Annotated in this window: 46 protein-coding genes; 28 read left to right on the top strand and 18 right to left on the bottom strand. The window is 65.8% G+C overall.

Features of this window, described 5'->3' with window-relative positions; translation table 11 throughout:
* The first annotated feature begins 714 nt into the window (after positions 1 to 714).
* Positions 715 to 1,383: a helix-turn-helix transcriptional regulator gene (locus tag AC58NV_RS21775; protein WP_497229018.1), complete on the top strand. Its 669-nt coding sequence runs from the start codon at positions 715 to 717 to the stop codon at positions 1,381 to 1,383.
* Between the two features lie 401 nt (positions 1,384 to 1,784).
* Here the strand turns inward: AC58NV_RS21775 and AC58NV_RS21770 are convergent, their stop codons facing one another.
* Positions 1,785 to 3,026, bottom strand: coding sequence for a glycosyltransferase family 4 protein (locus AC58NV_RS21770; RefSeq protein ID WP_497229017.1), 1,242 nt, complete (start codon positions 3,024 to 3,026; stop codon positions 1,785 to 1,787).
* Positions 3,027 to 3,164: 138 nt separating this feature from the next.
* On the opposite strand from AC58NV_RS21770, the gene rfbC reads away from it, so the two are divergent.
* The 5 genes from rfbC to rfbA all read left to right on the top strand — a co-directional run bounded on the left by rfbC (position 3,165) and on the right by rfbA (position 7,139).
* Complete coding sequence (gene rfbC, locus AC58NV_RS21765; protein ID WP_497229016.1) at positions 3,165 to 3,719, top strand: dTDP-4-dehydrorhamnose 3,5-epimerase; 555 nt, start codon at positions 3,165 to 3,167, stop codon at positions 3,717 to 3,719.
* A gap of 19 nt (positions 3,720 to 3,738) precedes the next feature.
* On the top strand, positions 3,739 to 4,791 hold the full coding sequence (gene rfbB / locus AC58NV_RS21760) for a dTDP-glucose 4,6-dehydratase (protein WP_497229015.1): 1,053 nt from the start codon (positions 3,739 to 3,741) through the stop codon (positions 4,789 to 4,791).
* Positions 4,792 to 4,954: 163 nt separating this feature from the next.
* Positions 4,955 to 5,425 carry a metal-dependent hydrolase gene (locus AC58NV_RS21755; protein ID WP_497229014.1) on the top strand — a complete coding sequence of 157 codons (471 nt, stop codon included), beginning with the start codon at positions 4,955 to 4,957 and terminating at the stop codon, positions 5,423 to 5,425.
* Positions 5,422 to 6,270: a dTDP-4-dehydrorhamnose reductase gene (gene rfbD / locus AC58NV_RS21750; RefSeq protein WP_497229013.1), complete on the top strand. Its 849-nt coding sequence runs from the start codon at positions 5,422 to 5,424 to the stop codon at positions 6,268 to 6,270. The genes AC58NV_RS21755 and rfbD overlap by 4 nt, the downstream gene beginning before the upstream one ends.
* Positions 6,267 to 7,139, top strand: coding sequence for a glucose-1-phosphate thymidylyltransferase RfbA (gene rfbA, locus AC58NV_RS21745; RefSeq protein ID WP_497229012.1), 873 nt, complete (start codon positions 6,267 to 6,269; stop codon positions 7,137 to 7,139). The genes rfbD and rfbA overlap by 4 nt, the downstream gene beginning before the upstream one ends.
* Positions 7,140 to 7,308: 169 nt before the next feature.
* On the opposite strand, the gene AC58NV_RS21740 is transcribed toward rfbA, so the two are convergent.
* Positions 7,309 to 8,427, bottom strand: coding sequence for a polysaccharide biosynthesis/export family protein (locus AC58NV_RS21740; protein ID WP_497229011.1), 1,119 nt, complete (start codon positions 8,425 to 8,427; stop codon positions 7,309 to 7,311).
* 125 nt (positions 8,428 to 8,552) lie between these two features.
* Here AC58NV_RS21740 and AC58NV_RS21735 point away from each other — a divergent pair, with 125 nt between their 5' ends.
* From AC58NV_RS21735 to AC58NV_RS21710, 6 genes are all read left to right on the top strand, one after another.
* Complete coding sequence (locus tag AC58NV_RS21735; protein ID WP_497229010.1) at positions 8,553 to 9,419, top strand: NAD-dependent epimerase/dehydratase family protein; 867 nt, start codon at positions 8,553 to 8,555, stop codon at positions 9,417 to 9,419.
* Positions 9,416 to 10,027, top strand: coding sequence for a sugar transferase (locus AC58NV_RS21730; RefSeq protein ID WP_497229009.1), 612 nt, complete (start codon positions 9,416 to 9,418; stop codon positions 10,025 to 10,027). The genes AC58NV_RS21735 and AC58NV_RS21730 overlap by 4 nt, the downstream gene beginning before the upstream one ends.
* A 280-nt stretch (positions 10,028 to 10,307) precedes the next feature.
* Positions 10,308 to 12,188: a polysaccharide biosynthesis protein gene (locus tag AC58NV_RS21725; RefSeq protein WP_497229008.1), complete on the top strand. Its 1,881-nt coding sequence runs from the start codon at positions 10,308 to 10,310 to the stop codon at positions 12,186 to 12,188.
* Between the two features lie 188 nt (positions 12,189 to 12,376).
* The gene (locus tag AC58NV_RS21720; protein WP_497229007.1) at positions 12,377 to 14,611 is read left to right on the top strand and encodes a YjbH domain-containing protein; all 2,235 of its coding nucleotides are present in this window, start codon (positions 12,377 to 12,379) and stop codon (positions 14,609 to 14,611) included.
* A gap of 2 nt (positions 14,612 to 14,613) precedes the next feature.
* Positions 14,614 to 15,297 (top strand): YjbF family lipoprotein, encoded by a 684-nt coding sequence (locus AC58NV_RS21715; protein WP_497229006.1) that lies wholly within the window; start codon positions 14,614 to 14,616, stop codon positions 15,295 to 15,297.
* Positions 15,298 to 15,471: 174 nt separating this feature from the next.
* Positions 15,472 to 15,696, top strand: coding sequence for a hypothetical protein (locus AC58NV_RS21710; protein WP_497229005.1), 225 nt, complete (start codon positions 15,472 to 15,474; stop codon positions 15,694 to 15,696).
* Positions 15,697 to 15,977: 281 nt separating this feature from the next.
* Here AC58NV_RS21710 and AC58NV_RS21705 read toward each other — a convergent pair whose 3' ends face one another.
* Together AC58NV_RS21705 and xrtE are read right to left on the bottom strand one after the other, a co-directional pair.
* A complete protein-coding gene (locus AC58NV_RS21705; RefSeq protein ID WP_497229004.1) occupies positions 15,978 to 16,478 on the bottom strand; it encodes a hypothetical protein in 501 nt (166 codons plus the stop codon).
* Between the two features lie 182 nt (positions 16,479 to 16,660).
* Positions 16,661 to 18,208, bottom strand: a complete 1,548-nt coding sequence (gene xrtE / locus AC58NV_RS21700; RefSeq protein ID WP_497229028.1) for an exosortase E/protease, VPEID-CTERM system — start codon at positions 18,206 to 18,208, stop codon at positions 16,661 to 16,663.
* 536 nt (positions 18,209 to 18,744) lie between these two features.
* Here xrtE and AC58NV_RS21695 point away from each other — a divergent pair.
* Genes AC58NV_RS21695 through AC58NV_RS21660 form a run of 8 tightly spaced genes read left to right on the top strand, consistent with a single transcriptional unit; the run spans position 18,745 to position 27,940 of the window.
* Complete coding sequence (locus AC58NV_RS21695; protein ID WP_497229003.1) at positions 18,745 to 20,178, top strand: mannose-1-phosphate guanylyltransferase/mannose-6-phosphate isomerase; 1,434 nt, start codon at positions 18,745 to 18,747, stop codon at positions 20,176 to 20,178.
* 18 nt (positions 20,179 to 20,196) lie between these two features.
* Positions 20,197 to 21,447 carry a glycosyltransferase family 4 protein gene (locus tag AC58NV_RS21690; protein ID WP_497229002.1) on the top strand — a complete coding sequence of 417 codons (1,251 nt, stop codon included), beginning with the start codon at positions 20,197 to 20,199 and terminating at the stop codon, positions 21,445 to 21,447.
* On the top strand, positions 21,444 to 22,562 hold the full coding sequence (gmd, locus tag AC58NV_RS21685) for a GDP-mannose 4,6-dehydratase (RefSeq protein WP_497229001.1): 1,119 nt from the start codon (positions 21,444 to 21,446) through the stop codon (positions 22,560 to 22,562). The genes AC58NV_RS21690 and gmd overlap by 4 nt, the downstream gene beginning before the upstream one ends.
* Positions 22,563 to 22,572: 10 nt before the next feature.
* Complete coding sequence (fcl, locus tag AC58NV_RS21680) at positions 22,573 to 23,505, top strand: GDP-L-fucose synthase (RefSeq protein ID WP_497229000.1); 933 nt, start codon at positions 22,573 to 22,575, stop codon at positions 23,503 to 23,505.
* Between the two features lie 21 nt (positions 23,506 to 23,526).
* Entirely contained in the window at positions 23,527 to 24,624 is a 1,098-nt protein-coding gene (locus AC58NV_RS21675; protein ID WP_497228999.1) for a polysaccharide pyruvyl transferase family protein, read from the top strand.
* A 19-nt stretch (positions 24,625 to 24,643) separates the two neighbouring features.
* Positions 24,644 to 25,879, top strand: coding sequence for an O-antigen ligase family protein (locus AC58NV_RS21670; RefSeq protein ID WP_497228998.1), 1,236 nt, complete (start codon positions 24,644 to 24,646; stop codon positions 25,877 to 25,879).
* A 4-nt stretch (positions 25,880 to 25,883) separates the two neighbouring features.
* The gene (locus AC58NV_RS21665) at positions 25,884 to 27,092 is read left to right on the top strand and encodes an MATE family efflux transporter (protein WP_497228997.1); all 1,209 of its coding nucleotides are present in this window, start codon (positions 25,884 to 25,886) and stop codon (positions 27,090 to 27,092) included.
* Entirely contained in the window at positions 27,089 to 27,940 is an 852-nt protein-coding gene (locus tag AC58NV_RS21660) for a glycosyltransferase (RefSeq protein ID WP_497228996.1), read from the top strand. The genes AC58NV_RS21665 and AC58NV_RS21660 overlap by 4 nt, the downstream gene beginning before the upstream one ends.
* A gap of 109 nt (positions 27,941 to 28,049) precedes the next feature.
* Here the strand turns inward: AC58NV_RS21660 and AC58NV_RS21655 are convergent, their stop codons facing one another.
* Genes AC58NV_RS21655 through AC58NV_RS21645 form a run of 3 tightly spaced genes read right to left on the bottom strand, consistent with a single transcriptional unit; the run spans position 28,050 to position 32,156 of the window.
* Entirely contained in the window at positions 28,050 to 29,429 is a 1,380-nt protein-coding gene (locus tag AC58NV_RS21655; RefSeq protein ID WP_497228995.1) for a polysaccharide biosynthesis/export family protein, read from the bottom strand.
* Between the two features lie 25 nt (positions 29,430 to 29,454).
* Positions 29,455 to 30,090, bottom strand: coding sequence for a YjbF family lipoprotein (locus AC58NV_RS21650; protein ID WP_497228994.1), 636 nt, complete (start codon positions 30,088 to 30,090; stop codon positions 29,455 to 29,457).
* Positions 30,087 to 32,156, bottom strand: a complete 2,070-nt coding sequence (locus AC58NV_RS21645; RefSeq protein WP_497228993.1) for a YjbH domain-containing protein — start codon at positions 32,154 to 32,156, stop codon at positions 30,087 to 30,089. The genes AC58NV_RS21650 and AC58NV_RS21645 overlap by 4 nt, the downstream gene beginning before the upstream one ends.
* Before the next feature lie 362 nt (positions 32,157 to 32,518).
* Here AC58NV_RS21645 and AC58NV_RS21640 point away from each other — a divergent pair, with 362 nt between their 5' ends.
* A complete protein-coding gene (locus AC58NV_RS21640) occupies positions 32,519 to 32,809 on the top strand; it encodes a hypothetical protein (protein WP_497228992.1) in 291 nt (96 codons plus the stop codon).
* Positions 32,810 to 32,893: 84 nt separating this feature from the next.
* Here AC58NV_RS21640 and AC58NV_RS21635 read toward each other — a convergent pair whose 3' ends face one another.
* From AC58NV_RS21635 to AC58NV_RS21610, 6 genes are all read right to left on the bottom strand, one after another.
* A complete protein-coding gene (locus tag AC58NV_RS21635; protein WP_497228991.1) occupies positions 32,894 to 35,038 on the bottom strand; it encodes a GumC family protein in 2,145 nt (714 codons plus the stop codon).
* A 94-nt stretch (positions 35,039 to 35,132) separates the two neighbouring features.
* Positions 35,133 to 35,813 carry a sugar transferase gene (locus tag AC58NV_RS21630; RefSeq protein ID WP_497228990.1) on the bottom strand — a complete coding sequence of 227 codons (681 nt, stop codon included), beginning with the start codon at positions 35,811 to 35,813 and terminating at the stop codon, positions 35,133 to 35,135.
* Between the two features lie 230 nt (positions 35,814 to 36,043).
* Entirely contained in the window at positions 36,044 to 36,283 is a 240-nt protein-coding gene (locus tag AC58NV_RS21625; protein WP_497228989.1) for a VPEID-CTERM sorting domain-containing protein, read from the bottom strand.
* Positions 36,284 to 36,575: 292 nt separating this feature from the next.
* Complete coding sequence (locus tag AC58NV_RS21620; protein ID WP_497228988.1) at positions 36,576 to 37,028, bottom strand: hypothetical protein; 453 nt, start codon at positions 37,026 to 37,028, stop codon at positions 36,576 to 36,578.
* A 348-nt stretch (positions 37,029 to 37,376) separates the two neighbouring features.
* On the bottom strand, positions 37,377 to 38,033 hold the full coding sequence (locus AC58NV_RS21615) for a metallophosphoesterase family protein (protein ID WP_497228987.1): 657 nt from the start codon (positions 38,031 to 38,033) through the stop codon (positions 37,377 to 37,379).
* Positions 38,034 to 38,229: 196 nt separating this feature from the next.
* Entirely contained in the window at positions 38,230 to 41,139 is a 2,910-nt protein-coding gene (locus tag AC58NV_RS21610) for a calcium-binding protein (RefSeq protein WP_497228986.1), read from the bottom strand.
* 276 nt (positions 41,140 to 41,415) lie between these two features.
* Between AC58NV_RS21610 and AC58NV_RS21605 the strand changes: the two genes are divergently transcribed.
* The 5 genes from AC58NV_RS21605 to glf all read left to right on the top strand — a co-directional run bounded on the left by AC58NV_RS21605 (position 41,416) and on the right by glf (position 48,019).
* Complete coding sequence (locus tag AC58NV_RS21605) at positions 41,416 to 42,600, top strand: peptidase G2 autoproteolytic cleavage domain-containing protein (protein WP_497228985.1); 1,185 nt, start codon at positions 41,416 to 41,418, stop codon at positions 42,598 to 42,600.
* A gap of 131 nt (positions 42,601 to 42,731) precedes the next feature.
* Positions 42,732 to 43,367 (top strand): sulfotransferase family 2 domain-containing protein, encoded by a 636-nt coding sequence (locus tag AC58NV_RS21600; RefSeq protein ID WP_497228984.1) that lies wholly within the window; start codon positions 42,732 to 42,734, stop codon positions 43,365 to 43,367.
* A 54-nt stretch (positions 43,368 to 43,421) separates the two neighbouring features.
* Entirely contained in the window at positions 43,422 to 45,926 is a 2,505-nt protein-coding gene (locus AC58NV_RS21595) for a CDP-glycerol glycerophosphotransferase family protein (RefSeq protein WP_497228983.1), read from the top strand.
* Positions 45,927 to 46,223: 297 nt separating this feature from the next.
* Positions 46,224 to 46,628 (top strand): glycerol-3-phosphate cytidylyltransferase, encoded by a 405-nt coding sequence (tagD, locus tag AC58NV_RS21590; RefSeq protein WP_497228982.1) that lies wholly within the window; start codon positions 46,224 to 46,226, stop codon positions 46,626 to 46,628.
* Between the two features lie 224 nt (positions 46,629 to 46,852).
* The gene (glf, locus tag AC58NV_RS21585; protein ID WP_497228981.1) at positions 46,853 to 48,019 is read left to right on the top strand and encodes a UDP-galactopyranose mutase; all 1,167 of its coding nucleotides are present in this window, start codon (positions 46,853 to 46,855) and stop codon (positions 48,017 to 48,019) included.
* A gap of 6 nt (positions 48,020 to 48,025) precedes the next feature.
* Here glf and AC58NV_RS21580 read toward each other — a convergent pair whose 3' ends face one another.
* Positions 48,026 to 49,198: a hypothetical protein gene (locus tag AC58NV_RS21580; protein WP_497228980.1), complete on the bottom strand. Its 1,173-nt coding sequence runs from the start codon at positions 49,196 to 49,198 to the stop codon at positions 48,026 to 48,028.
* Between the two features lie 246 nt (positions 49,199 to 49,444).
* Here AC58NV_RS21580 and AC58NV_RS21575 point away from each other — a divergent pair, with 246 nt between their 5' ends.
* A complete protein-coding gene (locus AC58NV_RS21575; protein WP_497228979.1) occupies positions 49,445 to 50,695 on the top strand; it encodes a LicD family protein in 1,251 nt (416 codons plus the stop codon).
* 62 nt (positions 50,696 to 50,757) lie between these two features.
* Here AC58NV_RS21575 and AC58NV_RS21570 read toward each other — a convergent pair whose 3' ends face one another.
* The 3 genes from AC58NV_RS21570 to AC58NV_RS21560 all read right to left on the bottom strand — a co-directional run bounded on the left by AC58NV_RS21570 (position 50,758) and on the right by AC58NV_RS21560 (position 55,467).
* Positions 50,758 to 53,265 (bottom strand): CDP-glycerol glycerophosphotransferase family protein, encoded by a 2,508-nt coding sequence (locus tag AC58NV_RS21570; protein ID WP_497228978.1) that lies wholly within the window; start codon positions 53,263 to 53,265, stop codon positions 50,758 to 50,760.
* A 182-nt stretch (positions 53,266 to 53,447) separates the two neighbouring features.
* The gene (locus AC58NV_RS21565; protein WP_497228977.1) at positions 53,448 to 54,101 is read right to left on the bottom strand and encodes an ABC transporter ATP-binding protein; all 654 of its coding nucleotides are present in this window, start codon (positions 54,099 to 54,101) and stop codon (positions 53,448 to 53,450) included.
* A gap of 10 nt (positions 54,102 to 54,111) precedes the next feature.
* A complete protein-coding gene (locus AC58NV_RS21560; RefSeq protein ID WP_497228976.1) occupies positions 54,112 to 55,467 on the bottom strand; it encodes a KpsE/RkpR family capsule polysaccharide export protein in 1,356 nt (451 codons plus the stop codon).
* Between the two features lie 91 nt (positions 55,468 to 55,558).
* On the opposite strand from AC58NV_RS21560, the gene AC58NV_RS21555 reads away from it, so the two are divergent.
* The gene (locus AC58NV_RS21555; RefSeq protein WP_497228975.1) at positions 55,559 to 56,416 is read left to right on the top strand and encodes an ABC transporter permease; all 858 of its coding nucleotides are present in this window, start codon (positions 55,559 to 55,561) and stop codon (positions 56,414 to 56,416) included.
* Positions 56,417 to 56,487: 71 nt separating this feature from the next.
* On the opposite strand, the gene AC58NV_RS21550 is transcribed toward AC58NV_RS21555, so the two are convergent.
* Positions 56,488 to 57,585 (bottom strand): glycosyltransferase, encoded by a 1,098-nt coding sequence (locus AC58NV_RS21550; protein ID WP_497228974.1) that lies wholly within the window; start codon positions 57,583 to 57,585, stop codon positions 56,488 to 56,490.
* Positions 57,586 to 57,671: the final 86 nt, after the last annotated feature.

Raw genomic sequence — 57,671 nt, 5'->3', positions numbered from 1 at the left:
GCGAAACGGACGCACTCAACATAACCATGTTGCCCCCCGGCGTGACATAATGAATGTCTTGAGGGTAGCACTCTGGCGGCAGGGTCAAACCGGGCATAGGGGGTACGCCGAAGGCCGGGCCGCACTGCGGCCTTCGGCTGGGCGGCCCGGCAAAATACCACCATGGGGGTAGCTGCAGGAGGCCGCAGCGGCGAATCGCTGAAACCTTGAGTTGTTTCAGCGGAAGAATGAAGTGTCTTAAAATTGTAGAAACTCAAATGGAAACACTGCGTTTCCGCTTTGGGAACAATGCCAAGGGAGTAGGGCGTCCGGGTCAGATCGCGTGGAAAAACAGCCGGATAAGCCGGGACCGGCGGCGGCACCGGCCGCGGGCCTGCCAAAAAGCACTGCTCCGGGAGGGGAAGTTTCTTAACAATAAAGGCTGGATTCGCTACGGTTTATCCACAGCAATGCGCATCAGAAGTGTTTGAACGCCGGCGTGCGCTGCCTGGCCCGGGACGTTTTTTCCGGGTGTGTTCTGTATTTATCACGATCCGGAAACGGCGGCGCGGGGCGCTGCCGGGGCCCAGGCGGCGGCAAGCAGGTTAAGTGTGTTCCGGGGGGCGGCGGCGCATTGCATAAAGACGGCCTGCCGGTGGGCGGGCCAGCCATAACAGCGCTCCAGGGGGACGGCCGGATGCACATTCCGGCATGTTACGAGTAAAGGAGTTTTGGATGCCTGTTCACGTTGTGGGGGAAAGCAGGCTTCTCAGGGACATGTTTCTGACCATCTGTGAAGCGAACAACTATGAGACCGGGCGCTGCTGCGGCGCCCTGGCGGAACTGCCGCAGCTGACCGCACAGGATATGGTGCTGTGCTACAGCCATGGCGCCGGCGCGGAACTGCATGAGGAGCTGCAGGCCTTCCGCGCCCGCAACGGCGCAGTGCCGCTGATCCTGATCACCGGCGATGAGTGCCCGGCGGCCGATCAGGTGCAGCTGAGCCGTTATGCCGAGGCGGTGATCCCGGAACGCAAATCGGCCGGCGCGCTGATCGCGGCGCTGCAAGTGGTGCAGGACGGTTACCGCATGGTGCTGTCCGGGGCCGCGGCGGAAGGCGGCGTGCCGGCACTGCGGCGCGGCGCGGAGCCGCAGGCGGCAGAGGCGGCGGCCGCACCGGCCCGCCAGGAAGCGCGGCACGGGCTGTCCGACCGCGAGCGGCTGATCCTGGCCAAGCTGACCGAAGGCGCCACCAACAAGAGCATCGCCAACGAACTGGGGATCTGCGAAGCCACGGTGAAAGTGCATCTGCGCACCTGCTTCCGCAAGATCGGCGCCAAGAACCGCACCCAGGCCGCGCTGTGGGCGTCCGAGCAGCTGCCGCCGCAGGCGCACCGCCACTGAAGGCAGCCGCGGGCGGCAGCGCCGGATATGCAACAGGCGTCCCGGCCGCATGGCCGGAGGCGCCGCTTGCCGGATGCGGGCGGGGCCGGGGCCCGCCGCATCCGGCCGGTGCGCCCCGCGGGCGCAGCCCGGCAAGGGCCCGGGGCACAAAAGTTTTCAAAAACTATTGCCAAGGCTTTTCGAAAAGCCTTGGGCGCCGTTGCGCGGCGTTTGGTTGCTGAGAAGGCCTTGAAGGGCAGGCTTGCCTTCAAGGCCGTTTGCAAGTGTGTTCAGGAGAGCCGCGTCAAGGGCAAGCCGCTGGCGCGGCGGCTGCGCCGCCCTTGACCCGGACCCGGGATTGCCCGGAATAGAGCCTGATTTGCTCTGCCTCCGGCTCAGATCTTTATTCTCCGCGCCTCCGGCTAGGTTTTGATCCGCCGTGCCTCCGGCACGAGGGCATTGATCTGCGCGATGTGCTCCGGCAGGCAGCGGGTCAGGAAATCGTATTTCTCCACCACATGGGCGCGGGCGGCGGGGCCGATATGGGCGTAGTCCCCGGGATTGGCCAGCACGTCCGCCACCTGATCCGCCAGTTTCTCAGGGGAAAAGAAATCCACCAGCAGCCCGGTTTCGCCATGGGTGATCGCCTCGCGCACCGGCGCCACATCGGCCGCCACCACCGTCGCCTGCATCGCCATCGACTCCAAGAGCGACCAGCTGAGCACGAAGGGCATCGTCAGATAGATGTGGCAGCGGCTGATCTGGATGATCCGGGTGAGGTCGTCATACGGCACCTTGCCGAGGAAATGCACCCGGCTCCAGTCGACGCTGGCGCCCAGTTCATCCTCCATCTCGCCGCGCAACCCGCCGGGGTGCTGGCTCTCGGCGCCGTAAGAGGTCTCGTTGCCGCCGATCATCAGGATGCGGGCATTGGGGCGCTGCGCCTGGATCCGGGGCAGGGCGCGCATCATGATGTGGAAGCCGCGGGCGCGCTCCATGTTGCGGGCAATATAGGTGACCACCTCATCATCGCGGGTGAGCGGTTTCTCCAGCCGCCCGAGCCCGACCGAGGCGTCCGGGTCAGGGCCCAGCCTGTCGGTGCGGATGCCGTCATGGCAGAGATACATGCGGCCGTGGAAGCTCTCCGGAAACCGGTCGCGCTGCCAGGCGGTGGGCACATGGCCCAGATCGACCTGCTCAATGCTGGCATAAGGCACGGAGTTGCGGGCCTCGGCAAAGAAATAGGCCTGGTCGTTGGGCGGGTTTTCCGGATCGAACCCGACCAGCCCGCCGGAGGTGCGGTAGAAATACTCGAAGAAGCCGATCACCGGCACATCGGGGTAGGGGTCCTTCATGAACATCAGCTCGCCCCAGCCGGTGTGGCCGATGATGATGTCGGGGGTGAAGCCCGCGTCGCGAAGCTGCCGCGCCGCCAGCGCCGCGCCGAGGCCCGCGCCTGCCGCCGCCTCCCAGTCCTTGGAGAGGCCGAAGGCGTCCTTTTCCGGGGTGCGGAAGGGCTTGTAGACAATCGTCCTGATGCCCGCGAGCTGCACGCCCTCGCGCTGGGTCAGAAAGACGATTTCATGGCCGCCCTGGGCGGCCAGCCAGGGGGCCAGCTCGCGGTACTGGCCGGGCATGTTCTGATGCACAAACAGGATTTTCATGGGGGTATGCTTGCCGGGGCAGGACCGGGGATGCAAGCGCGGGGCGCGCGCGGGCGGAGTTCTGCCGCGGCTGTTGCCCTGCCGCCAGCGCGGGGCTAGGAGTGGCACAGGCATGGATGCGATGACGTGAGGGCGGGAATGCAGGTTGAGGAAACGGGTCTGCCGGGGCTGAAGGTGCTGACACCGGCACGGTTCGGCGATGCGCGCGGGTTTTTCAGCGAAAGCTGGAACCGGCGGCGGATGCAGGAGGCCGGAATCGATCTGGACTTCGTGCAGGACAATCATTCGCTGTCGGCCGCGGCCGGGACTTTGCGCGGGCTGCACTTCCAGGCGCCGCCGCATGCCCAGGACAAGCTGGTGCGCTGCGGCCGCGGCGCGCTGTTCGACGTGGCGGTGGACATCCGCAAGGGCTCGCCCGCCTTTGGCAAATGGTTCGGCATCGAGCTGAGCGCCGAAAACGGCAGGCAGCTCCTAGTGCCCAAGGGCTTCCTGCACGGCTTCCTCACCCGGGTGCCGGACACCGAGGTGATCTATAAATGCACCGATTATTACGCGCCGGAGTGCGACGGCGCGGTGGCCTGGGACAGCTGCGGCATTGACTGGGAGTTCGAAGGCACGCCGGTGCTCAGCGAAAAAGACGCCGCAGCGCCCGCGCTTGCGGATTTCGACAGCCCGTTCACTTGGCAAGAATAAGACCGGGGAAGGATAAGAGATGAAGCTTCTTGTGACCGGCGGCGCCGGCTTTATCGGATCCGCGGTGGTGCGGCTGGCGATCCGGCGCGGCCACCAGGTGGTGAACCTCGATGCGCTCACCTATGCCGCCTGCCTCGAGAATGTGGCGGAGGCGGCTGAGAGCCCGGACTATGCCTTCGAGCACTGCGATATCCGCGACCGCGCCGCATTAGACACTGTTTTTGAGCGCCATCACCCGGATGCGGTGATGCATCTGGCGGCCGAAAGCCACGTGGACCGGTCGATCGACGGGCCGGGCGATTTCATCGAGACCAATATCACCGGCACCTTCAACATGCTGGAAGCCGCCCGCAAGTACTGGACCCAGGCGGGCAAGCCCGAAGCCTTCCGGTTCCATCATATCTCGACCGATGAGGTCTACGGCTCGCTGCCTGCCGACCCGGCGGTGCAGTTCACCGAAGAGACATCCTACGATCCGCGCTCGCCCTATTCGGCGAGCAAGGCCGCGAGCGATCATCTGGTGCGCGCCTGGGCCGAGACCTATGGCCTGCCGGTGGTCTTGACCAACTGCTCCAACAACTACGGGCCGTATCATTTCCCCGAAAAGCTCATCCCGGTGGTGATCCTCAATGCGCTGGCCGGCAAGCCGCTGCCGATCTACGGCGACGGCTCCAACGTGCGCGACTGGCTCTATGTGGAGGACCACGCCGATGCGCTGCTCTTGGTGGTGCAGAAGGGCGCATTGGGCCGGTCCTACAATATCGGCGGCGAGAACGAGCGGTCGAACCTGGAGCTGGTGAACACGCTGTGCGAAATCCTGGACCGGAAACGCCCGCGTGCGGACGGCAAGTCCTACAAGGACCAGATCACCTTTGTCACCGACCGCCCGGGCCATGATGCGCGCTATGCCATCGATCCAACCCGCATCCGCGAAGAGCTGGGCTGGCGGCCCTCGGTGACGGTGGAGGAAGGGCTGGAGAAGACGGTGCAGTGGTATCTGGACAACGAGGCCTGGTGGCGCGCCCTGCAGACCCGCGACGGCGTCGGCCAGCGGCTGGGGACGGGGAAGTGACAATCGGCTTTGAGGAAACGCGGAGGGCAGCGTCCGGCCTGGCGGGGAGGGAGCGAAGCGCCCGCTCGTTTTGCCGTAGGCAAACCTCTGGTTTGACGGGGGGCGGGACGGGCGCTGCCCGGCCTATCAGCCGGGCGGTACTTTGCCTTGATCGCAGCTCCCCATGCTGACCGCGCATCTGCCGTCGGGCTATGTGCTGGGGCGGCTGGGGCCTGAGGGGCGCTGGCTGATGCCCGCCGCGCTTATTGGCGCGGTGCTGCCGGATGCCGACATGCTGTGGTTTCATTTTGTGGATCACGGCAGCATTCACCATCACCGCTACTGGGTGCATGTGCCTGCCTTCTGGGCGGCAATTTCGGCTCTAACCCTGCCGGTTGCAGCTGTTTTTGCCAGATCCCTGCTGGCGCCCGCGGCGATGTTCTTTGCTGCGCTTCTGCTGCATATGGTGCTGGACAGCATCGGCGGCGGCATCCTGTGGGGCGCGCCGTTTTCGGATCATCTTCATGCGCTGGTGGAGGTGCCAGCCACCCAGTCCCATTGGGTGCTGTCCTTCCTGCTGCATTGGACCTTCCTGCTGGAGCTGGGCATCTGGGGATGGGCCTTGTATCTGTGGCGCAAAGGGAGGCGCATATGATCCTTGTTTTCGGCAAGACGGGCCAGCTGGCCCGCGAACTGGCGGCGTATGAGAACGTCACCTGCCTGGGCCGCGAGCAGGCGGATCTGAGCCATCCGGCGGCCTGCGCCGCCGCGATCCGGCAGGCCGCGCCGCAGGCGGTGATCAACGCCGCCGCCTATACCGCGGTCGACAAGGCCGAGAGCGAAGAGGCGCTGGCCAATGTGATCAACGGCGCCGCGCCCGGCGCAATGGCGGCGGCCTGCGCGGACATGGGCATTCCCTTTGTCACCGTCTCCACCGATTACGTCTTTGACGGCAGCGGCGAAGCCCCCTGGCAGCCCGGCGATGCCACCGCGCCCGTGAACGCCTATGGCCGCTCCAAGCAGGCAGGCGAGGAGGCGGTGCGCGCCGCGGGCGGCGCTTTTGCGATCCTGCGCACCTCCTGGGTGATCTCGGCCCACGGGACCAACTTCGTGAAAACCATGCTGCGCCTGGGCAAGGAACGCGACCGGCTCACCATCGTCGCCGACCAGACCGGGGCGCCGACGCCGGCGCGGGACATTGCCGCCGCCTGCCTGGAGATCGCGCGGCAGCTGGCGGAGGACCCGGAAAAATCCGGCACCTATCATTTTGCCGGCCAGCCCCAGACCATCTGGGCGGATTTCGCGCGCGGGATCTTTGCCCGGGCCGGCGTTGATTGCGCAGTCGAGGACATCCCCACCTCCGCCTATCCCACCCCGGCGGCGCGGCCCTTGAACTCGCGTCTCGACTGCACGTCTCTGGAGACGGTTTTTGGCATTCCGCAGCCGGACTGGCGGCTGGGATTGAAGGATATTCTGAAGGATTTGGGAGAGCTCTCATGACAGCACGCAAAGGCATCATCCTGGCAGGCGGCTCCGGCACCCGGCTCTATCCGATCACCATGGCGGTGTCGAAACAGCTCTTGCCCCTCTATGACAAGCCGATGATCTACTACCCGCTCAGCGTCCTGATGCTGGCGGGCATCCGCGAGATCTGCGTGATCACCACGCCGCAGGACCAGGAGCAGTTCATCCGCCTCTTGGGCGACGGCAGCCAGTGGGGGATTGAACTCACTTACGTGGTGCAGCCCTCGCCCGATGGCCTCGCGCAGGCCTTCATCCTGGCCGAGGCGTTCCTGGCGGGCAGCCCCTCGGCGCTGGTCTTGGGCGACAATATCTTCTTTGGCCACGGGCTGCCGAAACTGCTGGCCGCCGCAGACGGGCAAGCCTCGGGCGGCACCGTCTTCGGCTATCACGTGGCCGATCCGGAACGTTACGGCGTGGTGGCGTTTGACGCCGATGGCAAGGCCCGCGAGATCATCGAGAAGCCGCCGGTGCCGCCGTCGAACTATGCGGTGACCGGGCTGTATTTCCTCGACGGCTCGGCGCCGCAGCGGGCGCGGATGGTGACGCCAAGCCCCCGCGGCGAGCTGGAGATCACCGACCTCTTGCAAAGCTACCTGAACGAAGGGGCCTTGCGGGTCGAGACCATGGGCCGCGGCTACGCCTGGCTTGATACCGGCACCCATGGCTCGCTGCTGGATGCGGGCAATTTCGTGCGCACCCTGCAGGAGCGCCAGGGGCTGCAGACCGGCTGCCCGGAGGAAATCGCCTATGAACAGGGCTGGATTGATGAGGCAGGGCTGAAGGCGCGGGCGGAGAAATTCGCCAAGAACGCCTATGGCGCCTATCTGGAAGGGCTGCTGAAGTAGCGGGCCTTTCAGGCCGGCGCCGGGTCAAGGGAGGCGTCAGCCTCCACGCATCTGCGCGGCTTGCCCTTGAGGCGGCGCCGGCCGCCGATACCATGGACAAGGCGTCTTCAGGTGCAGACCGGCACCTGAAGCGCTTCTGAGCAAGAAAACAGCGCTGCGCCAGCGGGGCTTATTCGATCACGCCGGCCCGGCTGAAGACACCGAAGAAGTTGCCGAAGATGTTGGAGACGGTCAGCACGTCGTTGACCGGTGATTCGGTGGCCATCACCAGGTCGCCCGGGTTGATCTGGAACTGGCGCGCCGAAAACAGCCCGTCCGCCGAGGTAAGATCAAGCGAGAACACCACCCGCTGCTGGCGCGGTCCGCGCACGCCGGGCGCAATCGCCGAGGCCGGGTATTCGCGCAGGATCAGCAGGCCCTTGGGATCGGCCTTGCCGTCCTGGAAGCCGCCCGCGACGGACATCGCGTCCATCGCCGACATCTCGTCCTTGGAGAAGATGTGCAGGTCCTCCTCGCCGGTGGCGCCGAAGGAGAGGAAATAGCGCTCGTCCTCCTCGACAAACACCCGGTCGCCGCCGCGCAGGAGGGTGTCGAGGCGGGGGTTGTTCAGCAGGGTGTCGACCGAGGTGCCATAGATGCTCTGGCCGCGCACCAGCCGGATCTGCGGGTTGTTGAGGCTGGCGCTGATGCCGCCGCCCGCCGAGATCAGCCCCATCACCGTGTAGTTGCGGTCGGGCATCGGGTAGGTGCCGGGCTGGGCAACGCCGGAGACCAGGTCCACCGAGTTGTTGCGCCCCTCGGCCATCGCCAGCTGCACCTGGGCCGACGGCACCACCGGCTCCAGCGCCTCCTGCAACCTGGCCCGGGCCAGGTCCGGAGTCAGCCCGTTGACGTTCACATCGCCCACATAGGGCATGAAGATGGTGCCGTTGGCGGCCACCTTCATGTCCTGCAGCTGCACCATCTTCTGTTCCGCCGCGGTCAGCAGCGAGTTGTCGTTGCTGTCCCAGATGCTGAGCGACAGGAGGTCGCCGGGCTGGATGATCTGGGTCTTGGCGCCCTGGTGGCCGTGCAGCCAGCCTAAGCGCTCCTGTTTGCCGGTCGGCGGCCAGGCTGCCACCGCCGGCAGCAGCGCCCGGTTCACCTTGTAGAGCGCGAAATTGGCATCCGCCTCGCCCGATTCCTTCAGGATCTCCTCGCTGGCGGGGGCGCCGCCGGGCAGGCGGGAGCAGGCTGCGGGCAGAAGGCAGAGGCCGGCAGCGGCCAGCCAGGGAAGAAGTTTCAGCATCGGGAGCCTGCCCTTGAAGCGCTCGGGGCCCCGCCGCGGCATCTGCCGGGGGAACCGCTTTGATTTTTGTCCGCGCAAAGGATACTGGGCTGGGCCAGAGGGTTCAACAGGAACGGGCAGCAGGGATGGCGAAACACGCCGTATTGGTTCTGGGCGCAACAGGGCGCATCGGGCGGCTGCTGCAGCTGTGCCCGCCCGAAGGCCTGGCGCTGCGGCTGCAGGCGCGCCGGGCACCGCCCCGGAACAGCACCGGAGACTGGCGCATTTTCGAGCCGCTGGCGGAGCCGGCGGCGCTGGCGCGCGCCGCAACAGGCGCGGCTGCGGTTCTCTGCCTGGCGGGGCCGGTGCCCGGACGCGGCGCCGGGGAAATGGCGGATCATATCCATCTGGGCGAAGCGGCGGTGCGCGCGGGCGCGGCGGCGGGTGCGCGGGTGCTGCTGGCCTCCTCGGCGGCGGTCTATGGCGCCGGATCCGGCTTGCTGGCCGAGGGTGCCCCGCTGCGTCCCGCCAGCGCCTATGGCACCGCCAAGGCAGAGATGGAGGCCCGCGGCGCGGCGCTGGGGGCAGAACTGGGGGTGCCGGTCTGCTCCCTGCGGATCGGCAATATCGCCGGCTTTGATGCGATCCTTGGCGGCTGGCGGCCGGGCTTCACCCTGGACCGGTTCGCAGATGGCGCCACCCCGCGGCGCAGCTACATCGGGGTGCGCAGCCTGGCGCAGGTGCTGGGCGCGTTGCTGCAGGCGCCGGAGCTGCCGCCCGCGCTGAATGCCGCGCAGCCCGGCACGGTGGAAATGGCGGCGCTGCTGCAGGCGGCGGGCCGGCCCTTTGCCACCCGCCCGGCGCCGCCCGCGGCGATCCCCGAGGTGGCGCTGGATGTGGCCCGCCTGCAGGCGCTGCTGCCCGCGCCGCTGGCCGCGGCGGATGCGGGCGCCATGGCGGCAGAATGGGCCGCATTAGAGCCGCAATTGCACGAGGAGCAGAGCCGCCGATGACCTGGCGCAAACGGATTTTCGACCTTTTCTTTGCCAGCCTGCTGATCGTGGTGCTGGGCCCCATCCTGCTGCTCCTGCTGCTGTGGCTCCTGTGGAAGGAGGGGCGGCCGCTGTTCTATGTGGCGGAGCGGATGAAGGGGGTGAATCAGCCTTTCAGCTTATGGAAGCTCCGGACGATGACGGTGGTGGAGACGGACACCGGTGTGTCCGGCGGCGACAAGTCGGCCCGCATCACCCGCACCGGCGCCTGGCTGCGCGGCAAGCGGCTGGATGAGTTCCCGCAGCTGTGGAACATCCTGAGGGGCGACATCTCCTTTGTCGGGCCGCGCCCGCCGCTCAGGCAGTATGTCGAGGCGCATCCGGAGATCTATGCGCAAGTGCTGAAATCACGCCCCGGCGTCACCGGGCTTGCCTCGATCACCTATCATAAGCATGAAGCGGCGCTGCTGGCGCGCTGCGGAAGCGCGCAGGAGACGGATGCGGTCTATTCCCGGCTTTGCGTGCCGATGAAGGCGCGGCTGGACCTGATCTACCAGCGCCATCAGAGCATGTGCTTTGATTTCGATATCGTGTTCCAGACCATTGGCAATATATTCCGCCGGGGGTAGACACGGTTTTAATGATTCCCGCATAGCCTGCGCCGTCCGGCTGGGGCAGGCTGTCCGGGCGGGCCGGCGCCGTCCGGCGGGTTTCCGCCGCCGGCCGTTTTGCGGAATAGGGGAAGCCGGCTATGATAGAAACTGTGTTTTATGGGCCGCGCAGTGGATTTCAGCGCATCGGGGCCGTGTTTGATTCACTTTTTTCTGCTATCCCGCAGCCGGGCGCTGCCGGACCAGGCAAACGGAAATACAGCAGGGCAGGAATGCAGGCACTCAAGGGCAAACAGGCATGTACAACCTGATCAGCGCGCTGTCGCGCAAGCAGAAATCCTACGTCTTCCTGGCTGTGGATCTGGGGCTGTTGCCGCTGGCGCTGCTGTTCACCCTTGAGGTGCAGCCGCTGCCCGGTCCGGCGCTGGCCACCCTGGGACAGCTCCTGCCGGTGCTGCCCTATGTGATGGCCGCCGCCGCCGCGCTGATCCTGTGGCTGGGGCTGCCTTATGTGCAGCTCAACGCCTATGAGCGCCACGCCGCGGCGCAAAGCGCGCTCCTGGCGGGCGGCACCGCGCTGGTGCTGGCGGCGCTCACCGCCGCCTTCGGGCCGCCGCTGGGCCCGGGCACCCATGTGGTGTTTGCAATCTGCTATTTCCTGTCCATGGTGGCCACCCGCGCCGCAATGCTGCAGCTGGTGCTGATGATCTACCGCCGCGCCAAGCCGCGCTGCCGGGTGCTGATCTACGGCGCCGGCACCACCGGCACCCAGCTGGCGCAGGCGCTGAAGGCGCATGACGGCATCGATCCGGTGGCCTTTGCCGATGACAATTCCTCGCTGCAGGGGCTGACCCTGGTCGGCCTGCCGGTCTATGCGCCGGCCCGGATTGCCGAGATCGTGCAGGCGCGCCAGATCCGCCGGGTGCTGCTGGCGATGCCGTCGCAGAGCCAGCCGCGCCAGGCGCAGATCACCCAGCGGCTGCAGAAACTGGGGCTGGAAGTGCAGGCGCTGCCCTCCTTCGCCCAGCTCATTGGCGAGGAGGCGCTGGTCGACAAGCTGACGCCGGTGGCGCCGCAGGCCTTCCTGGGCCGCGCCGCGCGCGACGTGCCGCTGCAGGAAGCGGCCGGCTCCTACCAGGGCAAGGCGGTGCTGGTCTCCGGCGCCGGCGGCTCGATCGGCTCGGAGCTGTGCCGCCAGGTGCTGGCCTGCCGCCCGTCGAAACTGGTGCTGTTCGAGCTTTCGGAACTGGCGCTTTACACCGTGCATCAGGAACTGGGGCCGCTGGCCGCCGATGCGGGCATCGAGCTGGTGCCGGTCTTGGGCTCGGTCACCGATCCGCGCCAGGTGCGGATGGTGCTCAATGCCCATGAGGTGCAGGTGGTGCTGCATGCGGCGGCCTATAAACACGTGCCGCTGGTCGAGGCGAACCCGCTGCCGGGACTCGCCAACAACGTGTTCGGCACCCAGACCCTGGCCCGCGCCGCGGCGCGCGCGGGCGTCGAGCGCTTCATCCTGATTTCCTCCGACAAGGCGGTGAACCCGGCCAATGTGATGGGCGCCTCCAAGCGGATGGCAGAGCTGGTGGTGCAGGATCTGGCCACCCGCTTCGGTAGCGGCACCGTGTTCACCATGGTGCGCTTCGGCAATGTGCTGGGATCAAGCGGCTCGGTGGTGCCGCTGTTCCAGGAGCAGATCAGCCGCGGCGGCCCGGTCACCGTGACCGACGCACGCGTGAAACGCTTCTTTATGACCATCAGCGAGGCGGTGCAGCTGGTCTTGCAGGCGGGCGACATGGCCAAGGGCGGCGAGGTCTTCGTGCTCGACATGGGCGAACCGGTGCCGATCCTGCAGCTGGCCCGCCAGGTGATCGAAAGCGCCGGCCACACGGTGCGCGATGCGGAGCACCCGGAGGGCGATATCGCCATCGAGATCATCGGCCTGCGCCCCGGCGAGAAGATGGAGGAAGAGCTTACCTTAAGCGAGGAGCTGATCCATACCCGCCATCAGAAGATCTTCTGCGCCCGCGAGACGGTGCTGTCGGAGATCGAGGTGGCCGGCTTCCTGCGCAGCCTGCGCCAGGCGGTGGCTGCGGGCGACGAGGCGGCGGCGCTGCAGGTGGTGCGGCACTGGGTCGAGGGCTATTGCCAGCCGCCGGCCGCGGAGCGCAAGAGCTCCTGATCCGCCCGCCGGCGGCAGGCCGGGTCAGGCCCGGGGTGCGGCCCGGGCGCAGCAACGGCCGCAAAACCGCGGCCCCCGGCGCCGGCGGCAATTGATCCGCCGCCGCACCCATGGTCTAAGCGGGCAACAGACAACAGGCCGGGACAGCGGAGACCGGCGGCAGGCAGTTCCATGAGGCAGGTTTCCCCGTGACCCCGATCAAGACCCTTCTGCACAGCACCGGAGCTTTGGTGCCGGCCGCGGCGGCGCTGCTGTGCCTCAGCGCCGCGCCGGGGCAGGCGGAGGTGCCGGAGATCACCCGTGACGATCCGCAGGCGGCCCCGGGGACCGAGGCCGCGGCGCCGCGGCTGAAGCCGCTGCCGCCGCCCAGCCTCAACTTCTACGGCAGCCCCGGCATCATCGACATGCCAAGCGCCGAAATGCTGCCCGACGGCCAGTATGCGGTCACCTATTCCTGGTTCGCCGGCACCTCGCGCTACAACATCACCTTCCAGGCGCTGCCCTGGCTGTCGGCCTCCTTCCGCTACAACGGCATCCAGACCAACGGCGCACAGATTGCCGGCTTTGACACCTATTACGACCGCGGCTTCGACGTGCGCGCCCGGCTCTGGCGCGAGCGGCGCTGGCTGCCCGAGGTCACCATGGGGCTGCAGGATTTTGCCGGCACCGGCATTTATGCGGCGGAATATTTCGTCGCCACCAAGAGGTTCGAGGCCGCCGCCCTGGGCTGGGGCCGCGGGCCGGGGCGGCTGAAGGTCTCGGCCGGGCTTGGCTGGGGGCGGCTCGGCAGCCACGGCGCCATCGGCTCCATCGGCAGCCGCCCGTCCTTCGTGGCCGGCGACACCGGCGGCGAGCTGGCCACCGACCAGTGGTTCCGCGGCGATGTGGCGCCCTTTGCCGGCTTTGAATGGCAGCCTGATGAGCGCTGGAGCCTGAAGGCGGAATATTCCACCGATGCCTATGAGCTGGAAACCGGGGCGCCCGATGTCTTCGAGCGCAAATCCTCGCTGAACTACGGGGTGGAATACCAGTATTCCGACCGGGTGCGGCTGGGGGCCTATTACCTCTACGGCTCCGAGATCGGCGTCACCGCGCAGATCCAGCTCAATCCGAAACACCCGCCCACCCCGATGGCGGTGCCGGCGCCGCACCCCGTCATCCCGCGCAGCCAATGGGCGACGGAAGACGCGCACTGGCGCCAGGACTGGGCCGCCAGCGCGCCCAAGTCCCGCAAGATCCGCGACCTGGCCGCCGAGGCGCTGAAGGCGGACGGGCTGGTGCTGGAGGCGATCACCCTGACCGGCACCACCGCCGAGCTGCGCTACCGCAACAACCGCTACCGCTCGCAGAGCCAGGCGGCGGGCCGCGCCGCCCGCGCCCTGGCCCAGACGCTGCCGCCCTCGGTGGAGACCTTCCGGCTGGTGCCGGTGCGCCGCGGCATCGGGCTCTCGGCAATCGAGGTCCGCCGCTCCGACCTGGAAGCGCTGGAGTTCGACCCGGAAGCATCCGACGCGCTGATGGCCGCCGCCGGGGTGCAGGATGCCGGGCAGCTGCCCGCGGATGCACTGTTCTCGGCCGAGCTGTACCCGGCCTTTGCCACCTCCGTCAGCCCCTATACCCAGCCCGCCTATTTCGACCCCGAAAAGCCGTTCAGGATCGATGCCGGCCTCGATTTCGCCGCCTCCTATGCGCCGGCCCCGGGCTGGCGCATCGCCGGCACCATCCGCCAGCGGCTGGCCGGCAATGTGAAGAACGGCCGCGCCTCCAACTCGGTGCTGCCGCATGTGCGCACCGACCAGAGCGAATACGCCCAATACGGCACCACCCTGGAGAACCTCTATGTGAGCCGCCTGTGGAAGCCGCGCCGCAACCTCTATGCCCGCGCCACCGCAGGCCTGTTCGAGGCGATGTACGGCGGCATCTCCGGCGAGGTGCTGTGGAAGCCGGTGAACAGCCGCGTCGGCTTCGGGCTGGAGGCCAACTATGTGGTGCAGCGCGATTTCGACCAGCGGTTTTCGTTCCGCGATTACAAGACCTTCACCGGTCACGCCTCGGCCTATGCGGAGCTGGGCAAGGGCTATCTGCTGCAGCTCGATGCGGGCCGCTACCTGGCCGGCGATTACGGCGGCACCTTCAGCCTGAACCGGGAGTTCGACAACGGCTTCCTGGTCGGCGCCTTCTTCACCCTGACCGATGTTTCGGCCGAGGATTTCGGCGAGGGCTCGTTTGACAAGGGCTTCCGCTTCCGGATCCCCGTCGACTGGCTGCTGGGCAAGCCGTCACGCTCCGGCTTCGGCCTGACCATCCGCCCGACCCAGCGTGACGGCGGCCAGCGGGTCGGGGTGCCGGACCGGCTTTACGGGCCGGTGCGCGAGGCCCACCGCAAGAGCCTGGAAGACCAGCGCGCGAGGTTCTGGGAATGAGCATGATCCGGATGACCGCGGCCGCCCTGGCCGCCGCGCTGCTGCTGGCGGGCTGCAGCAAGGGCCCGGAAAAGACCCAGGCCGAGCTGGAAGTGGTGCAGGCGGTGGCGGAGCAGTTCAAACGCCGCCGCAACGCGCCGCCGCCGCCGCCCAAGCTGACCCGGGCGCTCCTGGACCGGGAGACCCAGGCCTATATCGAGGTCACCATCGAGAACCGCGAGGTCACGGCCTATCTGACCCGCGCCCTGGCGCGCCGCGACAGCCATCCCGGCGAAATCGAGGTCTGGCGCACCCAGGACAATGTCTCGGTTGCCCTGCGGCAGGGCATGGTGATTGCCACCCGCGGCCTGGGCGGCGGGCTGTTGTCGGCGCAGGTGCCGGCTGCAGACGGCGCTGGCGGGCCGGCGCGCGGCGGCGGCCGGCGTTATACCGTGCGCGCCGAGGGCAACGGCCAGCGGGTGCTGAACCTGGCCTGCAGCCTGCACGACCTGGGCCCGGAGGCAGTGGAAATTGTCGAGATCACCCATCCGGCCCGCCATCTTCAGGAGCGCTGCGAGGGCGCCGGCGGGGCGGTGGTCAACGACTACTGGGTTGATTCCCGCCCCGGGCGCGCCCGGGTCTGGCAATCGCGGCAATGGGCGGGCCCGGAGATCGGATATGTTCGAATCCGCCAGCTGCGGCTGTAACGCCGCGCGGCTTTCCCGCTCCGTCCCCGCGGCTTTCCCGCAACGGGCAGAAAAAATCCGCAATGCAAACGGGATTTCAACAGTTTTGCCGCTATTCCATACGTTGAAATAACAATCCGCCTCCCATAAGGTCGCCTCAACGCACCTGTCACAGTTCTCCAAAGGAGTTTGAAAATGAAAAACCTTCTGACCGCCCTGACCCTGGCAGCCCTGGCCTCGGCAACTGCCGTTTCCGCACAGGAAACCGCACCGGCACCGGCCGGCGCAAACGGCGGCCTTCTCGGCACCGGCCTGAGCGCAGGCGCCGCCGCAGGCGTCGTGGCGGGCCTGGTTTTTGTCGGCATCGTTGCCAACGACGACGATTCCGTCAGCACCACCACCACCACCACCACCAACTGATCTGCCGGCCTGCCGCCGGTCAGGCGGCGCCGCAATCTTTTGGAAACGGGCCTCTCTCTGCAGAGGCCCGTTTTTTTGTCGCCCTCTCAGGCTGGCCGTTATTATTCATAATACGGATTACAGGCGATGATTGTGTGCGGGACTCGCCTTCCAAGCGCGGGGGGCGGCACCCCAAAAATCCTGCCGCCCCCCGCACACGACCACGCCCCCGCCGCGGGAGCTCCTGCGGCGGGGGCGTGGGAATCAGCCGGGACATTGCCCTGCCGGCAGCGGGGGCCGGCTCAGGCGCTGCGGCAGGCCGGCACGCCCATGCGGATGATCTCGCTGCCCTTGATCTTGTGGACACCGGAAATCCGGTTGCGGCCTTCGGCCATGAACCAGCTCTTCAGCGGGGCCGGATAATATTGCGCCATCACCCGGCTGAAATAGTCGAACTTATCCTGCGCCAGGCGGCGGCCACCGCGCGAGGGGCCGTGGAAGCCGAAGGTGGTGGCCGGATCGACGCAGGCGCCCGGCAGCCCGAGGAACATGGTGCAGGTGGAATAGCAGACCTTGCCGCGGATCTCGACCCGGACGCCGTTCTGCTGCAGGTTCTTCAGCTCGATCAGCCGGTCATGCAGATAGCCGCCGCGGTCGCTGCCGACCACATAGGTTTGCTGGGCGGCGGCGGCGGAGGGCTGCAGGACGGCCAGCGCCAGGCCAAGCACGGCCGCGGCTTTAGCAGCGGTGCGGCTGCGGCCCAAGAGGGCGGCTGCCGAAGATGCGATGTTCTGTGCCAGCATGGTCAGGCCTCCAAAGCGTTAACGGGCGTTGGAGACTGATTAAGAAAGCGTTGCGCGCTGACCGGGTTGCGGATGTGGCAAAAATTAGTACATTATCAACACTTTAGCCTTGATGTTAGGCAAATTTTAAGAGTTCGCGCCCGGGCCGCCTGCCGGGTTTTGCCGGCACCGGCCAGGCGGGATCAGAGCAGGCCGAAATCCATGGCGGCGATGGCGGCGGCGGCAATCAGGGCATTGGCCAGCATATGCGCCTGCACCGCGCCGCCGGGGCGGCGGGTCCGCAGATACAGCAGCCCGAAGACGGCCCCGGCCGCAGCCCCCGCCAGCCAGCGGTCGTGCAGCGCGGCAAACAGCAGGCTGCTGGCCGCCAGCCCGGCCAGACGCCGCCAGGCGGGCGCGCCGGGCCCGCCGGCGATGCGCTCCAGCACATAGGCGCGGAAGAACAGTTCCTCGATCACCGGCACCAGGAGCACCGTGCCCAACAGGCGGCAGGCCAGCCAGACCGGATCCGGCGCCGCGGCGGTGCTGCTGCCGCCGCTCTCCGGCGCGGTCCACAGCCACAGCGCCGCCACCGCGCCGCCCGCCAGCCAGTCCAGCGGCCCGGCCCGCCAGCTGAACGCCTTCAGCGCGGGCCAGAACAGCATCAGTCCCAGCAGCATCAGCGCCGCCCGCAGCGGGTAGCCGTCGGACGGGACCTCCCAGAACAGCGGCGTCAGGGTGCCGCTGATCATGAACAGGATGAAGGGCACGATCCTGGCAAACAGCGGATCCGCGGCCAGGGACGGCGCGGATTTGGGAGCTGACACGGCGGAGCTCTTTTGGAAGAAGGCCATATTGTGCGCGACGGCCAGAACCGCAAATGCCAGCAGGGAGAACAGAAGCCAGCCCGCGTAGGAATGAAACCCGTCCACGGCCAGTTCTGGCGAGACAAAGGCGCCGAGCCAGATCAGCATTGAAATGCGGAGGATGTTGAAAACCCAACTGAGGCTGACCGCCAGCGGGAAGAGAACCGCCCAATAGGGCCCCATGCGCAGCGTTGGACGCGTCAAAAGAGCATAAATACCCATAAAAACCGCCATCAGGGCCACACCTTCGACGCCGGAACACCCTGCGGCGACACGGACTGCAAAATCGTTGAGACCGATGATGCGCTCGTTCGGAAGGCTGAAGATCTCCGTTCCGGCCAAAGAGAAGGCAAAGCTCACTGCCTCGAATGTCAGCCGGGTCAAGGCTTGGTTCTCGTCCCAAAGCCAGCCAGTGGCTTCAACCACCAGCGGGAGCAGAAAAAAACCGGCGGCGGCAAGCGGCAAAAAGGCGTCATTGCCAAGAAACCATTGCTTCCAGGCACGCAGGGGCAAGAGCCAGAGTACCGCGCTCAGGAACGCAAGCGCCGCGCCTGCCAGAAACAGCGGGGCCACCCGGCTGAACTGCGCTTCCAGCTCAGGAAGCGGGAACAGCCAAAGCGGCAGCAGCAGCAGCCCCAGCCCCAGCAGGTGCAGCCCGGCCGGAAGGATGCGGCGGGACGGCGCTGTGTCCGCCAAGCCTATGTAGCTCTGCCAAATCCGGGGGCGGAGCATCGCTATCAGAATGACCGCTACGCTCATAAAGAAAACGCTCAGCGGAAGCGTTCGCATACTCCGGCAGAGGGCATATGCAGACACATTGCTGCAGAAGAAGTAACCTTCCTTGTGGGTGAGCAGGCGGAAAACCATTGCCTCTGCCACTGCCACCAGCAAAAAAACAACCAGACGCGCGAATGCTGGCCTGGAGATCAGCCCCTGCCTCACGGTTTCTCCTCTGAATGGGTTTTGAGAACAGCGCGAGGGCCTGTCCCAATTTTATACCGCTTCGGGCTCTGAACATACGCGGCTTGAGCTGTGAAGGCCAAGGAGTTTTACCCGTCGCGGGTTGAGGCCCACAATGTGCCAGCGCGGCGGCGCACCGCCATTCAGCGGTAATCCTCCTGGCAAAGGAGTAACTTCAGCGCTGCTCGGAGCGTTTGCCATGACTGCAGATCCGTTGTTCCGTCCTGGCTGCTGTACACCCTTCAATTTTCCGCCCCGGTGAAGCCGCCGGCCGGGAAGGCAAAAATTCGCTTAACTTATCCTTTGAGTTTCTCCGAACTTCCTCCGTCTGAAAGTTGCGCTTCAGCCCCCCATCTAAACCATATGGTGAAATTTTGACTGCGGCATACTCCTCAGGCTTGTCAGGGGGGCGGTCATTCATTAGGACCGGAGGCAAGCGAACTTTGCTCGAGTATTTAATCATGTTGATTACCCCCGTCCTCCTGTGCGGAGGCTCCGGAACCCGTCTGTGGCCCTTGTCGCGCAAGAGCTACCCCAAGCAGTTCGTGCCCCTGATGGGGGAAGAGACCCTGTTCCAGGCCTCGGCCCGGCGGCTGGCGGGGAATGCGGGCAGCCTGCGCTTTGCCGCGCCGATGGTGCTGACCAACTCCGATTTCCGCTTCATCGTCACCGAGCAGCTGCAGGCCATCGGCATCGACCCCGGCGCCATCCTGATCGAGCCGGAGGGGCGCAACACCGCGCCTGCTGTGCTGGCCGCCGCCCTGCGCGCCCGGGCGGAAGATCCCGATGCGGTGCTGCTGGTGGCGCCCTCCGATCATGTGGTCCCCGACACCGCGGCCTTTCACGCCGCCGTCGCCAGGGGCCTTGAGGCGGTGGCTGAGGGCCGGCTGGTCACCTTCGGCATCACCCCGGCCCATGCCGAAACCGCCTATGGCTATCTCGAACTTGCCGCGGCGCCGGGGGCAGATGGCGCTGCCGTGCCGCTCAAGCAGTTCGTGGAAAAGCCGGACGCGGCCCGCGCCGCCGAAATGCTGGCGGCGGGCAATTACAAATGGAACGCGGGCATCTTCCTGTTCCGCGCCGCCGATATCATCACCGCCTTCCAGGCCCATGCGCCCGCGCTGATCGCGCCGGTGCAGGACGCGCTGGACCAGGCCAGGCCCGACCTCGGCTTCCTGCGTCTGGCGCCGGAGCCCTGGAGCGGCGCCGGGGACATCTCGATCGACTATGCGGTGATGGAAAAAGCGGACAATCTCTCGGTGGTGCCGTTTGACGCCGCCTGGTCCGACCTCGGCGGCTGGGATGCGGTCTGGCGCGAGAGCGCCCCGGATGCGGAGGGCGTCGTTACCAGCGGCGGCGCCACCGCGATCGACTGCGCCGGCACGCTGCTGCGCGCCGACAGCGAGCGGCTGGAGCTGGTCGGCATCGGCCTTCGGAACATCATGGCGGTGGCGATGAACGACGCGGTGCTGGTCGCCGACAAATCCCGCGCCCAGGACGTCAAGCTGGCGGTGGCGGCGCTGAAGAAGAAGGGCGCCGCCCAGGCCACCGAGTTCCCCAAGGATCACCGCCCCTGGGGCTGGTTCGAGAGCCTGGCGGTTGGCGACCGCTTCCAGGTCAAGCGGATCCTGGTGCACCCGGGCGCGGCGCTGAGCCTGCAAAGCCATGTGCACCGCTCCGAGCACTGGATCGTGGTCGAGGGCACCGCCAAAGTGACGGTGAATGACGAGGTGAAACTGGTGACCGAAAACGAAAGCATCTATGTGCCGCTGGGCGCGGTGCACCGGATGGAGAACCCCGGCAAGGTGCCGATGGTGCTGATCGAGGTGCAGACCGGCGCCTATGTCGGCGAGGATGACATCATCCGCTACGAAGATGTCTACGCACGCGGGTAACTGGAAAGATCCTTGATAATGAGTACGCCTGCGGGATCGGTTCTCTATCTCTCGCCCTATTTCTGGCCCGAGGAGATCGGCTCGGCCCCCTATTGCCGGGAGCTGGCGGAATATCTGGCGGAACGGGGCTATGCGGTTTCGGCCCTGACGTTCCGCCCGCATTACCCCAGCATAGAGCCTTTCGGAGATTGGGCGGACGGCGCCCGCGACCGCGAGCGGCTTGGCCGCATCGCCATCGAACGCGTCCCGGTGCAGGCGCGCGGCGCCGGCGGGTTCAGGGACCGGGTCCGGAACGACCTGCGGTTCCTGCGCCGGGCGGTCTGGCATGCGCTGCGCGGCACCCACCGCAAGACCGGCGCCATCATCGCCTATATCCCAAGCGTTCTCACCCTCTACGGGGCGATGGCGCTGAAGCTGCGCTCCGGCGCCCCGGTCATTGCCGTGGTCCATGATATCGAAAGCGGCCTGGCCGCCTCGCTGGGCATCGCGTCCCATCCGCTGATGCTGAAGCTGATGCGCCTGGCGGAGCGGATCGGTCTCAGCTTCGCGGATGAAGTTGTGGTGCTGACCGAGGGCATGAAGCGGGAGCTTGAGGAGATCGGCTGCAGGAAGCCCGTCACGGTGCTGCCGATCTGGTCGCAGGCGGCCGAAGAAGCCCCGGTCGACCCGGCCGCCCCGGTGCGGGTGATGTATTCCGGGAACTTCGGCAAGAAGCAGAACCTGGACCAGCTCCTGCCGCTGCTGTCGCATCTGTCGGACACCATGCCGGAGGTTGAAATCGTGATGCGGGGCGGCGGCTCGGAACGCCCGCGGATCGAGGCGGAAGCCGCCCGGCGCGGCCTCGCCAAGGCCCGTTTCCTGGAGCTGGCCCCGGCGGAGGAATTCATGGCCTCGCTGCAGAGCGCAAATGTCCATCTGGTGCCCCAGGCCCTGAACGTGGCGAATTATGCGCTGCCCTCCAAGCTGTTCTCGATCATGTCGGCCGGCCGCCCCTATGTCTGCATCGCCGAACCGGGCAGCCCGCTGGATGTCCTGGCCCGGGAGTCCGGCGCCGGCATCTGTGTCTACCCGGATGACGAGGCCCGCCTCTGCACCGAGGCGGCAGAGCTTCTGAGCGATCCGGCGCGGCAGCAGCGCATGGGCGAGGCCGGCCGGGCCTATGTGCAGCAGCACATGAACCGCACCACCATCTTCAACAGCTACGAAGCCATCCTGCGGCGCCTGGCGGGCGCCTCCCGGGAGCAGCGCATTGCGGAGGCAGAACAATGAAAAAGGCACTCATCACCGGCGTCACGGGCCAGGACGGTTCTTATCTGGCGGAGTTTCTGCTGGAAAAGGGCTATGAGGTGCACGGGATCAAGCGCCGGGCCTCGTCGTTCAACACCCAGCGGGTCGATCACATCTACCAGGACCCGCATGTGGACAACGCCCGCTTCAAGCTGCATTACGGCGATCTGACCGACAGCTCGAACCTGACCCGGATCATCCAGGACGTGCAGCCCGACGAGGTCTATAACCTCGGCGCCCAGAGCCATGTGGCGGTGTCCTTCGAGAGCCCGGAATACACCGCCGATGTGGATGCCATGGGCACCCTGCGGCTCTTGGAGGCGATCCGCTTCCTCGGGCTGGAGCAGAAGACCCGCTTCTACCAGGCCTCGACCTCGGAGCTTTACGGCCTGGTGCAGGAGACGCCGCAGCGCGAGACCACGCCGTTCTACCCGCGCTCGCCTTATGCGGTGGCCAAGCTTTATTCCTACTGGATCACGGTCAATTACCGCGAGGCCTATGGCATGTATGCCTGCAACGGCATCCTGTTCAACCACGAGAGCCCGCGCCGCGGCGAGACCTTCGTGACCCGCAAGATCACCCGCGGGCTGGCCAATATCGCGCAAGGGCTGGAGCCCTGCCTCTACATGGGCAACATCGATGCGCTGCGCGACTGGGGCCATGCCAAGGACTATGTGCGGATGCAGTGGATGATGCTGCAGCAGGATCAGGCCGAGGATTTCGTCATTGCCACCGGCAAGCAGTATTCGGTGCGCCAGTTCATCGCCTGGTCCGCCGCCGAGCTGGGGGTGCATCTGGAGTTCTCCGGCAGCGGCGTGGAGGAGATTGCCACCGTCGCGGCGGTCGAGGGCGGCAAGGCTCCGGCGCTGAAGCCCGGCGATGTGGTGATGCGGATCGACCCGCGCTATTTCCGCCCGGCGGAGGTGGAAACGCTGCTGGGCGACCCCGCCAAGGCCAAGGAGAAGCTGGGCTGGGTGCCGGAGATCACCACGCAGCAGATGTGCGCCGAGATGGTAGCCGAGGACCTGAAAACCGCCCGCCGCCACGCGCTGCTGAAAGAGCACGGCATGGCGGTGCCGGTCAGCGTCGAAGGCTGAGGGGAGCGCCATGGCCTATGACCTGAAGGGAAAACGTGTGTTTGTCGCGGGCCACCGCGGCATGGTCGGCGCCGCCGTAGTGCGCCGCCTGGCAGCAGAAGACTGCGAGGTTATCACTGCGGCCCGCACCGAACTCGACCTGGTGGACCAGGCGGCCGTCAAGGCTTGGATGCAGGCGCAGCGCCCCGATGCCATCGTCATGGCGGCAGCCAAGGTCGGCGGCATCAAGGCCAACAGCGATTTTCCGGTGGATTTCCTCTATCAGAACCTGATGATCGAGGCGAACCTCGCCCAAGCAGCCCATGAGGCAGATGTGGAGCGGTTCCTGTTCCTCGGCTCCTCCTGCATCTACCCCAAGTTTGCGCCCCAGCCGATCCCCGAGGACAGCCTGCTGACCGGCGCGCTGGAGCCCACCAATGAATGGTACGCCGTTGCCAAAATCGCAGGCATCAAGCTGATGCAAGCCTACCGGCAGCAATACGGCCGCGACTGGATCTCGGCGATGCCGACCAATCTCTACGGCCCGGGTGACAATTACGACCTGAACTCGTCCCATGTGCTGCCGGCGCTCTTGCGCAAGTTTCACGAGGCCAAGAAAGCGGGCGCCGCTTCGGTGGAGCTGTGGGGCTCCGGCACGCCGCTGCGCGAGTTCATGCATTGCGACGACCTGGCGGATGCGCTGGTGTTCCTGCTGAAGACCTACTCCGGCTTTGACCATGTGAACGTGGGATCCGGTGCGGAGGTCACCATCCGCGAACTGGCCGAAACCATTGCCCGGGTGGTAGGCTACGGGGCGGAACTGGTGTTTGATGCAACCAAGCCGGACGGCACGCCGCGCAAACTGATGGACAGCTCCCGGCTGCATGCCATGGGCTGGAACAATTCCCGTTCGCTGGAAGAGGGTATTGGCCATACTTACTGCCATTGGCTCCAGAACGCCTGATTTAGAACTAGGAAACACGTTATGAATATTCAGACGGCTGCTTTGAAAGCACCCCGGGTGGCTCTTGTCGGCGGGCAATGGGCCCAGAATGTCGGCAACGCCTTCTTCAATCTGGGCGGCGAATACGTGCTCAAACGCGTTTTCGGGGAAGATGCAGTCGGTTACTTCCAGGATCAGCCGAACTACCGCACGCTGCACAACAAATTCAAAGGCAACCCGGACAATTACGTCGATTTCGTCAAATATCTGGATATCGACTATCTGGTGCTGCAAGGACCGGTGCTGAATGCCTGGATGGCCGCCAGCTGGGAAAAGACGTTCAAGGCGCTGCAGGAACGCGGCACCAAGATCATCCTCCTGTCCTGCGCCTTTTTCAAATTCACCGGCAGTGAGATCGCCAAGGTCAAGGCCTTCCTCGAAGCATACCCGCCGGCCCTGATCTCCACCCGGGATGACAAATCTTATGGCATTCTGAAGGACTGGCTTCCCGGCGTTCCGAAATACAACGGGATCGACTCCGGATTCTTCCTCAACCGCTGCGTCACCCCGTTCAGGACCCGCGGCGGCACGCCATACATGGCGATGAATTTCGACCGCTACCCGGAGCCGAGCATCTCCGAAAGCGCCTTTGATGCAGGTAAGTTCCGGACCATGAAGATCGAACTGGAAGGATCAGCCTATCATCTCGGGATCCCGAACTTTCTCGACAAATCCGCGCATAAGGGCAAGATCCGCAGCTACTTTGCCGACCTGACCGACCGCCGCAAGCTGCCGGAGACCTTTGCCGGCCGGATGGTGGTGCGCCCGGAGCACCGCTTCTTCCCGCATGTCACCCACAAGATCTACCGCCAGCCCAATGCCACCGCATCGGACGAGCCCTGGACCTACATCAACATCTACGCCAATGCGGATTTCACCCTCTCCGACCGGGTTCATGCCTGTGTGGCAACCCTGGCCTTCGGCAGCCCGGCGATGCTTTTCACGCCAAGCCCGCGCTCAGCGCTGTTCGGCCGTGTCGGCCTCGAAGACATCAAGACCCGGCTGGTGACCCTGGATCTGGATTACCTGCACGATGAACAGGAAAAAGAAATCGCCTGGCTGACAAATCAGCTGACCTGATCCGCTATTGAGCCTGTCCGTGACAAAGCTAATCTACGCAAATACGCCCGTTACCGCATTACCGAAACGAGAGCAGATGAATGGCATATTCGTCCAGTCGATCCTGTTCTTGTTCCCCATGCCCTACATGGCTTTTGCTGTCACCTACGGCGATGAGCTGATCTATCGGGGCATGTTTCTGTTGTGGATGCTGTATTCCAACCTGGTCATTCTTATGACGGGTTTCAGCCGGAAGAAACTGTCGGGCGAGTTCAAAATTATCGCGCTGATCCTGGGCATTAATATCATCAGCTCATGCCTCTACAACGTCATCGAATTGTCGGCAATTGATATCTCGGCGGTCATCAAAGTCGTGATCCTTCTCAACGCGCTTTATATCTTTGAGACGATGACCGGTCGGCCGGTGCAGAATGTGTTCCGGGCTGCCGCCCCTCTTGCTGCACTTTTGATCATCATTTCGATGGTGCATTTCCTCCTTTTTCCAACCAAAGCCTTCACCCGGTATCTCTACTTCTCGATCCATCCGAATCTGGGTGGAGAGCTTCTGTTTGCTTGCGTGGCATTGCTGTATCTGCGCGGGACCTCCTGGCTGCTGCTGTTTTGCGGGGTGCTGGCGCTGATCGGGACACATTTCTTGCAATCCCGCTCAGCGTTGCTTGCGGTGGTTATCGTGCTCTTCTTTGCCTTTGGCGGCCAGACCCTCCGCCTGCTGCGCAACAACGCAGGCATTGGCATGCTGATGCTGGTGCTGAGCGGCATTTTGGCATTCTTTATCTATACGCAGGCCGGCAACGCGCTGATCACGGATGCGGTCACTTTTGTAGCCGACCGGGTTCTGCTTTTGAACGATCAGCATCGCGGAATCGGATCGGGCCTGTCGGGCCGGGATGAAACTTGGAAACTGGCCTTTAGCCTCTTTGTCGAGAGGCCCGTGCTGGGGGTAGGCATCGACCAGTCAGGAGCCACTGATACAGGTGCTAAAATCCACACTGGCCCATTTGTGATCTTTGCCGAATTCGGGTCGTTGGGGCTCATTTTGCTGTTTCTCCTCATGCGAGCCACTTGGCGAAGCTACTTTCGGAACTTCAGGGTTTTCGTTGTGCTGCTGGCTAGCTTGGTTGTCTTTTTGTTCCAAGCCCGCGGGCTGAACCTGAATATCTTTCCGCTGCTCATGTGGATTATGGTTTTGCCCTGGCGCTCCGCTGGCTCTGCACAAGCGCCACAGGAGCGGAGCCTGAAATCATGCGCGGCCTGACACCATGACATCTTTTCTGCGCCGATTGATCATTTATGGGACGGACAACGGGCTGGCGGCGCTTTTTGGCATCTCCGTCCTGTCGGTGGCAGCAATAAAGTATGATGCCGCCACCGTCGGTAATTTGGCTTTATCAATCGCCGTGGTTACGGTTCTTCAGCCGATTGCGGCAATTGGCTTGCCCAACTTGATTTATGCAAGGGTCGCCGCCCGCGCGGGGGGCGCTTCGGCCGGTCTTTTACGCCTTGCAATTCCCGTCTTCGGGCTGGGGGGGCTGGTTTATTTGCTGGTTGGAGGCGGAATTTTCCTGATCGATGGCAGCGGCTTTCTATGGCTTTATATGATTTGCGGAATACGGCTTCCATTTGCCTTCGGGGAGCTTATTCGCTCGAAATACCGAGGGAAAAATCAACCCGAAGCCTATATCCGTTATCGCATAATCTCGCTTGCGCTGGCTTTTTGCATGCTGTGCGGGGTGTATTTCAGCGATGCCGGCCCACTCTTTCTGGCAGGAGTGTGGACCGCTGAATGGGTTGTTTTCGCCTGCTTGCTTTTCCTAGCCGCCCGCCGGGTTGCAGCCCGTTTGCCATCGGTGCGCACCCTGGCAACCTCAGTCAATAAAAGTTCAGGGCTCATGCTGCAGGCGTTAATGGTCTCGGTCTACTACCGGTTCGATCAGATTTATGTTGGGCAGTTCTTCGAAGCTGGCGATTTGGCTGTTTATTCCATTGGCGCCCGCTTTGCCGAGGCGGGGAACATGGCGTTCAGCCTCATTGGCCTCACATTCGGGCCGCGCATTGTGGCTGAATGGCACCGTGGCAGCCTGTCCGGAGCAGCCAAATTTCTGCTTCTTGGGGTGGCGCTCTGTTCAGTAGGGCTGAGCATTGGTGCCTATTACGGCGGAGATGAACTCCTGACGTGGATGATTGGCCCTGATTATGCTGCTTCGCGTGACATCATGGCAGTCTATTTTTTATCGACCTGCTTTACAGTTTACGGGTTTCTTGGCACCCAGATGGTGGTTGCCTCAGGGCGGCTTCGCGCCCCGTTTTATTCAGGTCTGGCAGGCGCTTTGAGCTGCGTCGTACTAACCATTCTCATTTGCAGCTTCGCCGGTCCGGTCGGTGCGGCCTATGCAACGGTAGCCAGCTATGGGATTGCAGCGGGGATCCTCTGGCTGACGGCAATTATAGCAAAAAGGACCAATGCATGACGGTTGCTTCAGATCCAGCCTCCAAGACCCCAGAAGAATGCCAAGAAGCTCCTTTCTTCGAAATTGTTACTGTTGTTTGGCACGATCAGCCGGGACTGGCCCGTACGCGCGAGACGGTGATGAGTCAGAGTTTTCACAACTGGCGCTGGCACATAATCGATGGCGCATCGAGTGATGACACACTTGCGGCGCTCGAAGGGCTTGATGATGATCCACGAGTGGTCATCACCTCGGAACCGGACAAAGGTTTGTATGACGCCATGAATAAGGGCATTCTGGCAGCCGAGGGGCGTTATGTGAACCTGCTCAATGCAGGGGATGTCTATACCGATGCTGATGTGCTCAAGGATGTTCAGGCGGTTTTAACGGCGCAACCGGTGGATATGCTCTTTGGAGGGCAAATCAAATGCTATCCGAATGGGGAGAAAATGTGTTTCGGCCCGCATGAGGCAGATGCCTGGATGCGGTATAGCCTGCCGGCTTCGCACCAAGCGATATTCGTGCGCGGGCCGCTGCACAAGGCCTGGCTTTACCGTGATGATATGAAAGTCGCCGCTGATTACCGCTGTATCGCCGAGATTTACAACTCTGGAGCGAGCTGCTTGAGTGTGGAGCGACCAATCATCTATTCTGACAAAAGCACTGACAGCACGACTTTCCGCTTTCCATGGCAGCATATTCGGGAATGCGCGGCCACGCAGCGTGAAGTTTTCAGTCTCGGAAGGATGCGTATCCTTAAGGGCGCCTTGCGGCGCATGCTTCCAATCCTCTATTGGCGGCTAAGTTCAGTCATCCCCGGAATGGGGATCATACTCGAAGCTGCCGGCAGGGGACACCGGGCAAAATAGCGGCCACTGAACCGGGCTGTGGATTCAATCCAAGCCGTCAACCCAAAAAACCATCGCGTCAGAACATGAACGGCCGGCCCGAACTTTCCAGATCTGCATGCGGGCTGAATCAATCCGCAATCGCATTCACCGGCGCAGTGATCAGCGAGGGGGTGATCTGGTCGATGGTGCGGCCCCAGCGGGTCACCGGGTTTTCCGCCACGAACACGATGTCATCGGGGCGCAGCTCGAAACGGGCGGCCAGCGGCAGATGCGCGGCGTTGCGCACGTCCAGGTGCCAGGCGGTCACCGCGCCGAACTCGCGCACGTCCTGCGCAGCGCGCAGCACATAAACCTGGCTGGCGTCGCCGGTCTCCTTGGCGATGCCGCCGCCGGTGTCGAACAGCGCATCCGCCAGCGTGGCCTTATGCCCGAAAGGCAGCGTGTAGCGGCCCTGGGTGCGGACCTCGCCGCTGAGATAGACGTAATCCCGCTCCACCGCGTCCAGCTCCAGCGCCTGGGCGAAGTTCTCCCGCCGCTCGTCCAGGTCGGCGCGGCGCAGGGTGAGGGCGGCGGTCAGTTCATCAATCGCAGCGCGGCGGCCCGCCAGCGTGGTCTGCTGCAGCTGGATCTGCTGGGCGAAGTAGCGCTCGGCGCGGCTGAGATCGTAATCGGTATCCACAAACACCGAGTCATCCGCCAAGAGCTTGAGGCGCTGCAATTCGGAGCGGGCATAAAGGTCCTCCAGCGGGATCTGGTACATGGCGCCGTCGCGGTAGATCCTGACCGAGCTCACATCGATATCACCCACCGAGACCGAACCTGCGGCGGCCAGCGCTTCGCCCAGGGTGAGCGGCGTCAGGGTGATCGGGTAGACGCCGGGCTGGCCGACGGCGCCGCCGACCGAGACCCGGCGGGAGTTGAACTCGGCGACCTCGAGGCTGAAGGTCGGGTCGATCTGGCTTTCCACCAGGCGCTGGAACAGCAGCGCCTCGGCCTCGTCCACGGTGAGGCCGGCAACCCGCACCCGGCCCACGTCCGGGATATTGATCGAGCCGTCATCCTGCACCGTGTAGCCGTTGCGGCTGTTCTGCGCCGCCAGCAGCCCCGACAGCTCTGCCACCGTGCCTTGCGTCGACGGCGTCGACAGCACCAGCACATCGCCGGTGCCGATGGTATAGGGGCCGGGGTCCACAGCCGGCGGCGGGTCCAGCCGCAGCCCCTGGCGGCTGCCGTCCTGGGTCGAGGGCGCGTCGGGCAGCGGGCCCAGGCCGCGCGGGCTGGCGCCGGCGCCCGAGCCTGCGGAGATCTGGAACACGGCCGGCAGGGTCTTGGGCTGATAGGCGGCGCGGTTGGCGACCAGCACGGTCTCCGGCGTCACCGCCACCACCCGCACCTTGCCGGCGTCCGACACCCCCGCCTTCACGGCGGGGCTGCGGTAGATGGTCGAGCAGCCGGAGGCCAGGGCGGCCAGGGCCAGGGCGCTGAGGGCAAGGGAAATGCGGCGCACGATGCGTCCTCCAATCAACTTACATTCAATTCTCATCCGGCACCGTCTTCATGAAGAGGTTGCCCAGGAAACTGCCGGTCCACTGCGAGGACTGCAACACCGCCCCCTGCCGGACCCAATAGGTATTTGTGAAGCTTTCCGCCAGCCCGTGGCAGCGCTCCTCCAGCTTCTGCACCACCACCGGCACGCCGCGCAGGAAGATGCTCTCCGCGCCCGCATGCGTCACCTGGCACCGGTAGGCGTGCAGCTCGATCTGGTCGTTGCCATTGAGGAAGCTGTGGAACCGCTCCGCGGTGCCCTCGCCTGCCGCCAGCACCAGATCCGCGCTGTGCCGCACATCCGAGGCCGCCAGGCCGGAGCCGAAGCCCTTGGCAGAGGTGAGAAACCCCTGCCTGAGCGTGATGGTTGCGCCATCGGCGGTGAGCCAGGTCTGCACGCCCGCGCGTTCGGTCTCCAGGAGCATGACACCGCTCAGATCGCGGGTCGGGAAAGCCACCTCCAGCCGCGGCGGGATCGGCCGGACAGAGGCCAGCGCCGAGGCGCGCGGGTGGAACCGGGGCGCATCCGGCTGCAGCGCGCCGCGCAAGAGATCGAGGTCGTCCTTTGCATCGCCGCAGGAGATCAGCAGCAGGCACAGCAGGGCACCGCAGAGCTGTTTCATCGCAGGAACCTCCCCCAGCCTTTGACCAGCTGCTGGGCGCGCGCCTCGCGGGTGACGCCATAAAGCCGGTTGCGCACGTTGAGCCGGGCGCCGCCATCGCGCAGCACCGGGCGGATCACCTGCGCCAGCCGGTCGCGCGACGGGCGGCCGGTCAGCCAGGACACCGGGATCTCCAGCCGGATCCCCTTGTCGAAACTGCCTTCGCCGAAGTCGCTGAACCCCACCGAGGTCAGGGTGAAGAAGGCGCCGACCTTGAAGCCATTGGCAAATTCCCGGTCCAGGGTGACGGTGGCGCCGTAATCGCCCGCCAGGTAGCGGCCGGCATCGATCTGGGCGTGATACTCCCCCGGCAGATCGTAATAGGCCGACAGATGGCCGGTCACGGTGGAATAGTCCTGAAAGCCGAACAGCACGTCGAAATCGCGCTGGCGCACATAGTTCAGCTCAGCCCCCAGGGCCAGGCGGCTGTTGGCCGGGAACCACAGCAGCTCCCCCGACAGCCCGCCGTACATGGTCTCCAGATAGCCCAGCGTGGCGCGGGCATAGAGGTTTTCGCCGGGCCGCCAGATGTATTCGCCGGTCAGATGCTCGATGCGCAGGTCGGACTGCTGGGCATAAAGCCCCCAGTCCGAGCGCACCCGCTGGATCACCGAGTTGGACTGGCGCTGGCTGTCATCCAGATTGCCGGCCGCGGGCTGGCGCAGCCCGGCGGACAGGGTCAGCCCCGGCGACAGCGTGTAATCCAGCCCCAGCTGGGCGCCGATCTCATAGCGCAGCGGCGCGTCCGGGTCGAAGAAAGAGGCCTGCAGATAGGGGCCGAAACGGTAGCTGAAATGCGGATAGGCACCGCTTGTGAAGCCGCCCTTGACCAGGGAGATGCTGTCGGAGACCTCGGCGCGGGCAAAGCTGCGCCAGGCGCCGTCGGGATCATGTTCCAGCTCATAAAGGTCATTGCGGGCAATCCGCACCGCGCTGAGCGGCACCCCGTTTGCCATCAGCGCGATGTCAAAGCCCTGCACCCGGGCGGGCTGGGTATTTGCCAGCACCCGGGCGGTGCGGCCGATGGCCTGGGCGGCCTGGCGGTAACGGGTGTTTTCCACCCCGATGCGCAGGCTGTCCCCGCCGCTCTCCAGATAGACCAGCCGCAGCCCTTCCTGCGCGAGGGCCTGCGCCAGCACCTGCCGGCGGCGGGCGGCAGCGGCGGGCGCGTCCGGCAGATTCCAGCTGGCCAGCGCCGCCTGGTCCGCCGGCAGCAGGGGCGGCGGTGCCGCCCCCTGCCCGCCTGGCGCCACGCTCTGGCGCGGGTCGATAAAATAGCTGTAATTGATCCCCAGGGTGCTGCCGTACAGATAAGAGGCAGTCAGCTGCGCGCCGTTTTTGAACCGGTACTGGAGGCCGAAATTGAACGGCGAATTGAGCTCGAAACTGGATCTGGATGTTTCCTGAGTATAGAGGTCCGGGGAGTATTCCGCGAGCAGGGTCAAACGGTCGTTCCAGGCCCAGCTGGCACCGCCAAACAGCGCTGCATCGCCGCGGAACCAATTACCGAAATCCAGCTGGCCGGTCTCTGAGATGCCGCCCGCTCCGGATGCTTCCCTTGTTTTGAACCTATCGGAAATCAGACCCAGAGGATTCGAAAAACTGCCGCGCCCTGCCATACGCCCCCAACCGATACCGCCCGTGACCTTGAACCGGTCCCGAAAGGTTTTGGTCGCAACCACATACTCGGCAGCATTTACCCCAGTGCCACCGAAGTCCCGAAGGCCAAGGACAATCGCAGGGCCGTTCCGGGTCTCATGCCGCAGGCGGAAATGGAGATCGAAGTTCCTGTCGTAAAGGCGGTCGTGCACGTCCGACAGCCCCTTGATGGCGCCGTAGCGGAAACTGCCATGCACCCAGGGCAACAACTGGAAAGTCATGGTGCTGCGCAGTGTCCCGTCAAATCCTCCCGCAGTGAACACCAAGTCGCCATCCTCAAACATCTCTGCTGTTGGGATCTCGATCAGACCTGGAGTGCCATAGGTAGAAACACTTTGCGCAGCAAGCTGCGCAGGGGGCGCCAGCATCAGCGCTGCCAGCAGCAAATGCCGTCCCTGAAGTCTCCGTTGTCTCATAACGCTTTAAAAATCACTTCTGCCCGCCCCTCCCATATCGGTTTTCCGGCGGGCTGTCCTGCCGCCGATCTGGAAGGTCAAAATTGTCTCCCGCCTGTGGCGAATCTGCCTGTCTCATTGCGCGTTTTGGGGACGCGCTGCAACCCTTGCCTGCACCGCTGCGGCGCAGGCCTGCCGGAGACCGGGCCAAGCGGCTGGCTTGCAGACGGAACACCGCAAAAAAGCAAAGCATGGCGGGCTTTTGCAGCCGTGCAGCATTCTCAGGACAACACGGGCATGATAGGCTCGCCCCGGATAGGTTTAGGAGATTGACGATGATCCGGATTACCCTCTTGGCACTGGCCTTGTCGGCAACCGCTGCTGCGGCCCAGACCGCCGGCCAGGACGACTGTGAAGAAAACCAGACCAGCAACAGCGACGAGTGCATCGGCGCTGTGGTCGACGCCGGGGAAGCCGCCGCAGCTGCGGAAGCGGAAGGCGTCACCGGCTTTGTGCCGCTGGTGGCTCCGGCCCTGGGCGCCGCTGCGGCAGCAGCCGGCGTTGCGGCGGCGGCGGGCGGCGGCTCCACCCCCTCCACCACCAGCACCGTCAGCACCACAAACTGACTCAGACAAACGGTCTGAAAAAGGAACGGCGCCCCCCAGATGGGGACGCGCCGTTCCTGCAGCCATCTGCTCAGGCATGATGCCTCAGCTGACGTAGTATTTCGAGCCGTAGTCGCCGTAGCTGTAGCCGTACTGCTTCATCCGGCGGGTGTTGATCTGGCCCAGAATCATCCCGGCCAGGCGCTGGTTGTCGGTGTGGAACAGGCGCAGGGCTTCCGCCACATCCTGCTCCGCGGTGCCGTCCCATTTCACCGCCAGCAATACCGCATCCGCATTGCGGGCAATCAGCCGCGCATCGGAGACGACCAGCACCGGCGGCGTGTCGATCAGGATCACGTCATAGCGCTGCCGCATTTCCTCCAGAAAGCTGCGGAACCGCTCCGAGGCGAACAGGTCGGCGGCATTGGCCGAGGTCTTCTCCCCCGCCAGCACGTCGCAGCCCAGCAGCGGATCCTGGAAGATCGCCTCGTTGGCCGGAAGATCGCCTGCCAGCACCGAGACAATGCCCTGCGGCGGCACGTCCTTCAGCTGCGCGGTCAGGGTCCGGCGCCGGATGTCGCCCTCGACCAGCAGAACTTTCTTGCCGATGCCCACAAAGTTCTGCGCCAGCGCCAGCGCATTGGTGGTCTTGCCTTCGCCCGGCAGCGAGGAGGTCATCACCACCACCTGCGGCGGGTTGTCCACATTGGACAGCATCAGCGAAGTGCGCAGGTTGCGCACCGCCTCCGCGGTGGCCGAAGAGGGTTTCTCGGCCAGGTATTCCAGCACCTTGCGGCGGCCGCTGGCCGGGAACACCGGGATCTGACCCAGCACGCTGCAGCCGGTCTTGCGCTCCAGCTCCCGGGCGGAGCGGAACCCCTGCCGCCTTGCTTCCATCAGCAGCACAATGCCCGCCCCCAGCATCAGCCCCAGGATGCCGCTCATGGTGAGGATCAGGGATTTCCTGGGCGCCGAGGGCCGCAGCGGGATCACCGCCCGCGACAGCAGGCGGCTGTCGGCCTTCTGGATGCCCTCCTGGGCCGAGGTCTCCTTGAGGCGGGCCAGCAAATATTCATAGAGCAGCCGCACCGCTTCCGCTTCGCGGCTGAGCTGCTGCAGGGTGATCAGGTCCTCGCCCTGGCGGGCGGTCTGCCTGGACAGCTCCGCCTCCGACTGCACCAGCGTCTGCAGCTGCTGCGCGGCGCGGCGGGCGTCCAGCGCGGCGCGGGCCAGCAGCCGCTGGAAGGCGGTGTCAAAGGCGGCCCTGCCCGCGGCGGTCTCCGCCTGCTCCAGCAGCCGCTGCAATTGCCGGTCCTGGCTGATCTCCGCCTGCGCCTCCCGGGTGCCCGCCGCGCGCAGCCCGTCATAGCGCGCCTGCGCGGCCTCCGCCGCGGTGCCGGCCTGGGCAATGCGCTCGCGCAGGTCCTTCAGCTGCACCTCCTGCGCCTGCAGCGCCTCCGGCGACACCAGCGCGGTGGCGGCGTTGAATTCACTGGCCTTGGCCTCGGCGGCTTCCAGATCCGCCTTCAGCTCCGCCACCCGGGTGGTCAGCCAGGTTGTCGCCTGTTCGGTGGCGTCAAACTTCACCTCGATCTGGTTGAGGATGTAGAGATCGACGATGGTGTCCGCGATCAGCGCCGACTTGCGGGCAGATTCGGTTTCCGCCGTGACCTCGAACACCAAGGTGCTGGGAACATTGCGCACCGAAACCTTGCTCAGAAGGGTGGAGACCACACTATCCCGGGTCAGCTGCTTGACCAGCTCCTCCGGCAGCGGCGCGGATGGACGCTGCAGCCCCAGCAGCGATTTGATTCCCGATTTCACTGTCCAGACCAGCGTCCCCAGGGCAGAAGGTTCAACCAAGGCGCTGTTGAACTCCGGATCCTCCATCAGGTTCAGCTTATCCACCACCTTGCTCATCAGCCCGCGCGACTGCAGCACCTCCAGCTCGGAGTTGACCTCGGCGTAATCGCCCGACAACCCGCTGACGACGCTTTGCAGATCAACCACGCTCTGCTGCCTGGTCTCCAGTATCACCACGGCGCTGGAGGTATAAAGCGGCACCGCCGCCACAAAGGCATAGACACCGCCCAGGAAGATCGAGGCCAGGGTGGCCAGCAGCATGATCCATTTGCCGCGCCACAGGGTGGCGGCCAGGGCGCCGAGATCGATGGCATCGTCTTCCGGCGCATCACCGGGTGCCGGCCGCGGCACCGGAAAGGAAGCTTCATTCAAAGGCGATTGTTTCATGACTACCCGAAACCCGTAGGGGCCGGAGCGCGCCGCCCCGGCGTGTCAGCCCCCGCATACACGCGGCCGCTGCAAGAAGAAAGGCCGCCGCGGCTCAGCGGCCGGTGGTGGCCAGAACCGCCAGGCCGGTCCTGGCGATGATTTTCAGATCCCCGGGGAAGCTGCGCCGGGCAAGATAGGCAACATCCAGCGCCACCCGCTCGTCATAGCTGACATCATTGCGGCCCGAGACCTGCCACAGGCCGGTGATGCCGGGCTTCTGGGCCAGATAGGCGGAGACGCTGCTGCCGTATCTGGCCAGTTCCCTGGTGACGATGGGGCGCGGACCGACAAAGCTCATCTCGCCCCGCAGCACGTTCCAGATCTGCGGCAGCTCGTCCAGGCTGGTCTTGCGCAGGATGCGGCCCAGGCGGCTGATTCGCGGATCATCGGACAGCTTATGGTCGCGCGCCCATTCCGCGGCCGCCGCGGGATTGGCGTCCAGGTAGGATTGCAGCTTCGATTCGGCATCCGCCACCATGCTGCGCAGCTTCCAGCATCTGAACGGTTTGCCGCCCCGGCCGATCCGGGTATGGCCGAAGAACCCCGCGCCGCCGTCGCAGCGCACGAGGATCCACAAAACAAAGATGACCGGAACCAGAACCGGCAGCAGCAGCAGGGCAAAGCCGATGTCGAAGGCGCGCTTGCCGGTACGGACATAGAAACCGGCGGGCGCCTGGCCGGCGTCCCGGCTGGTTTCCTCAAGAGCATAGGCTGTCAGCGCAAAATCCCGCATCGTTAAACACCCATAAATTTCAAACGACTAAATAGAATTCGCCCGCATAGGGGGAGCATCATGTGCTCAATACACCCTGGTTGTAATAAATTTAAGTAGTATTTTTCATACTTCCGGGCCCCAGCCGCAATTTGCCGCAGAACGCCGCCCCCGGCAGTCAGGCTGCCGGCGCCCGGCCCCGTGCCACGGCGCCGGCTGAGGAGGGGATGGAAAAAAATGCGCATGCCGCGTCAGGCGCGGCGCCGGCGGTTCACTTCCCAGGCCAGGATCAGGGCGGCAGCCACCGCCGCCAGCGCCAGCAGGCCGGTGCCGGCATCGATTTCCGGAACGTCATGCGGACCGCCGCCATTGCCCTGCCCGCCACCGCGGCCGCCGCCCTGCCGAGGCCAGCGGCCCATGGCAAAAGCGGCGGTCAGGGTCAGGCAGTTCGCCGCAAGTGCTGCGCCTGCTGCAGTCAGAATTTTTTTCATTGCTCGGCCTCAAAGGGTTAGAGTTCACCCCCCCCCGCAAACCGTTAACACTTTCTTAAAATTCGCGCAATTTCCGGCCGCCGCCTGTTCCGGCTTTGCCGCCCGGCCGTGTCCCGGCTGCACCGATCCACCTTGGGTTGCTTTGATATCCAGCCCCTAGCGCCGAGCCTGCAGGACGCGCACCGCCCCTGCCGCTGCATCTCCCTGCCGGGCCGCCCGGCAAAGCTCTCCTGGCGGCCGATGATGCAATCCTTTCTGGAGACACCCGCAGCCGCCCGGGCATAAGCCGCGTTCAGGCGCCGCGGCAGGCCGGCACGCCCATGCGGATAAGTTCACGGCCCGTTATCTTGTAGACCCCGGTAATCCGGTTCCGCCCCGTCTGCAGGAACCAGGTTCTCAGCGGTTCAGGGTAGTGGGCGGCCATCAGCTGCGAGAAATACTCGAAATCCTCTTCGCGCAGCCGCCAGCCCCGGCGCGAGGGCCCGTGGAAGCCGAAGACCGTGCCGGGGCTGACACAGGTGCCTGGCAGCCCCAGGAATAGGGTGCAGGTGGAATAGCAGATCCGGCCCCGGATCTCGACACGCGCACCGCTGCGCCGGAGGGTCTGCAGCTCAGCCAGGCGGTGGTGCAGGTAACCGCCCGGGTCGTCCCCCACGACAACAAGCCCTTGCGCCTCTGCCGCCGGGCACCACAGCGCGGCCGCCGCCAAGCCGATGGCAGCCGCGGCCAGTGCAGCCGCGATCATCTGTCCAGGCCTGCCGGGAGCCCCCGGCAGCCGCCCGGGCCGCGGATCCCCCCGGCCGCGGTTCTGTTGCTGAGCCCCATCAGCCCCCCTCCTGGTGTCCCTCCAGGGCCTGATCGCGGGTTTTCTGCCTGATTGATCCGCCTTTCCCGGCGGTATGCTGCGGCGGCTCCTGCAAACCGGAACGCGCGGCCTCACTCATTATTGTAGCGCAAATGCGGGCAGAGGCATGCCGTTCCAGGAGAGGCAGCTGCCGCCACCGGCGGCCGGCGTTCCAGCGCCCTGCCCTGTTTCAGGGAAGCCGGCGGAGGATTGTCCGGAAGGAAAGCCCCCTGCTGCGCCGGGGAGCTGCTAGCGCCTGGCCTGCAGGAAGCGCACCGCCCCGCCCTCCAGGCAGGCCGCCGACAGGGTGCCGCTGGCATAGGCGCCGGTGTCGATGGCGATCCGGCCGCGCTCCGCCGCGGGCCGGGCGACGATGGTATGGCCATGCACCACCCAGATCCCGTCGCGGCGCGGGGTGCGGAAAAACTCCGGATGCCCCCACATCAGAACCTCCTCCGCCTGCCGCTCCGGGGCGGTGTGCGGATCCGCGCCGGCATGGGCCATCAGCACATTGCCCGACAGCAGCGCGGTCTCCAGCCCGGCGGCCCAGGCAATCAGCGCCTCCCCCATCCTCTCCTGCAGGCGGTCGCGGCACGCGCGCAGTTGCTCTGCGCTCATCTGCGGCCGGACGCCCGGCACCGCGAAGGAGGCCAGGGTCTGCAGCCCGCCATTCCTGATCCAGCGGCCGCCCTCGCGTTCGGGATCGCGCAGGAAGCGCAGCAGCATGTCCTCGTGATTGCCCTTCAGGCAGGTCAGCTCCGGGCGCGCGCTGAGGTATCTCAGCACTTCAGCGCTCTGCTCGCCCCGGTCGATGTAATCGCCGGCCAGCACGATCCGGTGATCCTGCGGCACCTGCGCCAGCATGCGCTCCAGCAGCTCCAGGCAGCCGTGCACATCGCCGATCACGCAAAGCGGCTCCCCGGGCGCCGGCTCCGCAAAGCGGGCGCCCCGCCCGGATTTTTGCGGCCCGAATTTTTGCAGCAGGGATGACAGCACGGGCCGGCGGCTCTCCGGTTGGGCTGCGCCGCAGCGCAGGGCATGGGATCCGGCGGTGATACCCCCCTGCCCGCAGCGGGGCAAGCCGCGGGGGCTGGCGGCCTGCTCAGAACAGGAAGTCATCCGCAGCCAGCAGACCCGGCCGCAGGCCCTCCAGCAGGAGCCAGCCGCTGCCGGTGCCGATCAGGGTGCCGCCCTCTGCCTGGCTGATCTCCAGATCCGCAAAGCGGTCCGCGGCAGCGCCCTCCAGGCGGATCCGGTCCAGACCGGAGGTGAAATCGGTGACCGTATCGCTTCCGTGGCCGCCGGCAAAGACAAAGACATCGGCGCTCTCTCCGCCCGTCAGGCGGTCATCGCCGCTGCCGCCTTCCAGAAGATCTGCCCCGGTGCCGCCCCACAGCCGGTCCGCACCACCTTCCCCCCGCAGCGAGTCGTTGCCGCTGCTGCCGTACAGCAGGTCGCCGCCAGTGCTGGCGGCCAGGAAATCCGCACCGCTCTCCCCCAGCAGCGTGTCATTGCCCGTGCCGCCGCGCAGCACATCATTGTCCAACCCGCCTGCCAGCCGGTCATCGCCGCCGCCGCCCCACAGCCAGTCCGCGCCACCTTCCCCGCGCAGCGTGTCATTGCCGCTGCTGCCGTACAGCAGGTCGTCGCCAGTGCCGGCGGCCAGGAAATCCGCACCACTCTCCCCCAGCAGCGTGTCATTGCCCGCGCCGCCGCGCAGCACATCATTATCCAACCCGCCTGCCAGCCGGTCATCGCCATCCCCGCCTGCCAGCGTGTCGCGGCCGGCCTGGCCGGCCAGGCGGTCCTTGCCTGCGGCACCGTCCAGCATATCCGCGCCGTCACCGCCCCACAGCCGGTCATTGTCTTCACCGCCCCACAGGTGGTCATTGCCGTCGCCGCCCTCCAGATTGTCCGTCCCGGTGCCGCCCCACAACTTGTCCATTCCGGCTTCCCCGCGCAGCGTGTCGCTGCCACTGCTGCCGTACAGCAGGTCGTCGCCCTTGCTGGCGGCCAGGAAATCCGCGCCGCTCTCCCCCAGCAGCGTGTCGTTGCCCGCGCCGCCGCGCAGCACATCATTGTCCCGCCCGCCTGCCAGCCGGTCATCGCCGTCGCGGCCTGCCAGCGTATCGCGCCCGGTCTGCCCCGTCAGCTGGTCGTGCCCGGCGCCGCCGTCCAGCATATCGGCACCGGTGCCGCCCCACAGCTTGTCATAGCCGTTTTCTCCCAGCAGCCTGTCATCGCCGCTGCCGCCCCACAGCCAGTCATAGCCATCCTGTCCGGCCAGGCTGTCGCGGCCGCTGCTGCCCTTCATCACATCGCCGCTGCTGCCGCCCAGCAGCGTGTCATTGCCAGCACCGCCCAGCAGCGTGTCGCGGTCGCCCTTGCCGTCCAGCCGGTCATCACCGCTGAGCCCATAGAGCGCATCGCGGCCGCTTGTGCCCGCCAGCTGGTCGCGGCCGGCGCCGCCGTAGAACCCGCCGCCGGGCAGGGTCCCGCCCAGCCCCTGGCGCTGCGGGAATTCGAACCGCAGCGCCGGGCCGAACACATCCTCCAGCTCCAGCCGCCCGCCGCCGGCCTGGCCCACAACGACCCTTGTGCCGCCCGCCTCCAGGTCGATGCCATAGCTGCGGCCGCGGCTGTCCAGCTGGGCCGGGCTGTAAAGCCCCTCGAACAGCGACAGGTCCAGCAGGTCCGCGCCGGGGGTGAAATCGCGCACCGTCACCGCCTCCGCCCCCGGGGTGATGACAAAGATGTCGGCGCCCGCGCCGCCGGTCAGCTCGCCGCCGCCCGCGCCCGAGACCAGCACGTCATCACCGGCCTGGCCGTACAGATCTGCCGCGCCCGCGCCGCCTTCCAGCACGTCATTTGCAGCGCTGCCATCGAGCCGCGCCTCGCTGTCTCCGGCCCGGCGCACAACGCCCAGCTCCGCCAGCGGCAGGGTGAACCGGCTGATGCCGCCCTCGGCGCCGGAGGCGGCAAAGACCTGCAGCTGGCCGTCCGCCGCCACCGCCTCCAGCGCGGTCACATTCTGCAGCCCGAGGCCCGGCATATGCTCCAGGCTCTCAAGATGGATCAGTTCGCCGCCCGGGGTCAGGGTGAACAGGCTGAGGCCGCCGTCATTGCCCGCCGCCAGCACCAGCAGGTGATCCCCCGCCTGCACCACCTCCAGCGCCGAAAGGCCGCCGAAACGGGTCATCGCGGTGTCCTGCAGCTGCGCCTCGAACCGCAGCCCCCCCGCCGCATCCACCTCCACCAGGGTGAGTGAGCTGCTGCCCGCAGCGCCCAGGAGCGCCCAGGCCTTGCCGTTCATTTCAAAGCTTTCCAGCGCGGTGATGGTGGAGACCGACAGCCCCTGCCCCGCGCCCAGCACCGCCCCGGGGGTGAGCGCGCCGGTGGCGGCATCCGCGCTGTAGCCGCGCAGGCCCTCTGCATCCGCCGCCAGCAGCACCGGCCCGCCAGCGGTCTGCACCGCGGCCAAGAGCGCCGAGGGCTCCAGGCTGTAAGAGGCGCTGCCGCCGCCGGCGCCGGTCTGCGCCTGCACGTTGCCGCCCGCATCCAGCCGCCAGCCCTGCAGGGTGCCGCCCGCCAGCCCCACCGCATAAAGCGCCGCATTGCCATCCGCCAGCTGCAGCACCGCCACATCGCCAAGCCCGCCCGCATCCGCGCCCGCCAGGCTGTCCTGCTGCCGGCTGCCCAGGCTGCCGCCGCTGCCCAGCTCATAATAGCTGAGGCCGCCGCTGGCCTGCTCCTGCAGCAGCCGCAGCCCGCCGCCGGTTTCCGCCAGTTCGAAATTGCCGGTGCGCAGGGAGGCCTGGCCATGCAGCTGCTGGCCCGCCAGCTGCGGCAGGCCGCCATTGCCGGACAGCTGCCAGCGGCTGAGGCCGCCGTTCATGCCGTTGATGGCATAAAGCGTCGCCTGACCGTCCTGCACCGCGATCTCCAGATCGCGCAGATCGGTGCCGAAAATCATGTCGTCCGTGCCGAACCGTCCGGTGAATGCCAATGCCATCGTGCCGCTCCCATGCGCTGCAAAACCCGAGGCTGAACCTGGCGGGGCGGGGCGGCGCGAAGCGGGCGGCAAATCGGGCAAAACCGGGGACATTGTTTACAGATTGAGGACAATTGCGCGAACAGCCGGGGAATGGGACGGGAACAGAGTAGGACCCTGCCCGCCTCCCGCAGGGGTGTTGCGCAAGCAGCGTACGCCCCGTTAGCGCCGCCTTGACCCGGCTCTGGCACTCTGGCGCGCAAGATCCCCGTCCGCCCCGCAACAGGAGCCCCGCCGATGACCCAGGCCTCGCCGATCCTCGCCCTGCCCTACCTGATGCCGTCCCAGGCGCAGAAACATGTGACCCACAACGCCGCGCTGCAGATGCTGGATGCGCTGGTGCAGCTCACCGTCCAGGGCTTCGATGCCGCCACGCCGCCCGCCAGCCCGGGCATTGGCGAGACCCATGCGCTGGGTGCCAGCCCCGGCGGCGCCTGGGCCGGCCAGGGCCACGCGATTGCCGCCTGGCAGGGCGAGGGCTGGCTGTTCCTCTCCCCCGCCCCCGGCTGGCGCGCCTGGGGCATCGCCGAGGGTGAACTCAGGGTCTGGGGCGGCAGCGCCTGGGTGCTGCCGCCGGCGCAGACCCAGAACCTGGCCCGCCTCGGCGTGGGCACCGCGGCGGATGCCGCCAACCCGCTCTCGGTCTCCGGGCCCGCGACGCTGCTCAGCCACGCAGGCAGCGGCCATCAGCTGAAGATCAACAAATCCGCCAGCACCGAGACCGCCTCGCTGCTGTTCCAGTCGAACTGGAGCGGCCGCGCCGAAATGGGGCTGGCGGGCAGCAATGACTTCGCGGTCAAGCTCTCCGCCGGCGGCAGCAGCTGGAGCACCGCGCTGGCGCTGCAGCCCAATGGCCGCGCAGGGTTCGGCACCGCCAGCCCGGCGGCGCATCTGGAGATCCGGGGCAGCAGCGATGATTACCTGCTGGCAGGCGGTGGCGGCAGCCCGGACTTCCGGCTGGGATCGGACGGCAACGGCAGCTGCTCCGGCGCCTGGACCGGCGGCGGCGCCGATTACGCGGAATGGTTCGAATGGGCGGACGGCAACCCCGCAGGGGAAGACCGCCGCGGGACCTCCGTGGTGCTGGAAGGCGTAAAAATCCGCCCCGCGAGAGCCGGCGAGACGCCCATCGGCGTGATCAGCGCCAGCCCGGCGGTGGCCGGCGACGGCGACATGGATGAATGGAAGCAGCGCTGGCTGCGCGACGCTTACGGAACCCTGCTGCGCGATGCGGACGGCAAGCCGCAGGAAAATCCCGCTTATGACCCCTCGCAGGCCTATGTGCCGCGCAGCCGGCGCCCGGAATGGACGCTGGTGGGGCTGGTCGGCAAGCTGCGCCTGCGCAAGGGCCAGCCCGCGGCGGCGGGCTGGATCCGGATGCGGCAGGCCGCGCCAGGGCTGGAGGAATGGCTGGTGCGCTGAGGCCTGCGGGACGCGGTCCGCGGCCAATATACGCGCTCCTGCCGCAGCGCCTGCCTTTCGGGTTTGAAACCCCTGCCGCGCCGGCTATGACACCCGCAGGAAACGACACCAGAACAGAAGGCCGCAACTGCATGCCCCTTTACCGGAACGGCGATAAAGTCATTCTCTTTGTCCATATTCCCAAGACCGGCGGTTCCACGGTGGAAGAGGTGCTGAAGGCCGCGGGCGCGCCGCAGGCGCTGAAGTACCACAAGCGGCTGGGCTACTCCAACGCCACCCCCCAGCACATGCACTGGGAAGTGCTGAAACACTGGCTGCCTGCGGGGTTCTACGATTACGCCTTTGCGGTGGTCCGCCACCCGCTCGCCCGGATGGTCAGCGAATACCGCTGGCGCCGGGTGCTCAGCAAGACCCGGGAGCTGCCGGATTTCGACACCTGGGTGCGGCGGCAGCTCAAGCGCTATGGCGAGGACAGCTTCATCCTGGACAACCACATCCGGCCGCAAGGCGAATTCATCGGCGCCCGCGTCGAGGTGTTCCGCCTCGAAGACGGGCTGGAGCGCCCGGTGCGTGCCGGGCTTGAGCATCTGGGACTGGACACGGAGACCCTCGAGATCCACCACGCCCGCAAGTCCGAGCGCGACACGCTGAGTGCAACCGAACAGACCCTGCAGAAGATCCGCAAGTTCTATGCGGCGGATTTCGACCGCTTCGGCTATGACCCGGAGCTGCTGCCGAAGGATCTGCAAATCAGCTCCCCCGCCTGACCCCCGCCGCCGCCCGCACCGGCCCTGACCTGCCCCTGACCCGGAACCGCCCCCATGACCCTGAAGCCCCTCCTGCGCAGCGCCTACCGCAGGTTATATTGGACCAGCAGCTTCCTGCCGGCAGGGCTGCGGCGCCGGATCGGCGCATTCTACCGCGCGCAAACCGAGGCCCCGAAACCCGCGAAAACCGAATCCCTCAAACAGCCCCTGCCCGAACCCGCGCCCCTTCCAGAGCACATCTTTACCAGCGCTTTGGAAAGCGAGCCGGTCCAGCCCGGCCTCGTCCTGTACGAAAGCTTCCACGGCAGTTCCATGAACTGCAGCCCGCGCGCCATCTTCGACGCACTGCTGAACGATCCCGAACGGGCAGGCCTGGAGCATGTCTGGGCTCTGAAGCGCCCGTCCGCCGCACCGGAACCGCTGCGGCATTTGCCCAATGTGCGCTTTGTCGCCCCCGGTTCGGCGGACTATGCGCAGCTGCTGGCCACCGCGGGCGCAATCATTTCCAACAGCACCTTGCCGACCTGGTACCTGCGCCGCGACGGGCAGTCCTACATCAACACCTGGCACGGCGTGCCGCTGAAGCGGATGTTCAAGCATGAGGACGCCCTGCGCCCGACCGTGCACCGCAACAGCCAGCGCAATTTCCTGCAGGCCTCGCATGTGCTGCTGCAGAACAGCTTTACCGCAGACGCCCTGCTCGGCGCCGCGGATGTGCAGGAGGCCACCGAAGGGCGGCTCAGCTGCATCGGCGCGCCGCGGGTGGATGAAACGCTGACGGCGGACCGCGAGGCGCTGCGCGCCGAACTGGGGCTCTCCGAAGGCCAGAAGCTGATCTTCGTGGCGCCGACCTGGCGCGGCGAGCTGGGCAAGGCCAACAAGAAGGCGCCGATGCTGGATGCCCTCCTGAGAGCTCTGAGCGGGCTGGATCCCGCGCAATACGCGGTCTATGCCCAGATGCACAATTTCACCGGCACCCGCGCCAAAGGCGCCCGGGCGGTGCCCGCCGGCATGTCCACCAACCGCTTCCTGGCCGCGGTGGATGTGCTGATCAGCGACTATTCCAGCATCATATTCGATTATCTGGCCACCGGGCGGCAGCTGATCCTCTATGTCTACGACCGCGCCGAATACGAAGAGCTTCGAGGCCTCAATGCCGGCCTCGAAGAGCTGCCTGCGCAGCTGTGCATGCGGCCCAAGGATGTGATGGAGGCGATCCGCACAGGCCAGCGCGCCGATGCGATGCCGCAGTATGAGGCCGCTCAGGCGCAGTTCTTCCCGCTGGAGGATGGCAATGCCACCGCCCGGGCGGTCGGGGCCCTCCTCGCCCCGCCCCCGCCCCGCACCCGCAAGCGGCCCCGGGTCGTGTTCTTCGGCGGCGGCTGGAAGAACAATGGCATCACCTCCTCGCTGCTCAATCTGCTGGGCGCGCTGCAGGCTTATGATCTCGACATTTATGTGCTGACCGAAGGCCTGCCGCTGGAAAAATCCGAGGAACTGCGCGCCAACCTGCGCCGGGCCGGGCCGCGGGTGCGGCTGCTTCACCGGGCCGGCGGCATGGTGCGCCCCCCGGAAGAAAACACCCGGGTGGAGCAGTTCTATGCGCTGAACGGTTTTGAAAGCCCGGAGCACGAAGCCGCGGTGACCGCCGCCTTCCGCCGCGAGGCGCGGCGGCTCGTGGGGGACATGAACTTTGATGCGGCGGTGGATTTCAGCGGCTATGCCCGCTACTGGAGCCTGCTGATGGCGATGCTCCCGGCCAAGCGGCACGCGATCTACCAGCACAACGATATGCGCTCGGAGGCTGACAAGCGGTTCGAGATCCTCAACGGCGTCTTTGCCGTCTACAAATGGTATGACGCGGTTGCCAGCGTGTCGGATGAAACCCGGCAGGTGAATGCCGGCAGTCTCGCCGCCTATTACGCGGCGCCGGAGGCCGCGATCACCGTGCGCAACGTGATCCGCCCCGCCGAGATCCGGGCCCGGGCCCAGGAACAGATGCCCAGGGAGCTGGAGCTGCTGCTGCCCCGGGACAAGCCGGTCTTCGTGATGGCCGGGCGGCTGTCGCCGGAGAAAGCCAAGGACCGGGCGATTCAGGCTCTGGCCCGGCTGCGCGCCGAAGGCAGCGAGGCGGTGCTGGTGATCATGGGCACCGGCCCGCTGGAGGCAGAGCTGAAAGAAGAGGCGCACCGCTGCGGCGTCGAGGATCTGGTGATCTTTGCAGGCCATGTCAGCAACCCCTTCCCGGTGATCGCCCGCGGCAGCTGCTTCCTGCTCAGCTCCGACTACGAAGGCCAGCCAATGGTGCTCCTGGAGGCGCTCACCCTCGGCAAGCCGGTGCTGGCCACAGACATCCCCGGCGCCCGCAGCGTGCTGGGCACGGACTACGGCCACCTGGTGCCGCCCAGCGTCGACGGGGTCGCCGAGGGCATGCGCCATTTCATCGAAGGCCGCATCGGCGGTGCCGAGTTCGACGCAGACAGCTATTGCGAGGAAGCCCTGCAGGATTTCTTCGACCGCGTTCTCGGCTTCACGCCCAAGCGCCTGCCGCCGGCCTGATCCAGCCCCTTCCCGTCCGGCCCGGTAACAGGCCTGGGCAGGCCGGGCGGTTCCGGACCGGGCGGAAACAGGCCCGCCAAACGGCGGCAACGGCAGAATGCGGCCTGCCGGCAGCAGCCTGCGGACTAATTCAGCACGGGGTCTACCCAAAGGCCGTTTAACCGGCTATCAACGCTTCCACAGCTAAGAGAGGCATCCCGGCACGAGCAGTCAGGCCCCGGCGGGAAAGCGGAATTGCAGCCAGACCGGACCGGAAAGCAGCCTTCCGGCACGGGGCTTGTGAATATGGAGTTATTAATGCGGCGTGTGATTACTTACGGCACTTTTGACACCCTTCATTTCGGACATATCCGCCTGCTCCGCAGGGCCCGGGAACTGGGCGATTACCTGGTCGTCGCGCTGTCCTCCGACGAATTCAACCAGCTCAAGGGCAAGACCTCGAAATTCTCCTGGGAGGAGCGCAAGCGCGACCTCGAGGCGATCCGCTATGTGGATCTGGTGATTCCGGAGCACACTTGGGAGCAGAAGCGCCAGGACGTGCAGGACCACAATATCGACGTCTTCACCATGGGCGATGACTGGACCGGCGAATTCGACTTCCTGTCGGATCTCTGCCAGGTCATCTACATGCCGCGCACGCCGGAAATCTCCAGCACGATGATCCGCAACAAGATGCAGGGGCTCAGCACCGCTGCCGAATAACACCGCCGCCGCCGCGTTGTGCCCCCGGCCGCAGCAGATGCGGGCGGGCTCGTGGTATGCCTGCTGTTCCCCGACTGCCGCCTCCTGTGCCCTGCCGCCCTGCCGGCGGCGTTCCGGGGCACTTAACCCGCAGAGCATGACAGCCGTATGACATCCGCCGCCGCCTGCGGCACAATAGGGCCGCAAGGGCCGGCAGCGCGTCGGAACGGACCCGGAGAACCGCCATGAACATTCTATGCGTAGGCGCAGGCCTGTCGGGCGCGGTGATCGGCCGCCAGCTGGCTGAGGCCGGCCATCAGGTCACCGTGATCGACGCGCGCGCCCACATCGCCGGCAACTGCCACACCGAGCGCGACGCGGAGACCGGCGTGATGGTGCATGTCTACGGGCCGCATATCTTCCACACCGACGACACGGAGGTCTGGGACTATGTGAACCGCTTCGCAGCCTTCCTGCCCTACAAGAACCGGGTGAAATCGACCACCCGCGGGCTGTCGGGCGAGCAGGAAGTGTTCTCGCTGCCGGTGAACCTGCACACTATCAACCAGTTCTTCCGCAAGACGATGCGCCCCGCAGAGGCGCATGATTTCATTGTCAACGAACAGGCCGACACCTCGATCGAAAACCCCGAAACCTTCGAAGAGCAGGCAATGCGGTTCGTCGGCAAAGATCTCTATGAGGCGTTTTTCAAGGGCTACACCCTCAAGCAATGGGGCATGCCCCCCTCGGAGTTGCCCGCGAGCATCCTCAAGCGGCTGCCGGTGCGGTTCAACTACGACGACAATTACTTCTTCCACAAATTCCAGGGCATGCCGGAGGACGGCTATACCGCGATGATCACCAGGATCCTCGGCCACCCGGGCATTTCGGTCAGGTTAGAGACTGAATTCACCCCGGAGATGGGGGCAGAATACGATCATGTGTTCTACTCCGGGCCGCTGGACGGCTACTTCGGCTACAGGCTCGGCCGGCTCGGCTACCGGACGCTGGATTTCGAGCGTTTCACCCATCAGGGCGACTACCAGGGCTGCGCGGTGATGAACTACGGCGAGGAAGCTGTTCCTTACACCCGCATCACCGAGCACAAGCATTTCAGCCCTTGGGAAAGCCATGAGGGCTCTGTGCTCTACCGCGAGTTCTCACGCCAGGCAGAACCCGGCGACATCCCCTACTACCCGATCCGCCAGGTGAAGGAGAAGGAGCTGCTGGCGGCCTATGTGAAGCTGGCGGAGGAGACCCGCGGCGTCACCTTCGTGGGCCGTCTCGCCACCTACCGCTATCTCGACATGGATGTGACCATCCGCGAAGCGCTGGACGCCGCGCGCGGCTTCCTGGACTGCCGGGGCAAGGGCCAGGCGGCACCGGCGTTTTTTGCGCCGCCGCTGGCCTAGGCAGAATCAGCCGGGAGAGCCGCTGCCCTCCGGACTGCCCTGCCCTCCGGGCTGCGGGGCGGGCTGCGGCGCCGGGGCGGAGGCCGCCTGCGCCTCCTCTTCGCTGCCGAACAGGCGGCGCCACCAGCGCCGGACCCAGCGCTCGGGCGCGGGCTTGCCGCAATACATCATGGTTTCGGCCAGCCGGATCAGCGCCTCGGGGCTGACATCCTGCTGCGGCGTCGGCGGTGTTTCAAACGGCGTCCAGTCAGCCTTCAGCGCGCCGGGGCGGTCCTTGAAATACTGCGCCGCCACCCATTTGTTGCCCCCGGCAAAGCTCTTCTGGAACGCCCGGGCGGTGTCCAGGCTCGGCAGCACCTTGCCGGGCGGCACCTCGTTGCGCAGCCACTGGCGCAGCCGGAAGTCGGCATGGGGCGGCAGCTCCACCCCGGTTTCGCCGCTGTTCAGAGCCCGCAGCACCCCGGCTGCCCAGACGCCCATGCTGGTGTTCTCACGCTCCGGCAGCTCCCACCCCGGCGCCTCCGGATCCAGCCCCAGCAGGGCGGCGAAATCCGACACCACCCCATGCGGCAGGCCCTTTGCGGCGGCAAAGGCGCGCACCTCCAGCACCTCCGGGCCGAACTCGCGGCCCCAGTTCTCCAGCAGCTTGCGGAAGTTGAAATAGCCGCGTTTGGGCGGGTGCATGTGGCGCGCCAGGAAACTGTCCACGTCCTCCTCCAGCCCGTGCCGCAGCATGGTCGAATAGAGCGCCACCGCGTGGTCGATCTGCGGCCGCAGGTAGATCACGATGCGCAGCCGGCGGCCCTCCAGGGCCGGCGCCAGCAGGGTCTTCAGCCGCGCGAAATGCTCCGGCCGGGTGCAGCGCGAATGCATATGCTCGCTGGAAATCACGATATGCTTGTCCGGATGGGCGGCAATTTCCTCCGCCAGCGCCGCCTGCACCTTTCGCTCGAACTTCTGATACTGCGCCTGGGTGCGGATACCGTGCTTCTCCTGCAGCTGAGTTTCGCGCTGCCGCCCCTGCAGGAACACCGGAATGGCGTTGTGGGGCACCTCGCCCAGACTGCGGAGATAGAGAATGCCCTGCTCCGCCAGAAGCTCCCGGTTGGCGGCCATAAAGCTCTGGATGCTGGTCGACCCGGTCTTGGTTGTGCCGATGTGCAAAGTGACCTTGTTCATGGCTTTTGACTGCTCTCCTGCGCCGCGCAGGGCACGGCTGTTTCCCGCGCCGGATACTACGCATTGCCGCCCGGGAAGGCCACCGCGGTTTCCCCGCAAGCCCCGGTAGAGCGGCCGGCTGCAACGGCCCGCATCAGGCCCCTATCCAAATCCTCCGGAACACGGTATTCAGCCAGCCGGAGCGGCCCCGCCGCCGCCCGCCTGCACATGCCCCGAAAGACCGCCACCAGGACTCCCCTCTCCCCGATGACGCTGACCGCTTCCCGCCCCGCTGCCCGGCTTGCCCGCACCCTGTTCCCCGGGCAGTTCCTGACCCGCAGCCACGGCCGCGCCGCCCGCTGGGGCACCGCCCTGGCCGCCGCCGCCGCCACCCTGGCGGTGACCGGCACGCCAGCCCTGGCGCGCGAGATGTTCCGGCGGCTGCACGGCGACCAGTTCCTGACCGGCATGCGGCGGCTGTCCTGGTACCTGCGGCGCGGCTGGCCCGGCATTGATATCTCGCAGGATCCGGTGCCGGTGTTCTACCAGGACCTGGCCCCGCGGGAGCTGGCGGCGCAGCGCCGCTTCCTCAGCCGCCGCGGCGCCCGCCTGGCGCCGGATGTGCTGCAGGGCGAGCTGTGCCTGATCTCGGCCAGCGCCGCCCTCGCCGCCTTCGGCACCCCGGACTATGGCCGCTGCCTGCAGATGTTCCGCCAGGACGCCGCCGCCGCCCTGCAGGCGGTGCTGCAGGCGCCGCCGGTGCCGCCTGGCAGCCAGCCGCCCGCCGCCGAAGCGCCGATCCGGCAGCAGTTTTCCCGCACCGGTGCCGAACAGGCGCTGCGCGACACCCTGGCGCTGCTGGAGCGGAACGGCATCCGCGCCTTTGTGCTCTCCGGAACCTTCCTGGGCGCGGTGCGCGAGAAGGCGATCCTGGAGCATGACTACGACATCGACCTCGGGGTGATTGCAGAGGAAACCGATCTGGACCGCCTGGAAGCGGTGCTGCACGGCAGCCCGCCGTTCCGCTGCATTTCCAGCGCCTGCCAGACCCGGCTGGAGCGCAGCAGCAGCGGCCGCCTGGTGCGGCGCGACCTGCCGGTGCTCTACAAGCTGCGCCACGCCAACGGCACCGTCGCCGACATCTTCCTGCACTACCGCGAGGACGGGCTGCTGTGGCACGGCTCCTCGCAGTACCGCTGGGACAATGCGGACTTCGGCCTGGCACCCTACCCGCTGGCCGGCATCGAGGTGCAGGGCCCGGATGACGCCGGCCGCTACCTGACGGAGAACTACGGTAACTGGCAGATCCCCAAGCGCGATTTCCACTGCGGCTCCGACACCCCCAACCTGCAGCTGCTGCCCAATCCGCTGTCGCTGGCCCAGGCGCTCTGGCAGCTGCGGCTCAGCGCCGGCAGCCCGCGGCGGCGGGCGCTGCTGGCGCAGATGCAGCGCGCCGGCCATATCGCGCCCTCCGCAGACGGCGGCTGGCAGATCCCCGAAGACCTGTTTGCCCCCTAGGGCCAGGCCCCCAGGAGCCGCAGTTCAAGCCCCGCTCGCAGTGTCATGCCTTCGGGGGGCGTTCAGACCCCGATCGCGTCATGGAATTCGGCCATGGCTTCTTTTGTATAGGAGCCGAAGTCGAACGCAGGCACGTCTTTGGGCGTATTGGCGAAGCGGATCATCGCCTCGGCAAAGGCGTCAGGGGTCCGCTCCACCAGCTCGCCGTAGCCGTCCAGAACGTAGCGGATCGAGGGGACATCCGATCCGATGCAGTATTTCCGCATCGCCAGTGCCTCCAGAAGCACCATGGGCTGGCCTTCATAATCGGACGGCAGCACAAAACACTCGCACATGCTGATAACCGCAAAGGGATTGTCGACATGGCCGGTGAAAATGATCCGGTTCTGCAGATCAAGCTTTCTGGCCAGTTTCTGCAGGTCCTTTTCCAGCGGACCGGTTCCCATGACAATCAGGACAGCATTGACACCGGCCTCAACGACCTTTTTCATCGCTTCGATCAACCGTGCCTGGTTCTTTTCCGGAGACAGCCGCCCGCTTGTTACGAATTTAACGAGGGGCCGCGTCTCGAGGCCTCTTTGCTCCAGGAGCTGTTCAAAGCTCAAGAGGGTCTTAATCTGTTCGGGGAGCGCACGTATATCCTGCGCCTGGTTCAGAATTTTATCCGGATGCACGATGTTGCGGGCGTATTTCGCGCTGTCCGGGCCGGGATAATACTGGCCCAGTTTGGAAGTGTTGATGTCCCTCAGGCTCGGGGAGACTGAAATCAGCGATTGGACGTGCTTATACTCTTCAAACACATTCAAAAGCTGGCGCTGGTTCCGGTCTGCACTTGGATTATGCGCCTCTGCGTGCAGGTCGTTGTGCTGGTAAAGCGCATGGTGATCGGCGCTGGCACGTTTGATGAAATCCACCCACCAAACGGTATAGGACGAGTAGTTGACGGCACTGTCGAAGTGCCGGTCCGAAAGAATCCTCCGGACCTCCAGATCCATGCTCCGCTCCAGGCTTGCCCCAAGCCCTTCAGTCGTCTCGCCGGCACGCCAGGCATTATAGGCCGCCATATCCGAAGGGGCGACAAACATCGCTTCGGATTTCAGTATCACACGGCAGTTCCGGCGCAGCTTTTCGAGATATTCCTCGCCGATGGGCGAGCTGTCCACGGACCGGCAGTCGACCACCACCGAAACATCGTATTTGCCGTGATCAATCGTCTCAATGAGGTTGAGGAATGCCGCGGTAATCCCGTTCCGCCCCAGAAACCCGGGATAGAACAGGATCGTCTTCTTCTCTGAGGGAGCGCGCTCCAGTTCGGGCTGCGACAGGAGCAGATCGACAACGCGCCGGCTTGCCTGCCCGTCTTCCAGAGGCAGAATATCCTTCATGACAGCGGCGTAATTTTCGCTTTCCGACGGCTTTGCCGGTGCGGAAATGAAACCGGCAAGCTGCTCATGCGTGTGGGCGACCTGAAGGGGGAGCGTATTGATGTCAAGGTACAGGCCCCGCGTCGCCTTATAATCTTCGAGATCATAGGTGTAGAGCACCGTCGGCCGGTCCAGCACCAGAAAGTCAAAGAAGACGCTGGAGTAATCGCTGATCAGAATATCGGTGGCGGCGAGCACCTCGTTGATATTCACCTGGTCGGGAATGATTTTACAGTTCTGCGGCAGGCTCGCCAGATTGTTCCTGGTGTAGTTATGGATCGACAGCAGGATGTGGTACTGGCCGCCGAATTTTTCCGACAGAAGCTGTATCGTATCGACCTGGTGGGCCATTTCCCCGGCAACGTTGCCAACAACGCCTCTCCATGTCGGAGCATAAAGAATAACCTTCTTGCCATCCGCTATGCCAAGGCGCCGGCGGACGTCTTCGGCATCAGCGTTCAGGGTGACATCAACGCGCGGAGACCCCGTTACCCTTGCCCGGGCGGTCGAAAAGATATCGCCGTAAGGAACCACTGTTTTTTCGACCGCATACTCGCTGGCCAGGCAAATATGCGTCGATTGGGTGAAATTGTGCTGGGTGTTAAATGAATTCTTAAGCGGCTGGGGCATGTCCATGCCCATGCACTTCAGCGGGATGCCGTGCCATACATTGATGTATTTCTGACCAGGCTTCCTGATGAAGTAACCCGGGAAATTCGAGTTCCCCACCAGCGTCTCCGCCTGCAGCAATGCGTGTGCATATTCCTTGGACCGGTATTCCACAAACTTGATCTCAGGCCGGCCGGCCATCCATTCCGGCGCGTCCACATCCCCGTTTTTCACCCAGATGAACGTGTGGCCCTTGAACTCTTCACGGCGGTGCATTTCCAGAAAGACCGCATAAGGGTTGCAGGAGATTTTGCGCCCCCAAAAGCTGTCAAACAACACAACTTTCGGATCAAGATTCACCTGATCATATTTGGTGTAGTAATAGGTCCGGTCCTTGGCGCCAGCCAAACCGATGACGGGCGAATTCCGGTACAGGTGCTCAAGCCGGGAGGAAACGGCTTTGTACGGGGCGAATTGGCGCAATTTTGCGTCATAGGGCCTGAACTTCACCAAGGCATTTTTGACAGCGGTTTTCAATTTCGACACTTTCCTAGCCTGCAAAAAAACCAGCCTCGCCTTAGAAGTAAAGGACGCTGTCTGGGGATTGTTCTGTCTGATGCTGAACGCCGCACCGGGCGCAGATGTGGCTGTCCTCTATGCGGTTTGAGTATTCAGGTCAACCAGCGCGGGTCCTCGGCAACCTGCCCCTCAGGGGCCGCTCAGGCCAGCATCGCCTCATGCACGGCGATGGCTTCCTCCAGGTCCTCGTAATAGCGCATCTCGCCCTTCTCCAGCACCAGGCCGGCATTGCAGAACTGGCGCACCTGCTTCATCGAGTGGTTGACCATGATGGCGCCGGACAGCTTCATGCGGTCGGCAAACACCGCCCGGCTCTTGCGGCGGAACGCCTTGTCGCCCACCGCCGTCACCTCGTCGACCAGATAGGTGTCAAAGCGGATCCCCATCGAGGCGCCGAAGGTCAGCCGCGAGCGCATGCCGGAGGAATAGCTGCGCATCGGCATGTGGAAGGATTTGCCAAGCTCGGAGAACTCCTCGACAAAGGCCACCAGATCGTCGCTGTCGACGCCGTAGATGCGGGCGATGAAGCGGACGTTCTCGGCGCCGGTCAGATCCCGGTGGAACGAGGCCGCCAGCCCCACCGGCCAGGAGATGGAGCCGTCGGAGACCACCCGGCCGTGATCGGGGCGCAGGGTGCCGGCGATGATTTCCAGCAGCGTCGACTTGCCGGCGCCGTTGCGGCCCAAAAGCGCCAGCGACTTGCCCCCCGGCAGGGTGAGGTTCAGATTGTCGATGACAATCTTGCGCTCGCCCTTGATCCAGAAGCTCTTGGTCAGGTTTTCGAACCGGATCACCGCCCTGCCCTCAGCTGCGGTCGCGGACCGAATAATAGATCAGGCCGCCGATCGACCAGACCAGCAGCAGGAACAGCCCGGTGAGCCCGCTCAGCACATAGCGGCGCGGGTATTCCGCCTCGCTGGCCAGGGTCGGCTTGATATAGGTGGCCAGGTAGCGGCTTTGGCGGGCCGCCTCGCCGCGCGCCACCTCCAGCGCCGCCAGCGCCGCGCGGTAGGTCTCCTCGGCAAACTCCCGGTCCACCGTCAGCCGCTCGAACTCGGAGATCAGCGTCGGATAGTCCTCGCCGACGCCGCCGGTGTCGGTGTTGCTGGAGGCAAAGGTCTGGCGCTCGATGTCGATGCGGTCGCGGATCACCTCGATCTTCTGCTGTGCCTTGTTCAGCCGCACGTCGCCGGGCGCCACCGTGCCCGCCAGCAGGTCGTATTCAATCAGCGCCTCGGCCAGCTGCTGCTGCAGGTTGTTCATCACCCCCATGCGGCCCTGGATGTCGGCTTCCGGATCGACGATGCGGGTGCGGGTGCGGAACCCGGTCAGCGCCTCGCGGGCCGCTTTCAGCCGCTCCAGCGCCTCCGCCAGATCGGCCTCGGCATAGCGCATCGCATCGGTGCGGGCCTGCTCGTTGAGCGCATTGATGCGGATCTGGCTTTCCTCGGTGATGGCGCGGGTGATGGCCTGGGCCATCTGCGGATCATAGGCGGTCACCTGCACCTCGGTCAGCCCGGAGCCGCTGTCATAGGCGATCCGCACCATGCGCTGCCAGTACCAGGTCAGATCCTCCAGCGTGGCCTCTGGCCACAGCGCAAAGGCCCAGTCGCCGGGCCAGCGGCTGGCATAATGGGCGCTGAGGCCGGTGCGCGCCTCCACTGCGGCCACCAGCTCCTGGCTCTGGATGAATTCATAGAGGATGTCGCTGTCGGAGGCGGTGCTGTTGCCGGTGAAACTGGCAAGCCCGCCCAGGATGTCATTGGCGCCGGCGCTGTCCTGGCTGCGCACGGTGAAGCCGGCGGTGGAGGCATACTGGTCTTCGGCCACCGCAAACAGATAGAACACCGCCGCCGCCAGCGGCATCAGAACCAAAAGCGCAAAGGAGGCGATCAGCCCCCAGTGGCGCCGTTTCATATGGGCGGCGCGGGCAATCGGATAGGCGGGCTGCTGCTGCTGCAGCGCTTCCAGCTCCGCCTCGGCGGCCTCGGCCCGGACCAGCAGGCGGCCGATCCGGCGCTTCTGCTGGGCGATCTTCACCTCCGGCTCAAGAGGACCGGGCTTTGCTGCCGCGCCGGTGCCCTTGCCGCCCGTATCCTTGCGGCCAGAACGGAATTGGGCGGCCGCTGTGCGCTGCGCCGCCGGACGATCCTGTGTCATAATCTGCTTACCCCGGCCTGCAGCCGTTTGTAATTGCCTCGTCTTTCTTTCATATTATCGCCTGCAGCGCGCATATTCACAATGGCTATTCATGACCCGACCCACATCCGCGGCAGCCCCGGCCCCGTCTTCGGCCGCCGCTCCGGCCTTCCCTCCTGCCCAACGTCCCGGCACCGGGCGCGCCCGCAGCTTTGCCGCGCTGCGCACCATCGCGGCGCTGATGCTGCGCGAGATGTCGACCCGCTACGGGCGCACGCCGGGCGGCTACCTGTGGGCAGTGCTGGAGCCGCTGGCAGCGATCCTGTTCCTGGCCATCGGCTTTTCGCTGGTGATCCGCAACCCGTCGCTGGGCACCAGTTTCCTGCTGTTCTACGCCACCGGCTTCCTGCCGTTCAATCTCTACCAGAGCGTGTCCAACACCGTGGCCCGGGCGCTCAGCTATTCGCGGCCGCTGCTGCGCTACCCGGCGGTGACCTGGATCGATGCCCTGCTGGCCCGGTTCCTGCTCAACAGCCTCACCGGCATTCTGGTCACCCTGCTGCTGACCGGAGCGGTGCTGGCCGTCATCGACAGCCGCGCGGTGCTGGACCTGCCGCCGGCGGTGCTGGCGATGTTCCTGGCAATGATCCTCGGCCTCGGGGTGGGCGCCCTGAACTGCGTGCTCTCGGGGCTGTTCCCCCTGTGGGAGGTCGCCTGGTCGATCCTGACCCGGCCGCTGTTCATCGCCTCCGGCATCCTGTTCATCTATGAGGACCTGCCGCCGCTGGCCCAGGACATCCTGTGGTTCAACCCGCTTATGCATATCACCGGGCTGATGCGCACCGGCTTCTACCCCACCTATACCGCCTCCTATGCCAGCGTGCCGTTTGTGCTGCTGTCCAGTCTAGCGCTGCTGGCCTTGGGGCTGGTGCTGACCGGGCGCTACCACCGGGACATCCTGAACCGCTGAGGCCGCCTGCCTGAAACCGCCCGCCTGAAGCCGCCTGCCCCGCCCGGGGCGCATGCGGTGCGGGCCGGGGGTCAGTCTTCGGCGGCCAGCTCCAGCACCCGTGCATGGCTCACCCTGGTGCGCCGCAGCAGCCCGTCGCGCAGCGCATGGCCCATCAGCCGCAGGAAAGCGCGGCGCGCGCCAGGGTGCTGACGCGCCTTCATCAGCCATTTCGGAACGATCACCAGCAGCACCGGCCAGAACAGCCAGCCCGCCGCCATCCGGTACAGCAAGAGCAGGTTGCGGTGGTAGTAATAGGCCTTCCACAGCGGCACGAAACGGCCGCGCTGCGCGGCATCCGCCTTGGCCTTGGCCTTCTCCCCGGCCGGCTCTTTGGCGCCGCCCTGGAAGGTCGACAGGTCATGCTCAAACCGCACCGCAGGCTCAAAGCCGATGCGCCCGCCCGCTTTAGTCAGCCCCAGCGTATAGATGCCGTCATCGCCATAGATGAACAGCTCCGGATCCGGAAAGCCGATCCGCCGCACCGCATCCGCCGAAATGAAGAAGCCGACAAAAGAGGTGACATCGATCTGCATGCCCGGCCCCTCGTAATCCGAGGGCTGCACATGGAAGCCGGAGCGGCCGCCGCCGAACAGGGTGCGCAGGAACTCGCGGGCGTGCCAGAACGGGTTGCGCGAGGGGCGGTTCATCTCGCAGATGCGGCCGTCCGGGAAATAGACCGCCGCCGCCACCGCGTCCCAGCCGCCACCGCCGGCCGCGCCTGCCGGCTGCCGGTGCATGGCCAGCCCGTGGAACGCTGCCAGCCCGCCCGGTGCGGGCCGCCCGTCGTCATCCATCACCACCAGCCAGTCCGGGCCGTGCGCCTCCATCGCCCGGCGCATGCCCATCTCGAAGCCGCCGGCGCCGCCGCGGTTGGTCTGGCTGGTGCAGATGTCGAGCCTGGGGTCGTCCTGCGCGGCCAGCCAGGCGCCGGTGCCGTCGCTGGAGGCATTGTCGGCCACCACCACCGCCGCCAGCTCATGCTCCGGGCTCTCCAGCAGCCGCGCCAGCGTTGCCTTCAGCTTGTCCAGCCGGTTGTGGGTCACCACCACCGCCACCAGGCGGCCCGCGCCTGCGGGGGCGGCGGATGCCGGGGATGTGGTGCCGGGGGCCTCTGCTGCTGACGCCAAAGGGTGCTCCTTGCCTGTGAGATGAATCCGGTGCTGCATGTGCGGGTGCGAAAACTCATAATTCCCCGCCCCTGTCAAACCCTTTC

The organism is Leisingera sp. ANG49 (genome assembly GCF_059694505.1).
Note: the sequence above shows the minus strand (reverse complement) of the source record. Positions and strands in the feature narration are given on the sequence as shown.

Bases quoted from the DNA above. Each gene is read 5' to 3' on its own strand.
- AC58NV_RS21775 (WP_497229018.1), top strand. From the start codon at position 715: ATGCCTGTTCACGTTGTGGGGGAAAGCAGGCTTCTCAGGGACATGTTT.
- AC58NV_RS21770 (WP_497229017.1), bottom strand. From the start codon at position 3,026: ATGAAAATCCTGTTTGTGCATCAGAACATGCCCGGCCAGTACCGCGAG.
- rfbC (WP_497229016.1), top strand. From the start codon at position 3,165: ATGCAGGTTGAGGAAACGGGTCTGCCGGGGCTGAAGGTGCTGACACCG.
- rfbB (WP_497229015.1), top strand. From the start codon at position 3,739: ATGAAGCTTCTTGTGACCGGCGGCGCCGGCTTTATCGGATCCGCGGTG.
- AC58NV_RS21755 (WP_497229014.1), top strand. From the start codon at position 4,955: ATGCTGACCGCGCATCTGCCGTCGGGCTATGTGCTGGGGCGGCTGGGG.
- rfbD (WP_497229013.1), top strand. From the start codon at position 5,422: ATGATCCTTGTTTTCGGCAAGACGGGCCAGCTGGCCCGCGAACTGGCG.
- rfbA (WP_497229012.1), top strand. From the start codon at position 6,267: ATGACAGCACGCAAAGGCATCATCCTGGCAGGCGGCTCCGGCACCCGG.
- AC58NV_RS21740 (WP_497229011.1), bottom strand. From the start codon at position 8,427: ATGCTGAAACTTCTTCCCTGGCTGGCCGCTGCCGGCCTCTGCCTTCTG.
- AC58NV_RS21735 (WP_497229010.1), top strand. From the start codon at position 8,553: ATGGCGAAACACGCCGTATTGGTTCTGGGCGCAACAGGGCGCATCGGG.
- AC58NV_RS21730 (WP_497229009.1), top strand. From the start codon at position 9,416: ATGACCTGGCGCAAACGGATTTTCGACCTTTTCTTTGCCAGCCTGCTG.
- AC58NV_RS21725 (WP_497229008.1), top strand. From the start codon at position 10,308: ATGTACAACCTGATCAGCGCGCTGTCGCGCAAGCAGAAATCCTACGTC.
- AC58NV_RS21715 (WP_497229006.1), top strand. From the start codon at position 14,614: ATGATCCGGATGACCGCGGCCGCCCTGGCCGCCGCGCTGCTGCTGGCG.
- AC58NV_RS21710 (WP_497229005.1), top strand. From the start codon at position 15,472: ATGAAAAACCTTCTGACCGCCCTGACCCTGGCAGCCCTGGCCTCGGCA.
- AC58NV_RS21705 (WP_497229004.1), bottom strand. From the start codon at position 16,478: ATGCTGGCACAGAACATCGCATCTTCGGCAGCCGCCCTCTTGGGCCGC.
- AC58NV_RS21695 (WP_497229003.1), top strand. From the start codon at position 18,745: ATGTTGATTACCCCCGTCCTCCTGTGCGGAGGCTCCGGAACCCGTCTG.
- AC58NV_RS21690 (WP_497229002.1), top strand. From the start codon at position 20,197: ATGAGTACGCCTGCGGGATCGGTTCTCTATCTCTCGCCCTATTTCTGG.
- gmd (WP_497229001.1), top strand. From the start codon at position 21,444: ATGAAAAAGGCACTCATCACCGGCGTCACGGGCCAGGACGGTTCTTAT.
- fcl (WP_497229000.1), top strand. From the start codon at position 22,573: ATGGCCTATGACCTGAAGGGAAAACGTGTGTTTGTCGCGGGCCACCGC.
- AC58NV_RS21675 (WP_497228999.1), top strand. From the start codon at position 23,527: ATGAATATTCAGACGGCTGCTTTGAAAGCACCCCGGGTGGCTCTTGTC.
- AC58NV_RS21665 (WP_497228997.1), top strand. From the start codon at position 25,884: ATGACATCTTTTCTGCGCCGATTGATCATTTATGGGACGGACAACGGG.
- AC58NV_RS21660 (WP_497228996.1), top strand. From the start codon at position 27,089: ATGACGGTTGCTTCAGATCCAGCCTCCAAGACCCCAGAAGAATGCCAA.
- AC58NV_RS21650 (WP_497228994.1), bottom strand. From the start codon at position 30,090: ATGAAACAGCTCTGCGGTGCCCTGCTGTGCCTGCTGCTGATCTCCTGC.
- AC58NV_RS21645 (WP_497228993.1), bottom strand. From the start codon at position 32,156: ATGCTGGCGCCCCCTGCGCAGCTTGCTGCGCAAAGTGTTTCTACCTAT.
- AC58NV_RS21640 (WP_497228992.1), top strand. From the start codon at position 32,519: ATGATCCGGATTACCCTCTTGGCACTGGCCTTGTCGGCAACCGCTGCT.
- AC58NV_RS21635 (WP_497228991.1), bottom strand. From the start codon at position 35,038: ATGAAACAATCGCCTTTGAATGAAGCTTCCTTTCCGGTGCCGCGGCCG.
- AC58NV_RS21630 (WP_497228990.1), bottom strand. From the start codon at position 35,813: ATGCGGGATTTTGCGCTGACAGCCTATGCTCTTGAGGAAACCAGCCGG.
- AC58NV_RS21625 (WP_497228989.1), bottom strand. From the start codon at position 36,283: ATGAAAAAAATTCTGACTGCAGCAGGCGCAGCACTTGCGGCGAACTGC.
- AC58NV_RS21620 (WP_497228988.1), bottom strand. From the start codon at position 37,028: ATGATCGCGGCTGCACTGGCCGCGGCTGCCATCGGCTTGGCGGCGGCC.
- AC58NV_RS21610 (WP_497228986.1), bottom strand. From the start codon at position 41,139: ATGGCATTGGCATTCACCGGACGGTTCGGCACGGACGACATGATTTTC.
- AC58NV_RS21605 (WP_497228985.1), top strand. From the start codon at position 41,416: ATGACCCAGGCCTCGCCGATCCTCGCCCTGCCCTACCTGATGCCGTCC.
- AC58NV_RS21600 (WP_497228984.1), top strand. From the start codon at position 42,732: ATGCCCCTTTACCGGAACGGCGATAAAGTCATTCTCTTTGTCCATATT.
- AC58NV_RS21595 (WP_497228983.1), top strand. From the start codon at position 43,422: ATGACCCTGAAGCCCCTCCTGCGCAGCGCCTACCGCAGGTTATATTGG.
- tagD (WP_497228982.1), top strand. From the start codon at position 46,224: ATGCGGCGTGTGATTACTTACGGCACTTTTGACACCCTTCATTTCGGA.
- glf (WP_497228981.1), top strand. From the start codon at position 46,853: ATGAACATTCTATGCGTAGGCGCAGGCCTGTCGGGCGCGGTGATCGGC.
- AC58NV_RS21580 (WP_497228980.1), bottom strand. From the start codon at position 49,198: ATGAACAAGGTCACTTTGCACATCGGCACAACCAAGACCGGGTCGACC.
- AC58NV_RS21575 (WP_497228979.1), top strand. From the start codon at position 49,445: ATGACGCTGACCGCTTCCCGCCCCGCTGCCCGGCTTGCCCGCACCCTG.
- AC58NV_RS21560 (WP_497228976.1), bottom strand. From the start codon at position 55,467: ATGACACAGGATCGTCCGGCGGCGCAGCGCACAGCGGCCGCCCAATTC.
- AC58NV_RS21555 (WP_497228975.1), top strand. From the start codon at position 55,559: ATGACCCGACCCACATCCGCGGCAGCCCCGGCCCCGTCTTCGGCCGCC.